This is a genomic window from Photorhabdus aballayi (genome assembly GCF_026153155.1).
Lineage (GTDB): Bacteria > Pseudomonadota > Gammaproteobacteria > Enterobacterales > Enterobacteriaceae > Photorhabdus > Photorhabdus luminescens.
In genome coordinates, this window is the sequence record NZ_JAPFCD010000044.1 from 1 (window position 1) to 40,768 (window position 40,768).

General features: G+C 41.5%; 40 protein-coding genes and 1 other RNA gene. 20 read left to right on the forward strand and 21 right to left on the reverse strand.

From position 1 onward, the window contains the following. The first annotated feature begins 117 nt into the window (after positions 1 to 117). The 4 genes from rplM (at position 118) to sspB (ending at position 2,461) form a co-directional block, all read left to right on the forward strand. Positions 118 to 546 (forward strand): 50S ribosomal protein L13, encoded by a 429-nt coding sequence (gene rplM, locus OO184_RS18345; RefSeq protein WP_011148147.1) that lies wholly within the window; start codon positions 118 to 120, stop codon positions 544 to 546. 15 nt (positions 547 to 561) lie between these two features. Next, positions 562 to 954: a 30S ribosomal protein S9 gene (gene rpsI / locus OO184_RS18350; protein WP_011148146.1), complete on the forward strand. Its 393-nt coding sequence runs from the start codon at positions 562 to 564 to the stop codon at positions 952 to 954. A gap of 346 nt (positions 955 to 1,300) precedes the next feature. Then, complete coding sequence (sspA, locus tag OO184_RS18355) at positions 1,301 to 1,942, forward strand: stringent starvation protein SspA (protein WP_049582693.1); 642 nt, start codon at positions 1,301 to 1,303, stop codon at positions 1,940 to 1,942. 3 nt (positions 1,943 to 1,945) lie between these two features. Beyond that, a complete protein-coding gene (sspB, locus tag OO184_RS18360; RefSeq protein WP_265380411.1) occupies positions 1,946 to 2,461 on the forward strand; it encodes a ClpXP protease specificity-enhancing factor in 516 nt (171 codons plus the stop codon). A gap of 50 nt (positions 2,462 to 2,511) precedes the next feature. On the opposite strand, the gene OO184_RS18365 is transcribed toward sspB, so the two are convergent. The 3 genes from OO184_RS18365 to gltB all read right to left on the reverse strand — a co-directional run bounded on the left by OO184_RS18365 (position 2,512) and on the right by gltB (position 9,142). Continuing rightward, the gene (locus OO184_RS18365; protein WP_265380412.1) at positions 2,512 to 3,018 is read right to left on the reverse strand and encodes a hypothetical protein; all 507 of its coding nucleotides are present in this window, start codon (positions 3,016 to 3,018) and stop codon (positions 2,512 to 2,514) included. Between the two features lie 238 nt (positions 3,019 to 3,256). Continuing rightward, positions 3,257 to 4,675 (reverse strand): glutamate synthase small subunit, encoded by a 1,419-nt coding sequence (locus OO184_RS18370; RefSeq protein WP_265380413.1) that lies wholly within the window; start codon positions 4,673 to 4,675, stop codon positions 3,257 to 3,259. 9 nt (positions 4,676 to 4,684) lie between these two features. Then, positions 4,685 to 9,142 carry a glutamate synthase large subunit gene (gene gltB / locus OO184_RS18375; RefSeq protein WP_265380414.1) on the reverse strand — a complete coding sequence of 1,486 codons (4,458 nt, stop codon included), beginning with the start codon at positions 9,140 to 9,142 and terminating at the stop codon, positions 4,685 to 4,687. Between the two features lie 744 nt (positions 9,143 to 9,886). Here gltB and arcB point away from each other — a divergent pair. The 3 genes from arcB (at position 9,887) to mtgA (ending at position 13,853) form a co-directional block, all read left to right on the forward strand. Further along, on the forward strand, positions 9,887 to 12,232 hold the full coding sequence (arcB, locus tag OO184_RS18380; RefSeq protein WP_265380415.1) for an aerobic respiration two-component sensor histidine kinase ArcB: 2,346 nt from the start codon (positions 9,887 to 9,889) through the stop codon (positions 12,230 to 12,232). Positions 12,233 to 12,469: 237 nt separating this feature from the next. Further along, entirely contained in the window at positions 12,470 to 13,123 is a 654-nt protein-coding gene (gene elbB, locus OO184_RS18385) for an isoprenoid biosynthesis glyoxalase ElbB (RefSeq protein ID WP_265380416.1), read from the forward strand. Between the two features lie 4 nt (positions 13,124 to 13,127). Next, positions 13,128 to 13,853: a monofunctional biosynthetic peptidoglycan transglycosylase gene (gene mtgA, locus OO184_RS18390; RefSeq protein WP_265380417.1), complete on the forward strand. Its 726-nt coding sequence runs from the start codon at positions 13,128 to 13,130 to the stop codon at positions 13,851 to 13,853. Between the two features lie 132 nt (positions 13,854 to 13,985). Here mtgA and dolP read toward each other — a convergent pair whose 3' ends face one another. From dolP to OO184_RS18410, 4 genes are read right to left on the reverse strand one after another with little or no spacing between them, the layout of a single operon-like run. Continuing rightward, entirely contained in the window at positions 13,986 to 14,561 is a 576-nt protein-coding gene (dolP, locus tag OO184_RS18395; protein WP_265380418.1) for a division/outer membrane stress-associated lipid-binding lipoprotein, read from the reverse strand. A gap of 10 nt (positions 14,562 to 14,571) precedes the next feature. Then, complete coding sequence (diaA, locus tag OO184_RS18400) at positions 14,572 to 15,162, reverse strand: DnaA initiator-associating protein DiaA (protein ID WP_265380419.1); 591 nt, start codon at positions 15,160 to 15,162, stop codon at positions 14,572 to 14,574. 24 nt (positions 15,163 to 15,186) lie between these two features. After that, positions 15,187 to 15,567, reverse strand: a complete 381-nt coding sequence (locus OO184_RS18405; RefSeq protein ID WP_265380420.1) for a YraN family protein — start codon at positions 15,565 to 15,567, stop codon at positions 15,187 to 15,189. A 58-nt stretch (positions 15,568 to 15,625) separates the two neighbouring features. After that, positions 15,626 to 17,368 carry a penicillin-binding protein activator gene (locus OO184_RS18410; RefSeq protein WP_265380421.1) on the reverse strand — a complete coding sequence of 581 codons (1,743 nt, stop codon included), beginning with the start codon at positions 17,366 to 17,368 and terminating at the stop codon, positions 15,626 to 15,628. Positions 17,369 to 17,431: 63 nt separating this feature from the next. Here OO184_RS18410 and rsmI point away from each other — a divergent pair, with 63 nt between their 5' ends. Together rsmI and rnpB are read left to right on the forward strand one after the other, a co-directional pair. After that, positions 17,432 to 18,298 carry a 16S rRNA (cytidine(1402)-2'-O)-methyltransferase gene (gene rsmI, locus OO184_RS18415; RefSeq protein WP_265380422.1) on the forward strand — a complete coding sequence of 289 codons (867 nt, stop codon included), beginning with the start codon at positions 17,432 to 17,434 and terminating at the stop codon, positions 18,296 to 18,298. Between the two features lie 77 nt (positions 18,299 to 18,375). Continuing rightward, positions 18,376 to 18,752, forward strand: an RNA gene (gene rnpB, locus OO184_RS18420) — RNase P RNA component class A. Between the two features lie 43 nt (positions 18,753 to 18,795). On the opposite strand, the gene OO184_RS18425 is transcribed toward rnpB, so the two are convergent. After that, complete coding sequence (locus OO184_RS18425) at positions 18,796 to 19,497, reverse strand: pirin family protein (RefSeq protein WP_265380423.1); 702 nt, start codon at positions 19,495 to 19,497, stop codon at positions 18,796 to 18,798. A 110-nt stretch (positions 19,498 to 19,607) separates the two neighbouring features. Between OO184_RS18425 and OO184_RS18430 the strand changes: the two genes are divergently transcribed. Beyond that, positions 19,608 to 20,504 (forward strand): LysR family transcriptional regulator, encoded by an 897-nt coding sequence (locus tag OO184_RS18430; protein WP_265380424.1) that lies wholly within the window; start codon positions 19,608 to 19,610, stop codon positions 20,502 to 20,504. Positions 20,505 to 20,893: 389 nt separating this feature from the next. Here OO184_RS18430 and OO184_RS18435 read toward each other — a convergent pair whose 3' ends face one another. The 9 genes from OO184_RS18435 to OO184_RS18475 all read right to left on the reverse strand — a co-directional run bounded on the left by OO184_RS18435 (position 20,894) and on the right by OO184_RS18475 (position 26,392). Continuing rightward, positions 20,894 to 21,661 carry a hypothetical protein gene (locus OO184_RS18435; protein WP_265380425.1) on the reverse strand — a complete coding sequence of 256 codons (768 nt, stop codon included), beginning with the start codon at positions 21,659 to 21,661 and terminating at the stop codon, positions 20,894 to 20,896. A gap of 99 nt (positions 21,662 to 21,760) precedes the next feature. Continuing rightward, complete coding sequence (locus OO184_RS18440; protein WP_265380426.1) at positions 21,761 to 22,099, reverse strand: hypothetical protein; 339 nt, start codon at positions 22,097 to 22,099, stop codon at positions 21,761 to 21,763. A 1,127-nt stretch (positions 22,100 to 23,226) separates the two neighbouring features. Further along, entirely contained in the window at positions 23,227 to 23,388 is a 162-nt protein-coding gene (locus OO184_RS18445; protein ID WP_265380427.1) for a hypothetical protein, read from the reverse strand. Between the two features lie 9 nt (positions 23,389 to 23,397). Further along, a complete protein-coding gene (locus tag OO184_RS18450) occupies positions 23,398 to 23,793 on the reverse strand; it encodes a DoxX family protein (protein WP_265380428.1) in 396 nt (131 codons plus the stop codon). Between the two features lie 224 nt (positions 23,794 to 24,017). Continuing rightward, positions 24,018 to 24,272: a YqjK-like family protein gene (locus OO184_RS18455; RefSeq protein WP_265380429.1), complete on the reverse strand. Its 255-nt coding sequence runs from the start codon at positions 24,270 to 24,272 to the stop codon at positions 24,018 to 24,020. Continuing rightward, on the reverse strand, positions 24,265 to 24,666 hold the full coding sequence (locus OO184_RS18460; RefSeq protein ID WP_036808622.1) for a phage holin family protein: 402 nt from the start codon (positions 24,664 to 24,666) through the stop codon (positions 24,265 to 24,267). The genes OO184_RS18455 and OO184_RS18460 overlap by 8 nt, the downstream gene beginning before the upstream one ends. A gap of 1 nt (position 24,667) precedes the next feature. Further along, positions 24,668 to 24,973, reverse strand: a complete 306-nt coding sequence (locus OO184_RS18465; protein ID WP_265380430.1) for an ElaB/YgaM/YqjD family protein — start codon at positions 24,971 to 24,973, stop codon at positions 24,668 to 24,670. A 194-nt stretch (positions 24,974 to 25,167) separates the two neighbouring features. Then, complete coding sequence (locus OO184_RS18470) at positions 25,168 to 25,839, reverse strand: DedA family protein (protein ID WP_265380431.1); 672 nt, start codon at positions 25,837 to 25,839, stop codon at positions 25,168 to 25,170. 394 nt (positions 25,840 to 26,233) lie between these two features. Continuing rightward, the gene (locus OO184_RS18475) at positions 26,234 to 26,392 is read right to left on the reverse strand and encodes a hypothetical protein (RefSeq protein WP_265380432.1); all 159 of its coding nucleotides are present in this window, start codon (positions 26,390 to 26,392) and stop codon (positions 26,234 to 26,236) included. Positions 26,393 to 26,480: 88 nt separating this feature from the next. Between OO184_RS18475 and OO184_RS18480 the strand changes: the two genes are divergently transcribed. Both OO184_RS18480 and sstT read left to right on the forward strand, forming a co-directional pair. Beyond that, entirely contained in the window at positions 26,481 to 27,443 is a 963-nt protein-coding gene (locus tag OO184_RS18480) for a TerC family protein (RefSeq protein WP_265380433.1), read from the forward strand. 291 nt (positions 27,444 to 27,734) lie between these two features. After that, positions 27,735 to 28,982 (forward strand): serine/threonine transporter SstT, encoded by a 1,248-nt coding sequence (gene sstT, locus OO184_RS18485; RefSeq protein ID WP_265380434.1) that lies wholly within the window; start codon positions 27,735 to 27,737, stop codon positions 28,980 to 28,982. 132 nt (positions 28,983 to 29,114) lie between these two features. On the opposite strand, the gene OO184_RS18490 is transcribed toward sstT, so the two are convergent. Continuing rightward, complete coding sequence (locus OO184_RS18490; protein WP_265380435.1) at positions 29,115 to 31,133, reverse strand: oxidoreductase; 2,019 nt, start codon at positions 31,131 to 31,133, stop codon at positions 29,115 to 29,117. A gap of 544 nt (positions 31,134 to 31,677) precedes the next feature. Between OO184_RS18490 and OO184_RS18495 the strand changes: the two genes are divergently transcribed. Continuing rightward, complete coding sequence (locus OO184_RS18495) at positions 31,678 to 32,277, forward strand: GNAT family N-acetyltransferase (protein WP_265380436.1); 600 nt, start codon at positions 31,678 to 31,680, stop codon at positions 32,275 to 32,277. A 52-nt stretch (positions 32,278 to 32,329) separates the two neighbouring features. Here OO184_RS18495 and OO184_RS18500 read toward each other — a convergent pair whose 3' ends face one another. Beyond that, positions 32,330 to 33,265, reverse strand: coding sequence for a VirK/YbjX family protein (locus tag OO184_RS18500; protein WP_265380437.1), 936 nt, complete (start codon positions 33,263 to 33,265; stop codon positions 32,330 to 32,332). A gap of 572 nt (positions 33,266 to 33,837) precedes the next feature. On the opposite strand from OO184_RS18500, the gene idi reads away from it, so the two are divergent. The 3 genes from idi (at position 33,838) to dinQ (OO184_RS25290) (ending at position 36,366) form a co-directional block, all read left to right on the forward strand. Then, complete coding sequence (gene idi, locus OO184_RS18505; protein ID WP_265380438.1) at positions 33,838 to 34,371, forward strand: isopentenyl-diphosphate Delta-isomerase; 534 nt, start codon at positions 33,838 to 33,840, stop codon at positions 34,369 to 34,371. A 135-nt stretch (positions 34,372 to 34,506) separates the two neighbouring features. Further along, on the forward strand, positions 34,507 to 35,451 hold the full coding sequence (locus OO184_RS18510; RefSeq protein WP_265380439.1) for an SAM-dependent methyltransferase: 945 nt from the start codon (positions 34,507 to 34,509) through the stop codon (positions 35,449 to 35,451). An 843-nt stretch (positions 35,452 to 36,294) separates the two neighbouring features. Then, on the forward strand, positions 36,295 to 36,366 hold the full coding sequence (gene dinQ / locus OO184_RS25290) for a damage-inducible type I toxin DinQ (protein ID WP_369293964.1): 72 nt from the start codon (positions 36,295 to 36,297) through the stop codon (positions 36,364 to 36,366). 637 nt (positions 36,367 to 37,003) lie between these two features. On the opposite strand, the gene OO184_RS18520 is transcribed toward dinQ (OO184_RS25290), so the two are convergent. Continuing rightward, entirely contained in the window at positions 37,004 to 37,216 is a 213-nt protein-coding gene (locus tag OO184_RS18520; RefSeq protein ID WP_132343608.1) for a hypothetical protein, read from the reverse strand. On the opposite strand from OO184_RS18520, the gene dinQ (OO184_RS25295) reads away from it, so the two are divergent. From dinQ (OO184_RS25295) to csy1, 4 genes are all read left to right on the forward strand, one after another. Beyond that, positions 37,209 to 37,280: a damage-inducible type I toxin DinQ gene (dinQ, locus tag OO184_RS25295; RefSeq protein WP_369293964.1), complete on the forward strand. Its 72-nt coding sequence runs from the start codon at positions 37,209 to 37,211 to the stop codon at positions 37,278 to 37,280. The two genes, OO184_RS18520 and dinQ (OO184_RS25295), sit on opposite strands and share 8 nt — an antisense overlap. A gap of 412 nt (positions 37,281 to 37,692) precedes the next feature. Beyond that, positions 37,693 to 37,869, forward strand: a complete 177-nt coding sequence (locus tag OO184_RS18525; protein ID WP_265380441.1) for a hypothetical protein — start codon at positions 37,693 to 37,695, stop codon at positions 37,867 to 37,869. A gap of 437 nt (positions 37,870 to 38,306) precedes the next feature. After that, the gene (locus OO184_RS18530) at positions 38,307 to 38,807 is read left to right on the forward strand and encodes an AcrIF11 family anti-CRISPR ADP-ribosyltransferase (RefSeq protein ID WP_265380442.1); all 501 of its coding nucleotides are present in this window, start codon (positions 38,307 to 38,309) and stop codon (positions 38,805 to 38,807) included. 216 nt (positions 38,808 to 39,023) lie between these two features. Continuing rightward, the gene (csy1, locus tag OO184_RS18535; RefSeq protein ID WP_265380443.1) at positions 39,024 to 40,307 is read left to right on the forward strand and encodes a type I-F CRISPR-associated protein Csy1; all 1,284 of its coding nucleotides are present in this window, start codon (positions 39,024 to 39,026) and stop codon (positions 40,305 to 40,307) included. A gap of 185 nt (positions 40,308 to 40,492) precedes the next feature. Here csy1 and OO184_RS18540 read toward each other — a convergent pair. Continuing rightward, positions 40,493 to 40,768, reverse strand: a 276-nt coding sequence (locus tag OO184_RS18540; protein ID WP_265380444.1) for a tail fiber assembly protein, incomplete at its 5' end; no start/stop codon positions are given.

Sequence of the window (40,768 nt, forward strand, 5' to 3'; positions counted from 1 at the left end):
GTGCCGGCATAGGCTATTCGAAGGGGTAGGTTTGCTGGACAAGAGTCGTGTGAACCTCAGCAAGTTTCTGAACCGTGAGTGTTCACCAACGTGTAACTTATTATTGGGTAAGCTTTAATGAAAACTTTTACAGCTAAACCAGAAACCGTAAAACGCGACTGGTATGTTGTTGACGCAGATGGCAAAACTTTAGGCCGTCTTGCAACTGAAGTGGCTCGTCGTCTGCGCGGCAAGCATAAAGCGGAATATACTCCGCATGTTGATACCGGTGATTACATCATCATCGTTAATGCAGAAAAAGTTGCAGTCACCGGCAACAAGCGTTCTGATAAAATTTACTATCACCACACCGGTCATATCGGTGGTATCAAGCAAGCGACCTTTGAAGAGATGATTGCTCGCCGTCCTGAGCGTGTAATTGAAATCGCGGTTAAAGGCATGCTGCCAAAAGGGCCACTGGGCCGTGCAATGTACCGTAAACTGAAAGTTTACGCCGGTAGCGAGCACAACCATGCGGCACAGCAACCGCAAGTTCTGGACATTTAATCGGGATTATAGGCAATGGCTGAAAATCAATACTACGGCACTGGTCGCCGCAAAAGCTCTTCCGCACGTGTCTTTATTAAGCCAGGTAGCGGCAATATCGTCATCAACAAACGCAGCCTTGAAGTTTACTTCGGCCGTGAAACAGCGCGCATGGTTGTTCGTCAGCCGCTGGAATTGGTTGATATGTTGGGTAAACTGGATCTGTACATCACCGTTAAAGGTGGTGGTATTTCTGGTCAAGCAGGTGCAATCCGTCACGGTATCACCCGTGCACTGATGGCGTATGACGAAACTCTGCGTTCTGATCTTCGTAAAGCTGGCTTCGTTACCCGCGATGCTCGTGAAGTTGAACGTAAGAAAGTTGGTCTGCGTAAAGCACGTCGTCGTCCACAGTTCTCCAAGCGTTAATTTTTTGTCTTTATGGCAATTATTTAATGTGCAAACCCGTCTTTGCGGCGGGTTTTTTACTTAATTATCCATACACTTCCCCCAAAATGTACAAAATCTGGTAAACTAGTGCCAATTTTTGCCTCATCCATTTGTCTGCCTACTATCTGAACGATAGTAATTGTGTTGAAACGGTAATTTTGTTGAAACGGTAATATGTGTTGAAACGATAGTAATTGGTGTTGAGTAGCGCATTCCGTATTCACCGTTGCGGCGCAGAAACATAAGGGGTGAGAATGAATGAGTAAGAATAGTCGTGGTCGTGTGGGGCTATTCATTCCTTTTTTAGATAAACTTGGAGGTTTTCATGGCTGTCGCTGCCAACAAACGTTCGGTAATGACTCTGTTTTCAGGCCCGGCCGACATTTTTAGCCATCAAGTGCGAATTGTATTGGCGGAAAAAGGTGTCAGCGTTGAAGTTGAGCAGGTTGAGGCAGGTAACCTGCCACAGGACCTTATCGATCTGAACCCTTATCAGACAGTTCCGACTTTGGTTGATCGTGAGCTGACGCTATATGATTCCCGCATCATTATGGAATATCTGGATGAACGCTTTCCTCATCCGCCATTAATGCCTGTGTATCCGGTTGCCCGTGCTTCCAGTCGTTTGATGATGTACCGCATCGAAAAAGACTGGTACTCCCTGATGTATACTATTGAGGAAGGCAATTCTCAAGAGGCCAATGCTGCCCGTAAACGATTAGCAGAAGAGTTGCTAGCAGTGACGCCAATATTTAAAGAGATGCCATTCTTTATGAGCGAAGAATTCAGTTTGGTTGATTGTTATCTTGCTCCTTTACTATGGCGTTTACCGGTATTGGGGATAGAGTTACCGAGTTCTGGTACTAAAGATTTACAAATTTACATGCAGCGTGTCTTTGAGCGTGATGCATTTTTGGCTTCATTAACCGAAGTTGAACGTGAAATGCGCTTGCAATCTAGGAGCTGATTTATGGAGCTATCTCAAATGTCTCCCCGTCGTCCTTATTTGTTGCGTGCTCACTACGAGTGGTTACTCGATAATGATATGACTCCGCATCTGGTTATAGACGTGACTTTACGTGGAGTTAATGTACCAATGGAATATGCCCGCGATGGACAAATTGTGCTGAATATAGCGCCGAGAGCTGTTGGTAATCTTGAGTTAACCAATGATGAAGTACGCTTCAATGCCCGTTTTGGCGGCGTTCCCCGTCGGGTTAATGTACCGATGGCGGCAGTTATAGCGATCTATGGCCGTGAAAATGGGGCGGGAATGATGTTTGAGCCTGAAGCAGCTTATAAAGATGAATATCTTTTTAAATCCGCTTCAGATCAGGATAGGGCCGATGCCTCTACATCCGCGGCAGATAATCTAGTATTAGTTACAGATACATTGCCCGATGTTGAAGATGATAGTGGAACTTCACCTGATGATGAGCCACCTAAACCGACGAGAGGGCGCCCTGCTTTACGGGTAGTAAAATAAGCGTTAAAAGAGGGGGCGATTTGCCTCCTTATTTTTTTCAAATTTATTGATTAGAATTCTGAATTGTAGGCTTTTTCTAATGCCCAGAAACAATCTTCAGCTCTGCTTTTAGCTTCGCTATCTGTGATAGCGCCTAAGCTTTTTTTGACCTTATCTATAAATTCTATTTTATTCTCTCTGGTCCCCAGTTCTGGTGGAATTGTGCAAATATCAGCTAATGATATATTGTTTTCTTGATCTGCGTTAGCAAGGACCTCAACAGGATTATTAATTAATGCCAGGGATAATGCGTAGCGTATCTCTTTGGCAAAACCCAGGTGCGTGCTTTGCGTTAATTTAAAAGCCAGTTTGATCCAGTTGCTGTCACCAGTAGTGATGTTGTGAGTGATTTCTTGTCTGGCCCCCATTTCCCCTAATTCTGCCGCTACAGAATTGGTACCTCTGTTTATAATTTCTTTAGTAATGTTTTCCGGGGTCAAGGGCTGTGATAAAGCAAGTGCCGTGTGGCTGATAAACAGCATTGGAGATAATAAAATTAGGGTTTTTATTAGCTGCATTAATATTTCCAGTATTTATAGTTGAATAAGCATCGTGATATTTGTGTTGGTTAGTTGGAATACTTTATTTAATACTCATCTTAATGAGAAAGAATATTCCAAAATATTATGTATGACAGTAATAAATGTGGAATGTTCATTAAATTCACTTACTTTTTTGTCTAAGTGGAATCCAATTAATATAAGTTATCGAATTGATAATAGAAAGAGATGGGAGCTAAAAAGCTCCCTTGGTTGATTAGATGTTGAGATAATCAAGAATGCCTTGCGCGGCTTTACGCCCCTCGGCAATTGCAGTGACAACTAGATCTGAGCCACGAACGGCATCCCCGCCGGCAAATATTTGTGGATTGCTGGTTTGGAAAGGAATATCTGAGTACTCTGGTGCGACAATGCGTCCCTGTTTATCCAAGGTTACTTGATGATCACTTAGCCAGTTCATTGTATGTGGTTTAAAGCCGAATGCCATGATCACTGCATCGGCTTTAAGCAGGTATTCCGAGCCGGCGATAATTTCAGCTTGGCGACGTCCGTTCTCATCAGGTTGACCTAATTGGGTCCGTACCATTTTTATGCCGCAAACTTGACCTGAATGGTTGATCTCAATATTGACAGGTTGCAGATTGAACAGAAATTCTACACCTTCTTCCTTGGCATTTTTGACTTCGCGTTGGGAGCCTGGCATGTTGATTTCGTCACGACGATAAGCACAAGTCACCGAAGCCGCTTTTTGGCGAATAGCGGTTCTGACGCAATCCATTGCAGTATCACCGCCGCCAAGCACCACGACCCGTTTACCTTGCATATTGATGAAAGGTTGCGATTGTAGGGCAGGATAACCCATCAAGCGCCGGGTATTGGCAGTCAGAAATGGCAGAGCATCATAAACACCATCAGCATCTTCATTTGCCAGCCCCCCATGCATTGACTGATAGGTTCCTACACCAAGGAACACCGCATCAAACTGCTTAGTCAGTTCGGATAAAGCAATATCTTTGCCTATTTCAGTATTAAGCCGGAATTCAATTCCCATTTCAGAGAAAATTTCACGGCGGCGTATCATGACCTCTTTTTCTAGTTTAAATGCCGGTATGCCAAAGGTGAGTAATCCACCGATTTCTGGATGACGATCAAAAACAACGGCTTGTACGCCATTACGGGTTAATACATCGGCACAAGCTAGCCCCGCAGGGCCTGCGCCAATAATCGCAACCTGTTTGCCCGTTGGCTGAACTTGTGACATATCGGGCTTCCAGCCCATAGCAATAGCTTTATCATTGATGTAACGTTCAATATTACCAATAGTCACTGCGCCGAACTCATCATTCAGAGTACAAGCGCCTTCACACAGGCGATCCTGTGGACAAACACGACCACAAACTTCCGGCAGGCTGTTTGTTTGATGGGATAAATCAGCCGCTTCCATAATACGTCCTTCATTGGCAAGTTTAAGCCAATTGGGAATGTAGTTATGAACGGGGCATTTCCATTCGCAATAAGGATTACCGCAAGAAAGGCAGCGATCAGCCTGTGTCTGTGCCTGAATTGCTGTAAATGGCTCATAGATTTCCACAAATTCTATTTTGCGGATTTTCAGCGGCTTTTTAGGCGGATCGACACGTTGTAAGTCGATAAATTGATATACATTCTGGCTCATCTTGGCTCCTTATTGCGCTTGAATTCGCAACTCTGCGGAAGAACGACTGCGATGTCCCAGTAGGGCTTTCACATCACTGGATTTTGGTTTTACAAGCGCGAATTTGCTCAGCCATTGCTGCCAGTTAGCAAGAATATCTTCACCGCGCTGGGAGCCGGTCAGGAGGACGTGCTCAGTGATAAGCCCTCGCAAGTGTTCTTCGTGGATAGCTAAGGTAGCTACTGCCAGTACTTCGACTAACTCTGGGTTAACCCGTTTGCGGAAATCATCATTTTCATCCAGGACATAAGCAAAGCCGCCAGTCATTCCTGCGCCAAAATTTATTCCAGTGCGTCCGAGAATACAGACGATACCTCCTGTCATATATTCACAGCCATTATCTCCGATACCTTCTACAACCGTAATCGCCCCTGAATTACGAACGGCGAAGCGTTCTCCTGCTCGTCCGGCAGAAAACAGTTTGCCCCCGGTTGCGCCGTAGAGACATGTGTTGCCAATGATGGTTGCCTGATGGCTTTTGAAGGCAGAACCCACGGGAGGATGTATGACAATGCGGCCGCCAGCCATACCTTTACCGACATAATCATTGGCATCGCCAATAAGTGTCAGTTCCAGACCGCCGGCATTCCAGACACCAAAACTTTGACCGGCAGTTCCATTGAAATGAATTTTTACTGGCGCCGCGGCGATCCCCTGATTGCCATATCGAGCAGCGATAAAACCGGAAAGGGAAGCGCCCACTGAACGATCAGTATTACGGATATCGAAATAGAACGTTTTACTTTGTTGGTTCTCAATATAGCTGGAAGCTTGAGTTAGTAAGTTTTTATTCAATGCCCCATTATCGAATGGCGGATTGTTTTCGGTGCAATATAATGTTTTGCCCTGATGGGGTTCTGCGGTTGCCAAGAGCGGATCAAGATTTAGTTTGCTCTGTTTTGCTGAAATACCTTCCAGTACTTCAAGCAGGTCAGTTCGGCCGATTAAATCAGTTAGCTTTTTGACACCTAATGCAGCCATAATCTCTCTGGTTTCACGGGCGATAAAGCGGAAATAATTCATTACTCGTTCAGGTAATCCGTGGTAGTGGTCGCGACGTAATTTCTCATCCTGAGTGGCAACCCCGGTGGCACAATTATTGAGATGGCAAATACGCAGATATTTGCATCCAAGAGCAACCATTGGGCCGGTACCGAAACCAAAACTTTCAGCGCCAAGAATGGCCGCTTTGATAATATCTACGCCGGTTTTCAAACCGCCGTCAACTTGTAAGCGGATCTTATGGCGTAATCCGTTAGCAACTAGCGCTTGTTGGGTTTCCACCAGCCCCAATTCCCAAGGGCATCCGGCATATTTCACTGATGACAATGGACTGGCTCCGGTACCGCCATCATAACCTGCGATAGTAATTAAATCGGCATAAGCTTTGGCAACGCCAGTGGCAACAGTACCAACACCGGGTTCTGAAACCAGTTTTACTGAGATCAGTGCATTGGGGTTGATCTGTTTTAGATCGAAAATCAACTGAGCCAAATCTTCAATCGAGTAAATATCGTGGTGTGGTGGTGGAGAAATAAGTGTTACGCCGGGTACGGAATAACGCAGTTTTGCAATATATGGTGTGACCTTATCACCCGGTAATTGCCCGCCTTCTCCAGGTTTAGCGCCTTGCGCGACTTTAATCTGAATCACATCAGCATTGACCAGATAGGCAGGTGTCACACCGAATCGACCGGAAGCGACTTGTTTGATACGGGAAACTTTTTTTGTTCCATAACGTGCGGGATCTTCTCCACCTTCGCCGGAATTGGAAAAACCACCTAGCGTATTCATGGCTTCCGCCAGAGCTTCGTGTGCTTCGGGGCTTAATGCGCCAATCGACATCGCAGCGGTATCAAAGCGTTTAAATAGCTCCTCGGCAGGTTCTACTTCTTCGATAGGTATCGGTTCATCTTTTGTTTTTAGCGCCAGTAAATCACGGATTGTGGTAACTGGGCGTTGATTGACCAGACGAGAATATTTCAAGTAATCGTTATATTCGCCACTATGAACCGCAGACTGTAAAGTGCTGACAACATCTGGGTTATAAGCGTGGTATTCGCCGTTATGAACATATTTCAGCAATCCGCCCTGATCGAGCGGTTGACGAGCAAGCCATGCACGTTTGGATAAGTTTCGCAGATCCTGCTCAAAATCGCTGAAATTAGCACCGCCAATTCGGCTGACGACGCCGTTGAAGCAAAATTCAGTTAATTCGGAATGTAAGCCGACAGCTTCAAATAGTTTAGAGCAGCGATAGGAGGCGATAGTCGAGATGCCCATTTTCGACATGATTTTATATAACCCTTTATTGATACCATTGCGGTAGTTGAGCATGACATCAGCATAGGGTTTATTAATGGTGCCATTATCGACCATCTTGGCTAGTGATTCATAAGCCAGGTAGGGATAAATCGCTGTTGCGCCAAATCCCAGTAGTACAGTGAAATGGTGTGGATCACGGGCGCTCGCTGTTTCTACTATCAGGTTAGTATCACAACGTAGGTTTTTTTCCACCAAACGATGCTGAATGGCTCCAACAGCCATAGGCGCTGGTATGGGTAACTTCTCCGAAGTAATGTTGCGGTCAGATAATACCAACAATACCGCGCCATCTCTGGCAAGTTGTTCAGCCTGATCACACAATGCAAGCAGGGCATTTTGCAGGTTGGTTTCTTGTGGGGTGAAAGTTAGGTCTAATCGTTCTGCGCGATAGTGTGGACTTTGTTGCGTTATTAATTGATGAAAATCAGAGTAGAGCAGAATCGGGGATTTAAAACTTAATCGGTGCGCCTGCCCCTCTGCTTCACAAAATACATTCATCTCCCGCCCAATGCAGGTAGTGAGAGACATAACATGTGCTTCGCGTAGTGGGTCGATTGGCGGATTAGTGACTTGAGCAAATTGCTGGCGGAAATAGTCATAAATAATCCGTGGACGGCTGGAAAGGACGGCAAACGGTGTATCATCCCCCATTGAACCCGTTGCTTCCTGACCATTCTCGCCTAGGACACGGATGATTTGATCTAGCTCTTCGTTGCTGTAGGCAAATTGTTTGTGATAGACCGCTAAGGATTGATCGTTCAGATCCCGGCGGCCGGCTTGATCTTCCAATAATTCTTCAAATGGGGTCAGGCGCTTGACGTTTTTATCCATCCATTCTTTATAGGGATGGCGGCTTTTCAAGTCATTGTCTGTTTCTTCTGCATGAAGAATACGGCCTTGGCGGGTATCAATCACGATAAGCTCACCGGGACCAACTCGCCCTTTTTCCACCACTTCATCCGGTTGATAATCCCAGATGCCGACTTCGGAAGCACAGGTGATCAATTTATCTTTGGTGATAACATAGCGGGCTGGGCGTAAGCCATTACGATCCAGATTACAGGCAGCATAGCGTCCATCTGACATAACGATACCCGCAGGGCCATCCCACGGCTCCATGTGCATGGAGTTGAAATCAAAAAAAGCCCGCAGATCCTCATCCATATCAGGATTGTTTTGCCATGCGGGAGGAACCAACAATCGCATAGCACGGATTAAATCCATTCCGCCGTTAAGAAACAGTTCCAGCATGTTATCCAGAGAACTGGAATCTGATCCTGTTTCGTTTACAAAAGGGGCGGCAGTTTGCAGATCGGGAATGAGCGGTGTTTTGAATTTATAGGCTCTTGCTCGTGCCCACTGGCGGTTACCGGTGATGGTGTTTATTTCGCCGTTATGGGCAAGATAGCGGAAAGGTTGTGCCAATGGCCAGCGTGGGACGGTATTGGTTGAGAAGCGCTGGTGGAATAGGCAAATTGCTGATTCCAAACGTAAATCAGCCAGATCGGGATAGAAACGGGGCAAATCTGCCGCCATGCACAGCCCTTTATAGATAGTTACCAGATTGGATAAACTGCAAACATAAAAATCGTTGTCATTAATGCGTTTTTCTATTCGGCGGCGAGCAACGAACAAACGGCGTTCCAAATCACGTGCACGCCAGCCTGCTGGAGCATTAACAAAAATCTGTTCGATACGGGGGAGGCTTGAAAGGGCTATTTCGCCCAGAATATCACTGTTGATGGGGACTTCACGCCAGCCAACGACTGACAGAGTTTCATTTTGTAACTCTTGTTCGACGATTTCCCGGCAGTTTTGCGCAACTTGATGATCTTGGCTGAGGAAGAGCATACCAACGGCGTAATTGCGGGCTAAATGCCACTCTTGCTCCTGTGCGACCATTCGAAAAAAACGGTCAGGTTTTTGCAACAATAAACCACAACCATCACCGGTTTTGCCATCTGCTAGGATTGCCCCACGATGTTGCATTCTTGCCAAGGCATGGATAGCGGTACGTACTACTTTGTGGCTTGGCTCCCCTTCAATATGGGCTATCAATCCAAAGCCACAGTTATCCTTTTCTTGAGATTTGTTATATAGCATATGAACCTCCCGAGGTTCTGTCCGACTCTCACAGAAACTCACAGACATTTGTGAGATTAATATTTTTACTGGCGTCTGAATTGCGCCCTCAGTCAACCACCACCTGTTTATTTGTGATAAACAGGTGGTGACTTAAATGATATTGTGTCACTGCATAATTATGGTTCAGATGAGAATCTGACAGATGATTTCCAGTGACTTTCCAAGTTAACTAGAAATATAAATCAGGTCAAATATTACCGGCATAAGATAAGGATAGGTGGTAAGTAAAGTTAATATCATGATTTATAAATAAAAAAATTAATATTAGAGTTGTGTGATATAGATCATATTAGGATTTTAATGTGATTTATATCACTAATATTAGTGTAATATCTGTTTTATATATGCTGTTAAACTTTTATTTATTAGATTTAAAGTCTTGCCAATGTAAACTTTGCCAAATAAATATGTATTTTTGTTTCTTTATAAGAATAAAGTTTTATCTTTTTGGGGGTATTAGAAGAGTAAAAAAGAATTTTATGCTTATTTTATCAATGTATTCGATTATTTATTCATATTTGGCTTGTGCGAAAAGACCGGCAGGAGTAAAAAGCCAGAATAATGTTTGGGAAGTCATAACTAAAACTATTAAATAATACTATTGTTTTACCAGGTCAACAATTTCTGTTATTCCTTCAACGAAGTGGCCGGTCTTTTACGGTATGATCTGGAATGGTCATATTTTACGGGAGTCTTTATGAAATGAAGCTGCTCAGGGGCCTGGCCCAATATTATGTTGATTTAATGATGAAATTGGGGTTAGTGCGCTTTTCATTACTGCTTGCATCCGCATTAGTTGTTCTTGCTATGGGTGTACAGATGGTGGTCACTTTTCTGCTTCAAGGAGGAGTGCAAAGTATTGATTTAGTTCGTTCAATCTTTTTTGGTTTGTTGATTACGCCTTGGGCAGTCTATTTTCTTTCGGTTGTTGTCGAACAGCTTGAAGAGTCTCGCCAACGATTATCCAAGTTAGTTGAAAAGTTGGAAGTTATGCGTCAGCGTGATCGGGAACTTAATCAGCAATTAAAAGATAACATTATTAAGCTTAATCAGGAGATCTCTGTCAGGGAGAAAGCCGAGCAGGCGCATCTGATCTTGTTGGATAAACTCAAAGAAGAGATGAAACACCGTGAGCAGACGCAGATTGAATTGGAACAGCAATCTATATTGCTGAAATCTTTTCTCGATGCCTCCCCTGATTTGGTTTATTACCGCAACGAGAATAATAAGTTTTCTGGTTGTAATCGGGCGATGGAGTTGCTGACGGGGAAAAGTCAGAAACAACTTGTCGGGCTGACGCCAAACGACGTTTATGACAAAGAAGTTGCTCGCAAAGTGATGAAAACCGATGAAAAAGTGTTCCGTCATAATGTTGCGCTCACTTATGAGCAATGGCTGGTTTATCCCGATGGTCGAAAAGCCTGTTTTGAACTTCGGAAAGTCCCTTTTTATGATCGAGTGGGAAAAAGACACGGGCTTATGGGATTTGGGCGCGATATAACGGAACGTAAGCGCTATCAGGACGCTTTGGAGAATGCAAGCAGAGATAAGACCACTTTTATCTCAACGATTAGCCATGAGCTTCGTACGCCTTTAAATGGCATTGTTGGTTTGAGCCGTATTCTGCTCGATACTGAGTTGACGTCTGAGCAAAATAACTATCTGAAAACGATACATGTCAGTGCGATCACGCTTGGTAATATTTTCAATGACATTATTGAAATGGATAAAATTGAACGGCGTAAAGTGCAGATTGATAATCAGCCAATTGATTTTACCGGTTTTATATCCGATCTAGAAAACCTCTCTGGGCTGCTGGCGCAACCGAAAGATATTAAATTTGTAATGAATCCAGAACTGCCGCTGCCTGACAGAATCATGACCGATGGTACTCGCTTGCGCCAAATTCTGTGGAACTTGATTGGCAATGCAGTGAAATTTACCCAAAAAGGGGAGATTAATGTTCGGATCTGGTACGAAGAAGGGGAACGCCTGCTGTTTGAAGTCACAGATACGGGGATTGGTATCCCATATGATGAGCAAGAGAAGATTTTTGCGATGTATTATCAAGTGAAAGGCAGTCATGGCGGTTGTCCAGCAACGGGAACCGGTATTGGATTGGCGGTATCTAAGCGTTTAGCCCAAAGCATGGGAGGGGATATTGTGGTGGAAAGTGAGCCGGGACAAGGTTCTCGATTTACACTGTCTATCATAGCGCCTGCTATGGAGGAGAGTCCTCTATGCGAAGAAGATACAGAAGATTGCCCGCTTCCGGCTTTGCATATCTTATTAGTAGAAGATATTGAGCTAAATGTGATTGTTGCTCGCTCTGTACTGGAGAAATTGGGTAACAGCGTAGAAGTCGCCATGAATGGTAAAGATGCGCTAGACATGTTTAAGCCAGAAGAGTTCGATTTGGTATTGCTGGATATTCAGTTACCCGATATGACCGGATTAGATATTGCCCGTGAATTACGTCAGCGATATGCCAAAAAAGATCTGCCTCCATTGATTGCACTGACGGCAAATGTCTTAAAAGACAAAAAAGAGTATCTGGATGCAGGTATGAATGGTGTGTTAAGTAAGCCTCTTTCTGTGAATGCGTTAACTGCCATTATTGAACAATATTGGGGGGAGCAGTCTGTGCATCATATGCAGCTAGAAGAAGAGGAGCCAGGATTGATGAAAAAAGATGAAGATTTACTGGATACAGAGATGCTTAACCAATACATCGAGCTCGTTGGGCCGCAATTGATTAGCAATAGTCTGAGTGTGTTTGAAAAGATGATGCCAGGTTACTTGTCTGTTCTTGACTCGAACATGACAGCTAAAGACCAGAAAGGTATTACAGAGGAAGCGCATAAGATAAAAGGTGCTGCGGGATCGGTTGGATTGCGTCATTTACAGCAATTGGCTCAGCAGATTCAATCACCTGATTTACCTGCATGGTGGGACAATGTTCAGGAATGGGTTGATGAGTTAAAGCAAGAATGGAGAAACGATACGGAAATTTTAAGAGAATGGTTGGCGGACGCTGAAAAAAAATAACCCCAACCGAGGTTGGGGTGCGCGAATACTGCGCCAACACCAGGGAAAACTTTTTACACGCCTATCTGATAGATCTTTGGTTGCGGCGAGTAAATGGGGAATTCTCCGTACATCATACAAGTACCAACATAGCAAAGATAAGATTTTTTGTTACAAGATTCATTAAAATCTGTGATGAAGATTGGTGTTTAACCCCCTAAAGGGTTAAGCAATAATCTACTACAAATGGAGTGAGGTATGAAATCAGTTGCGGTTGTCTTAAGTGGATGTGGTGTCTTCGATGGTAGCGAAATTCATGAGTCAGTATTAACTATGCTTTCTTTAGACCGTTTAGGTGTTAAAACGAGCTTTTTTGCACCTGACGTACCACAACTTCATGTTATTAATCATATTAACGGTGAAGAAATGGGGGAAGAACGTAACGTCCTACAGGAATCAGCCCGTATTTCGAGGGGAAAAATTAAGCCTTTATCACAAGCAAATGCAGATGAATTTGATGCCCTGATAATTCCTGGGGGATTTGGTGTTGCGAAGCATTTATGTGACTTTGCCGTTAAGGCAGTTGATTGCGAAATAAATAAGGATTTATTAAGTTTGGTAAGGGCTATGCATAAGCAAAATAAACCAATGGGATTTATGTGCATTGCGCCTGTTATGTTGCCAAAACTACTTAATAAACCGGTGAAACTAACTGTCGGCAATGATCCTGAAACGGTTGCTCAAGTAGAGGCAATGGGAGGTACGCATATAGTTTGTGAGGTAAATAATGTTGTTGTTGATTTAGAAAACAAAATCGTGACAACACCAGCCTACATGCTTGCTGAATCTATTTCTCAGGCAGAAGTGGGGATTGATAAACTTGTCAGAAAAGTATTGGAAATGACTGAGTAACTGGATGCGAAATCCTTTTCAATTTTTATGGTACTGGCTTAAAAAAATCGTAATCTCAGTTATTATCTTATGGATAGTTTCTGTTGTTGCATTTTCATTTTTGCCAGTGCCGTTTTCTATGGTTATGGTTGAGCGCCAGATTAGCGCTTGGTTATCGGTTAATTTTTCTTATGTATCTCATTCTGACTGGGTAGGGCAGGGACAAATATCGCCAAATATCGCATTGGCTGTTATTGCTGCGGAAGACCAAAAATTTCCACAGCATTGGGGATTTGACTTTGATGCTATCGAAAGTGTACTTGAACGTAATCAAAATAATTCTGGAAGACTCCGAGGGGCTTCAACGATTTCTCAGCAAACGGCCAAAAATTTATTTTTGTGGGATGGACGTAGCTGGTTAAGAAAAGGGTTGGAAGCCGGGATGACTTTTATCATAGAACTGGGATGGTCAAAAAGTAGAATTCTGACTGTTTACCTTAACATAGCAGAATTTGGTGATGGAATTTTTGGTGTTGAAGAGGCATCCAGGCACTATTTTCATAAATCAGCCAGTAAATTGACGGCATCAGAAGCTGCTTTACTTGCTGCTGTATTGCCTAATCCACACCGCTATAAAGTTAACACGCCTTCGGCTTATGTTTTACGGCGTCAACAATGGATTTTGCGGCAAATGCGGTTGTTGGGCGGGGTGAGTTATCTGGAGAAAAATGGATTAATGACAAATGATTGAGGGAAGAATCGGGAGATTATTCGGTTTAGCGTTGGATGATGAAAAGGGTAAAATGCCGGCGCCAAAAAATGACGCGGCCTAATACCTGGATGTTTGACAGATTTATCGTGTCATCATCTTCAATCAATATGTTTAATTCAAATAAGTGAATGCGGTTGTTACCCGCTTAGCACCGTTAGTTTCGCTGGCGATTTTCGCTGCGGCGTTACCTTCTTGTTTAGTCAGAATGCCCAGTAAAAAGACTTCCCCGTTTTCTGTAACGACTTTTATGTTAGAAGATTTAACTGAGTCACTAGCCAAGATTTTTGAGCGTACTTTGGTTGTAATCCAGGTATCTTTAGAAGCAGTACTTAATGCAACCGGTTTCCCCTGACGAATTTCATTGTAAACAGTGTGTGCTCCATCAACCCGCGATGCTATCTGTTTAGCTCGCTCTGAAAGGTTTGAATCTGGGCTTTGACCTGTCAGTAAAACTTTTCCTTGATAGGCGGTGGTAATAATACGGGTTTGCTCTTTGAGTTGCTTATCTTTGTTAAGCGCATTACTGACACGGGCTTCGAGGGTACTATCATCAACTTGTTGACCAATTGTTCGGGGATCGGTTGCTGTTTTAGTCGCTACGGCGGCAGAGCCTACCACGACTGCGCCAATACACCCCTGTAACATCACAGCAGTGCAAATCGTAGCTAATAGGGAGAAAAAGCGCATTATTGGCTCCTTAGTCATCCTGATGGGGAAAGAGTGTATTATCGATTAAGTCACATAAGCAGTTAACTGTTAGCATATGAACTTCTTGAATTCTGGCACTACGATGAGATGGAATACGAATCTCTACATCTTGTGGCCCGAGTAAGCCGGCAAGCTCGCCGCCGTCGTAGCCAGTGAGGGCGACAATCGTCATATCGCGAGTTACCGCGGCTTCAACGGCTTTAACAATATCACGACTATTGCCATGCGTGGAAATCGCTAATAACACATCGCCTGGCTGACCTAATGCCCGTACCTGTTTAGCATAAATTTCATCATGCTGTTTATTGCTTGAAATTGCGGTGATGACCACATTGTCTGCGTTAAGCGACAATGCAGGCAGGCTTGGACGTTCAGTTTCAAACCGGTTGATCATATTAGCGGCAAACCGTTGAGCTGTTGCGGCTGAGCCGCCATTGCCGCAGCAAAGCATTTTGTTACCATTCAGTAATGACTGAACCATCATCATTGCCGCTCGCGAAATAGCATCAGGTAATGCTTCTGCGGCTGCAATTTGAGTTTGAATACTTTCTGTAAAACAGACTTTAATTCTATCCAGCACGTTTATAACCTACTCAGTATCATTTTAACGAGTGAACTCATTTTGATTGAAGGCATTTTGCAACCATTCAAATTGTTGACCAGTAATAGCACAAATATCAAAGCGACAAGAAGAGGTTTCAAAACATTCACCCCGTTGAAACAGCCATATTGCGGCAGCGTGTAATAATTTTTTACGCTTGCTATGGGTGACTGTCTCCAGTGCATCTCCATGTTGCCCTGATTTGCGGAAACGGACTTCAATAAAAACCCAAGTTTGCTTGTCTTTCATAATCAGGTCAATTTCACCACCGCGAACTTTCACATTTGCGGCGATAAAAGATAATCCTTGTTTTTGTAAAAACAACTTTGCCTGCGTTTCATAGTTACGTCCTAGCAAATAACTTGTCAGTTTTTTTATTTTCATTCTGAAATGAGTCATTTGAATTGAAATGCCGCTTGGTGACAAGCGGCAAATTACTCAATTAAATAGCCGTGATTTGGCCTTGATGATATTTCATCCATGAGAGCTGTCGAAAAATGGTGCAATTTTCCTGAACGGATAGCACCCCGGAAGCACCATTGAGATGGAAATCACTTTGAAGCTGAACCTGATTGAATTGATTTGCTAATGACCATGCATCAATACCCATAGCGTAAAGGCGCATCAAGGAGTAATCATTTGCAAATTTACTGGCTGCTTGTTGCATCAGCGGCAGGTTAGCACCGGCGATTAAGGGAATATCACTGAATTGCATTCCTTCCATCTCCAGGCGGAAATCGGGACCGACGCCCGCCTGATTACTGCGGGAACTTGCGTAAAGGGCGGGCTTATCGCGGGAACTGATTGCCATATCAATCATTGTCTTAATCAGCGTCAGTTCATCCAGGGTAGAAACAACATAAACTGCATCCACTGATCCGCCAGTAGAGGCAGGAACGACATCGGTGTTTATCTGAGGGATTTCCAGATCGCCAATGGCGATTGATGTAGGTTGATTGCTTGTGACATTGACGGCTGTTCCTGTCAGGCGAATACCCGTACCTCTATTAATTAATTGTTTCAGTTCGGCGGAAGAGCCAAAGGTTTGTTGCAGAACAGTATGTCCCCCTTGTTTTTGCCATTCCTGTGCAAAGGCTTTGGCAATGCGGTCGCCAAAAGTCCCTCTTGGGACCAAAATCAGAGGATTCTGTTTCTGTTGCTGCCAAATGTGTTCCGCGGCATTTTTCGCTTCATCTTCTGGCGATAAAGAGAAATAGCAGATATTAGGCTGTGGTTGAGCATTATCTAACTCGTTGAGTACTAGCATATTTAATGAAGTATTTGTCTGAACGAGTTTAACCACATCGGGTTTCAGCAACGGTCCGACAACTAAATTCACGCCGTCCTGCTTAGCTTGAATTAATAAGTTTTCCAATGGCTGGCTTGCTGTGTCATAGATTTTGACCTGTTGTGTATTAATCGGCGCATTGGCTATGACAGGAGTTGTCTGAATGGTTGGTGTTGCTGATTCTATGGACACCACTTCGCTGGGGGACATATCAGTAGAAACCACGCCATCTGACGCGCTATCTCTGTCTGTTATAGATAAATTTTCCGGGTTTTCTGTTGGCAATGATGTATTTGGTAAACCGGCTTGAGCATCAAGAAAACCTTGGCGAATGGCTTCGCCGAATACTTTTGCTTGACCACTTAATGGCAGGAACAGAGCAATACGGATATTCGTATCTTGCGGTTGGATGGCTGCTTGTTGTAACTGAGTTGGAAGTGACAGTGCGGCAGGGTTTTGTGGATAACGAATTTTCCAGTCATGGATAGCCGCCTGTAGTTTGTCAGAGTCCTGTTTGTTATCCTGATAGGCACTGAGTAAGTCCAGCCAGCCTTGCAGAATATTTTCATCAGCGTTGATGACTAACCCACGGCGTTCTTGTGGTGAAAGACGGGTCAGCATTTGCCAGGTATCATCAATATTTTTTTGATGAGCCGCACTCTCTTTCATAAGTGGTTCCTGAGCGATATAAGCACGGATAACATCAAGAGACGGTTCGCCATGAGCGGCATCAATGATGGATTGATAACGGGCGATTTCTGTACTGATTTTGTCCTGAGTTTGCGAAGGTTGTTGCCCCTGTTGGTCAGGCACGGTACATCCTGCGATGATCATAACTGCCAGCATAGCTGAACAGACTAAACCAGTTTTGATACGCACAAAAATTGAGGAAAGCATACTGTATCCAGCGATGTTTTTTTCAAAGATGCTCAATTTTAAATCGGCCATTCGGATGAAACAATGAATCAACCTAATCGAGCAGTGGTTACGACATCCACGCTATATGTTGTGCCAACCCCCATTGGAAACTTGGGTGATATCACTCAGCGTGCGCTTGAAGTTCTTGAGCATGTCGATCTGATTGCTGCCGAAGATACGCGACATACTGGCTTGTTGCTTCAACATTTTGCCATTAATGCGCGCATGTTCGCACTTCATGATCATAATGAACAGCAGAAAGCAGATCAATTAATTACAAAACTTCAACAAGGGCAAAGTATTGCATTAGTCTCTGATGCAGGAACGCCCCTGATTAATGATCCTGGTTATCATCTGGTTCGCCGTTGCCGTGAAGCCGGTATTCATGTTGTCCCGCTTCCAGGGCCTTGTGCGGCGATAACCGCCTTGTCTGCTGCGGGTTTGCCATCAGATCGTTTCTGTTACGAAGGATTTTTGCCTGCAAAACGTAAGAGCCGAAGTGATACTTTGCGGGCTTTGGAAAAGGAGTCGCGCACATTAATTTTTTATGAATCCACTCATCGTCTGATCGAAAGTTTGGAAGATATGGTTGAAGTGTGGGGGGCTGAGCGTTACGTCGTTTTGGCGCGGGAATTGACAAAGACTTGGGAATCCATTCAGGGGATGCCGGTAGGTGAACTTTTGGCGTGGGTTAAGGAAGATGAAACCCGTCGCCGTGGCGAAATGGTATTGATCGTTGAAGGCTATAAAAAACTGGATGACGATGTTTTGCCTCCAGAGGCATTAAGAACACTGGCGCTTCTTCAACAAGAATTGCCATTGAAAAAAGCGGCCGCATTGGCGGCAGAGATTCATGGTGTGAAGAAAAATGCACTTTATCGTCATGGGTTGGGACAGAATGAAGAATAATGGTAATTGCTGATAAACAAGGCAGATAATCAGTAAACGCCTATACATTGTTAGGTAAACCCCTTATAATCCGCCGCGGAGTTGACTAGACAGTCGCTGCTTTATCATTAATCCTTTGGACGATGGATAGAGGAGAGGAAAGTCCGGGCTCCACAGGGCAGGGTGCCAGATAACGTCTGGGGGGTGAAAGCCCACGACCAGTGCAACAGAGAGCAAACCGCCGATGGCCTACTTGATGTAGGATCAGGTAAGGGTGAAAGGGTGCGGTAAGAGCGCACCGCGCGGCTGGTAACAGTCCGTGGCACGGTAAACTCCACCCGGAGCAAGGCCAAATAGGGGTTCATTAGGTACGGCCCGTATCGAACCCGGGTAGGCTGCTTGAGCCAGTGCGTAAGTGCTGGCCTAGATGAATGACTGTCCACGACAGAACCCGGCTTATCGGTCAACTTCAAAAATTTGGCCCCATTAGATTTGAATCTGATGGGGCTTTCGCTTTTTCAAGCAGCCAGATCAATTAACAGCCCTTGAAATTCAGTATCTGCTTTCAAAACCAGGCGACTTTCTTCATGAATAAAAGCGCCATCTCCGCATTTAATCAAAGTATTATCCTTGGAATTGCCTCTTATTTTTATATTGCCGTTTAGGGATTGCAGATAGGCATTTTTTCCTTTTAATTGCAGATGATGAGATTGATTTTTAGTAAGGAAAATATGATTTACCCACACTTTCTGACGTAATTGCATACTGCCGTCTTCTGCTGTTGGAGAAGCTAGCATAGACAATGGTTGTTCTGGTAACTCCATTCGTTGCAATGGTAAGCTTTCCTGCTGAGGAAAGGCATTCAGCCAAAGCTGCAAGCGCGTCAGTGGCTTGTTAGTACTGGCATTATGTTCACTGTAACTGATGCCTTGACGGGTAGAAAATAGTAAACATTCTCCCTTGCGGGCTCTGATGTAGTTGCCTTCGCTGTCACGGTATTCCGCTTCACCTTGTAGAATAATATTCAATATATCCACATGTGGATAGGATTTCGGTTGGAAAGCGGCTTTGGGGGCGATGACTTCTTGATTGAGTACACGCAGCGCGCCATAACTTAAAAACTTTGGGTCAAAATAGTGACCAAATGAAAATGTATAACGAGCCTGTAGCCAACCATAGTCAGCTTTCCCACATTGTTTTGCTGTTCTATTTATAATCATGATGGCGGTTACCTTAAAAAAACACACACTAAGAATAGTAATTATCTGGACGGCGAAATGTTAGCCAGTTAATCTGGTCACCATATTCAAATTTCCTGATTGAGAAAAATATGAGCAAAGAACGAGCGCTTACACTGGAATCTCTCCGGGTCATGGATGCGATTGACCGGCGGGGAAGTTTTGCTGCGGCTGCTGATGAGCTCGGCCGTGTTCCTTCTGCACTTAGCTATACGATGCAAAAATTAGAAGAGGAGTTGGATGTAGTACTGTTTGACCGTTCGGGTCACAGAACTAAATTCACCAATGTTGGTCGTATGTTGCTTGAGCGTGGACGTCAATTACTTGAAGCTGCTGATAAATTAACCGCTGATGCAGAAGCATTAGCGAGAGGTTGGGAAACTCACATGACAATTGTTTGTGAAGCGTTGGTTCCGGCTTCTTCATTATTCCCGTTAGTGGGCAAACTTGCTCAAAAATCGAATACTCAGCTCTCTTTGTTGACGGAGGTTTTGGCTGGCGCATGGGAGAGGCTGGAAACGGGTCGGGCGGATATTGTTATTGCGCCAGATATGCATTTTCGCGCATCGGCAGAAATTAATTCACGTCAGCTTTACAGCATTACCAATGTTTATGTCGCTAGCCCTGATCATCCTATACATCAAGAACCGGAACCTTTGTCTGATGTCACTAGGGTGAAGTACCGTGGTATTGCTGTAGCAGATACAGCGAGGGAGCGTCCAGTATTGACGGTTCAATTGTTAGATAAGCAACAGCGTTTGACAGTCAGTTCTCTGGAAGATAAACGCCGTGCTCTCTTAGCTGGGCTAGGCGTTGCTACCATGCCTTATCCTATGGTGGAACAAGATATTATTGAGGGCCGTTTGCAGGTGATTAGCTCCGAATACAGTCATGATACCAATGTCATTATGGCATGGCGACGAGACAGTATGGGGGAAGCTAAGTCTTGGTGTTTGCGGGAAATCCCTAAATTGTTTGTTAGCCGGTAAGTAGAAGTGATGTGAACAATCAAATTAGAAGACAGGCTGTAAAAAAATATGATTCGATGATTGCTTAGCGAAGTATGGAATTATGGCGTAACGAATCTAATATTCATAAATAGTGCCAGCCAGTACAGCAGATTGTCTGGTTGGTTGTATCTCATAACACTTGTAAGAAAAGTGAGTTTATTTACTCAGAATTTAATTTCTTTCGTCCCGGAGCATTCGTTAACTGTTCTTGACGGGATTATTATAGAGCATCTTTTCTTTATCAGTGGCAACAAATAGGCCAGGCCATAGTGCATTTTTCTTTGGCAAGAAAGATGCCACTATAGCAACTGCCGACTTTCTGAAAAATTGTATTTATTATTAGTCGAATCCGTCTCCATTTATTATTTTTAGCTGAAATGAGCTTTCACTGTGTTATATTGCTTGATAAGATCATCGGTATCATCATATGTGACAGACCAGCTTCTTAGGAAAATTTGTGTATCATGTTGAGTATTCTGCTTTTTCTGCTTATAATCTTGTATTTTCAGTCTCCACTCTACGCCTAATACTCCAACTCCATTACCTTTATCTTTTGTTTCATCGAAATTTTGTATTAATAGGAATAATTTTGTTCTGAAAAAGGAGTCATAGTTTTGGATATTGTCATTATTAACTGAGCTTAGAAGGTTTGTTAGCGCAGATTCCATATCTCCTTTATCCATAGGTGTGACTAAAGTTTCAGAAGCTCCTTCTGCAATCTGGACAAAGGCTTTTTTTATTGCATCTAAGGTATCGTATTTTTCTTTTGTGGATGGTGGATTATCCACATTTCCAGCAAATGTACTATAATTATCACTTAACCATTTAAAATGCTCCCATTTGCCAATATAAATTAATTGCTCTTTAAGCCCTAAAGCGCTTTCTTCAGGTTGCCAATTAGCGTTGGATGTATGAACGAAATTGCCATTATTATACTCCCCAATGGTAAATGCTTGTGTATTTCCTGTAATTATTTCTTCTCTTACTTCCTCAATATATTGTTCAAGTAAGTTTTCATCGGCAAGTTCACACGATAATCCAATAGCAGTTAATTGTGCTTTTAAATCACTTACAGATAGTTGGTCTGGAGAGCTTTTTGTTAAATTTATCTGTATTTTTTTACCATAAATAGTCATAAATCCTCCGTTATTGATTCTGTAGAAATCAAATATTAATTCAACAGTGCATTATAAATATGTTGATTAATATTAATTCTATTTTTTTAGGCTGGAAATTTATGGTCTATAAATTAATTCAATGCCTCTTAAATTACCAAGCCTTACGCAAACGTTAACTTCTAATCCATTGAGATAAGCGGTGTTAATCATATCATAAAGCCCATAAATACCGTTACCTTCTACAATTCCAGGGCTTAGATATGTATCATACCACTGTCCTTCGACTAATATATTCATGGCGGGCCCATTTCCATTTTGGTTGCTTGTAATATTTATACTGCTTATAGATGTATTAAGGATTAATTCTCCATCGCAAACATCTTTTAATTTTCCGGCTCCAATGGTATAAAACGGCATTAAATAAATTATGGTATAAATAATTGATTTATATTTCATTTTCCTTCCCCATTCGTTTGTTATGTGAAGAATTCTGCGAATTATCTGGCATAAGCATTTCTTGTGAAATGAAAATAGAATCATTTAATTTATAATATTGACTATTATCTTATGTTATTATCCATGTTTTTAATAAATTTTATATTGCTTAAATAATTTTCTAATACACACTGTTATGTGTCAAGCTGTTTTTTTGTTCTGTTTTTTTATGTCGATTGATACTGTTATTTATCATTATAAACACGTGTTGTTATTTTATTTCATTCAACTATCCTGGTTTTTTAATTTTTTCTATAATTTTGAAAAAATTAGCCGTATCTTTAAAGTAGATATTTTTAATATTTATCTCTAATTTTTGTTTTTATAATATAAGAATTATTCCTATTATTGAAATGGTTTTTAATTTAAGTTTATGAGGTTGGTTTTTTATTTTTGCATTAGCTTTGAATATAAGAGTAGATAATTGTAGTAGGAAAGATGTTAATCATAAACTTGAATAATAGAAATATTATTTACTTAAGTTAAATTTCTATGTAAATAATGATTTAATACTGGGTGGTTATGATTTTCATGAAATAACAGAGAGACTTATTCTAATGATTAATTAGAATGTAAAGGTAACCTTTTTAAAGGTGATAATATCGATATATATTAAACTATATTATGGCCTGGCTTTTTGTTTTATTAATATGTGGTGATTTTAGTCCATTTTATGAAAGTAAATAAAATAAATTTAAATAATTATATTGTGGTTGGGTTTAATATAACCAATTAATATCGTGTTTTTACTGTTGTTTTATGAAGTTATTATAATTAGTTTTTGCGTTTTTTACTATGTTTTACATGAATTGATTATTGTGATAAAAAATTGGATTGGATAAAGTAACCTTTAAATATATTGAAGTTAATTATTGTTATTTATTTAAGTTAGTGCTGTAGATATTAGTTGGGTTTACATTGATAATTCTATGTTCTTTATATTAAATTCTTAATAATGTTTTAAAAATATTAATTTGGTTTATTATCGAACATGGGTTTTATTATTTATCGCCGAAAAGTAAGATGGTTATTTGTTTTGATAAAATAACCATTTTATCAGAGTTACTGTGATTCAATAGAAGTTTGGCTTATTGATTAAAGTAAGCCGAAAGATCTGCGAGATCTTTCGGCTTGCTATTCACTTTCTGAATATCGGATACCTGGCTGATAAAATCCTTGAGAGAAAGTGGGATTTTGATCGTTTCCCCTTTTACCTGAAAACTGTTATTTTTCAGATTTAGAACAATCACAGCAGGATATTACCAGTTTCTCTTCATCAGGCGGTCGATACTGAATTTACCCGGACCTGTGATAGCCAATAACAGATAACCTCCACCGATGGTCAGATTTTTGAGAAACATAGTCTGGTTCATGCCTTCAGCAAAATTGCTGTGGAAGAGTATGGCCGTCAAGATGCAGAAACCAAAGGTAAATAACGCGGTGGTACGAGTTAAGAAACCAAACAGAACTGCCAGACCACCACCCAACTCAAGTAAGATCGTCAGTGGTAATAGAAAGCCAGGAACACCCATAGCATTCATATATTGTTGAGTATCCGCGTAGGAATCACCTAATTTTCCATAACCTGCAACGATAAACAGAATCGGCATCAAAATGCGAGCCAGTAGCAGGGCACTATCTTCAAATTTTTTCATTAACAACTCCTAAGGCACAGAAAAGTAATAATAATTTGTTTGATGATTAACTTGTACTAACTGAAGACAGCACAATTTGTTAATCATTAACGGATGGAATGTATACTAAAGAGAGATGGACTTAGTTGTAAGCAAGGATTATTAACAATTTTATACAAAGTTTTTGAATATAAGCAACCAGAGTGATCATCAACGAGGGATATTATGAAGAATTATTACCATTTTTATTTCAATAGTCGAATGATATAGCGCGACAAATGATAAAATTTCACAGGATGACGGAGGCTATATAAAGAGATCGCATGGATTGCGGGTCGCAGATAGGGTTTTAGTGACAAAAGCTTTTGCCAGCTTTTGTCATAAGGTTCAGTGAAATTCTTCCAGAGCTGTGTATTGTTGGAAAGTTCAAGTCGTTGTAGCTGGATATTTCTGAGTAGCTGCTGTTTTTTCAGCTTTTTTTCCTGACGTTGTTTACTCATTACTGTAATCTTCCAGCATTTCTCGATCAATCTTGAGTTGCTCGCGAGTAGCGCTAAGTAATGTTGAACTTTTCGCTTTCCTGATGGTCCATATAAGGCCAATCAGCGCCAGAACGAGTAGTGTGCCGGTAGTACTTGCTAATACGGTAAAACGCCAGTTGGGATCGATAGCCCAAAAAATCATAACAAGTAGACACATGAGGCCGAAAGCGGTGAGCAGTAATGTCAAGCTGGCTATGACTATCAGCTGTATCAAAGTGGCTTTTTCTTTTTCCAACTCTACAACGATGAGTTGCAAACGAGTTTCGACTATCTCGACAACAACAGTGGCAATACGTTGGAGAATATCAAGGACCCCTTTACCGGGGCCTTGAGATTTGGATGAGTTACTCATATTAGCGTTTAGCTAATAATACACCTAATACGGCACCGACCACAGTACCTATACCGATGCTTGTCCATGGCTTATCATGAACATAGAGATCGGCACGGCCCGCCATATCTTTTGTTTTCTTAACAACCATATCGCTGGCATTACCGAGTTTAAAACGAGTATCTTTGATGACATCCTCTACTTTGTTGCGAAGTTCTTCCAACTCGACTTTGGATTTATCACCAGAGCTTTTGATCACTTCTTCCAGTGTCTCTGCGAGTGATTTTAGTTCAATGCGTAGATCTTCAGTATTTTTCATCTGTGACATGTAGATTACTCCTCGATGTAAGGTGTGTATATTTGACTTAGTTAGTCGCTTTTCCTGATGCCGGAAAAGACTATCCTTAAATATAGCTTATATTTGGAAAGGTGAATAAAAAACATTAGAGATATTTCACTGTTCTGCTGCAAACGATACATCTATCTACAGCAGGGAGGGAGATGAAGTTTTATTGGAATTAATTACTTTTTTTGAGGGGATTGGCAGGTTTTTTTACGCCACACAACTAACAAACTGCCGCTAAAACCAATAATTAGTAAAACAAGTGGTAGTAATATCAGGAAATTCATTACTAAGTCTTCATACTGACGGAAAATGGGGGTCTTACCAAGTGCATAACCTAAAGAGGTAAGGATCATGACCCACAGGAAGCCACTGAGCCAGTTAAAAAACTGGAAACGGCTGTTTTGTAGACCTGTCAGACCTGCAAATGTTGGTAGAAGGGTTCTGACAAATGCGAGGAAGCGGCCGATAAGTAAAGCAGACAGGCCGTGACGATGAAAAAGACTGTAAGCTCTTTGGTGGTAGTAGGCTGGGAGATGAGAAAGCCAGCCTTGCACTATTTTGGTATTTCCTAGCCATTTTCCCTGTAGATAACCGATCCAGCAACCTAAGCTTGCTCCGGCAGTTAATATTACAATTGTTAGAGGGAAACTCATTGCGCCTTTGGCAATCAATACGCCAACGAGTATAAGCAGGCTGTCTCCTGGTAAGAATGCGGCAGGAAGGAGGCCATTTTCAAGGAAGAGGATCAAAAATAGCATGATATAAATGGCCCATAATAGGGATGGGTTGGCCAGAGTTTCATAATCTTGGTACCAAAGTGCATATATAAGTTCTTTTACTATTTCCATCAGGTGTTCCTAAAATGCCTTTGTTCGTTCATCCTGAAAGCATGAGGCTAAACCGATTAAATTACATCCTATTTTACGTTATTTGGCTGGTTTTAATGTCTTTTCATCGTTGAAAAAGGCAAATAAATCAGCCTGCGTCACTGTAACAAAATCAGGGGGGACTAAACAGAAAATTTTGGTGACCAATTGGACGTTCATTAAAATAGGGTAAGAAATGGGTTTATGAGGATAGTTTGCCAGGTTTCTTGATTTAAATGAGTTGCTGTTTGACCTGCCATTTTATTCGCTTATGGTCTACTGACCACTGACCACTGACCACTGACCACTGACCACTGACCACTGACCACGAGTCAATATTTTTTCAGTGGTAGATTGATTATTGTATCAATTTGATTTATTTTTCACCACAGCAAAGGGGAGTAACTTCCTTCGCCGGTTTATCGTCATTACGATGCAACAGCATCCGGTAGCCGGGCAACCTTGAACTTATACCTGATGGTGCATTTTCTGTGTTGTAAGTGAGACCTTGCCAGAAGGCGAGGGTTGCTTGCAATACATCCATCTCCACGATGTGGGAAGAAATATAGCAGCGGCTGGCGTCTTCTGAGACTTCAGCCGTTTTTATTTGTGAGAGAAAGAAAATGAACTCTGTAGGTAATCCTCTGTTATGGGGAAGTTTCTCTGTCTTAATTACGATTATGTTATTACTAGATCTATCCTTACAGGGACGTAAGAAAGGGCAAGGAATGTCGTTTTGCCAAGCTGCTGTCTGGAGTGTAATTTGGGTAAGTTTGTCGCTCTTATTTGCATTAGGATTATGGTGGTATTGCAGAGAAACCGTAGGGGAAGCTGTTGCTAATAGTCAGGCAATGGCTTTCCTTACCGGGTATTTACTTGAGAAAGCACTTGCTGTTGATAATGTATTTGTCTGGCTGATGTTATTTAGCTATTTTGCTATTCCGGCAAATTTGCAACGTCGGGTGCTCATTTATGGTGTCTTAGGCGCAATTGTGCTGCGTACCGTGATGATCTTTGCAGGGAGTTGGCTGGTTTCTCAATTTAGCTGGATACTCTATCTGTTCGGCATCTTTCTGCTGATTACCGGCGTTAAGATGGCGTTGGCGAAAGAGGATGATTCCCCGATAGGCGATAAACCTTTTGTCCGTTGGCTAAAAGCGCATATTCGCATCACTGATAATCTTCACGGAGAACGTTTCTTTGTGAAAGAAAAAGGTTTGTTATATGCGACTCCACTAATCTTAGTGCTAATTTTGGTTGAAATTAGTGACGTTATTTTTGCGGTAGACAGTATTCCTGCTATTTTTGCCGTGACTACAGATCCTTTTATTGTTTTGACCTCTAATCTTTTCGCTATTTTAGGATTACGTGCAATGTATTTTTTACTGGCAGGTGTGGCAGAGAAATTTACAATGCTGAAATATGGCTTATCAGTCATTCTGGTATTTATCGGTATTAAAATGCTAATAATGGATTTTTATCATATTCCTATGGGAATTTCTCTGGGAACTGTGGCGAGTATTTTGACAATAACAATGATTATTAATGTTTGGGTAAACAAGTACAAAACTAAAGAGATCCAGTAATTAGGTAACTATTTTTTAACAGATAACCATATCTTTCTTGAATGGGAAGATATGGTTTCTTTTTGTCTTAAATTGCTGAGAAATGGTTAAACATAAAAACAAATAATTGTGTTTTGTAAATGTGTAAATTGCCGTTTTGATCACACAAATGTGAATGTATTGTTAATAAGTGCTGGCGAGGTTGTATATTTTAACTATCGCCGCTTTTCACTACTCTTGGCTTCCCTATACTGAGGAAGCAAACACAGAAAAATATAGGCTTAATAGAACTGTTAATAAAATGGATCAGCTATGGAAAAACAAAAACGTGGCTTCGTGTATTACATTGTACAAGGGAGCCTGGTTAAACAAATCTTGGTAGGTTTAATTGCAGGGATACTGTTAGCGTGGTTGACGCCTTCGGTTGCCAAATCAGTCGGTTTGCTTGGGACATTGTTTGTTGGCGCCCTGAAAGCAGTAGCCCCGGTGTTGGTTTGGATTCTGGTCATGTCTTCTATTGCTAACCATAAAGAAGGCCAGAAAACCAATATTCGTCCAATTCTTATCCTCTATATCTTGGGCACATTTTTTGCTGCGTTGGTTGCCGTAGTCGGTAGCTTTATGTTCCCGTTACAATTGGTGCTAGCTGTCAATGATGCTCAGATGTCTCCACCTGAAAGCATTATGGAGGTGATTAAAGGAATACTGGTCAATGTCGTCGCTAATCCAGTAAACGCACTACTGAATGGTAACTATATTGGTATTCTTGCCTGGGCTATTGGTTTGGGTATCGCCTTGCGTCATGCAACAGACTCAACTAAATCTCTGATTCATGATATGTCTGAAGCGGTTACTCAGATTGTTCGAGTGGTCATTCGTTTGGCGCCGGTTGGTATTTTCGGTCTGGTGTCTTCAACTATTGCAGAAACGGGATTTGGCGCCTTACTGGGATATGTCCAATTGCTGGTTGTATTACTAAGTTGTATGTTGGTTATGGCACTCATTGTAAACCCATTGATTGTTTACTGGAAAATTCGTCGTAATCCTTATCCACTAGTATTTGCTTGCCTGCGTGAAAGTGGCGTAACGGCATTTTTCACTCGCAGTTCGGCTGCCAATATTCCAGTGAATATGGCGATGTGCCGCCGTATGAATCTGCATGAAGATACTTATTCAGTGTCTATTCCGCTGGGAGCAACCATCAATATGGAGGGCGCTGCGGTGACTATTACGGTATTGACTCTGGCTGCGGCCAGTACGTTAGGTATATCGGTTGATCTGCCTACAGCATTGCTACTGAGTGTGGTTGCTGCAATTTGTGCCTGTGGCGCTTCTGGTGTGGCAGGAGGGTCCTTATTGTTGATCCCTCTGGCCTGTAGCATGTTTGGGATTTCCAATGAAGTTGCTATGCAGGTTGTGGCAGTCGGTTTGATTATTGGTGTATTACAGGATTCTGCGGAAACGAGCCTGAACTCTTCTACTGATGTATTGTTCACTGCCGCTGTTTGTCAGGCAGAGGATAACCGTCTGGAGTCGGATCAGCTAGCCCGGCGTAATTAATTGATTTAAGTATTCAGGTTTAATAGAAATACAGTTAAGTAGGTAGAAAAGTAAAATGTCCGCGCCAGGAATGGCGCGGCTTGAGGATTTACTCTGTTTTTACAACTTGTCTGTGATCGCCATTATTCATCATCAAATTTTAAGGCCTAACCGAGTACCTTGATCGATAGCGCGTCGAGCATCCAATTCGGCAGCAACATCAGCTCCACCAATAAGGTGCACAGTTTTCCCCGCTTGCTGTAACGGCTGATACAATTCTCTTAGTGGCTCTTGTCCTGCACAAATAACGATGTTATCTACGGCAAGACAGCGCTGTTCCCCATTGCTGCTAATATGTAATCCTTGATCATCTATTTTCAAATATTGCATATTGTTGAGCATTTTCACACCACGCAAGTGTAGATTGGTTCTGTGCACCCAACCTGTTGTTTTACCTAATCCTTCACCAACTTTTGTCGGTTTACGTTGCAATAGATAAATTTTTCGGGGAGAAGGTTTTGGTTTAGGGCCTTCAGGAGATAAGCCACCACGATGTGTCAGATTATGGTCAATGCCCCATTTTTCGCTGAAAGCGGTGCTATCAAGGCTAGTACTTTTTCCTGGTTGACTCAGATATTCTGCGGTATCAAAGCCGATACCCCCTGCGCCAATGATAGCGACGCGTTGACCGACATTTTTCTTATCCCTTAATACATCTAAGTAGCTCAGTACCTTTTCGTGATGGATACCCTCGATTGTGAGTTGGCGAGGTATGATGCCGCTGGCGATAATTACTTCATCAAAATCAGAAAGTGCTTCTGTTGTAGCGGTCTGGTTCAACCGTACATCAACATGATGGATTGCTAACTGACGCTGAAAATAACGTAATGTTTCATGGAATTCTTCTTTACCAGGGATCTGTTTGGCGATATTAAATTGTCCGCCAATCTGACCGTTACGTTCAAACAGAGTGACATGATGACCACGGCTGGCAGCGGTCACTGCAAATGACAATCCGGCAGGCCCTGCGCCAACAACCGCCAGTTTTTTAGGCATGGAAACAGGCTTAGAGGCCATTTCTGTTTCGTGGCAGGCGCGAGGATTAACTAAACAAGAGGCGATTTCACCGACAAAAATTTGATCCAGACATGCCTGATTACAGCCAATACAAGTGTTAATCTCATCAATTCGCCCCTGTTGGGCTTTCATAACAAATTCAGCATCAGCCAGAAAAGGTCGCGCCATAGAAACCATATCGGCACAACCTTGTGCCAGCACTTGCTCTGCAATGTTGGGATCGTTAATTCTGTTTGTTGTGATCAGTGGGATAGAAACTTTCCCCATCAGCTTTTGTGTTACCCAACTGAATCCAGCGCGGGGAACCATAGTGGCAATCGTTGGGATTCGAGCTTCATGCCAGCCGATACCGGTATTGATGATAGATGCTCCTGCTTGTTCAATAGCAACAGCGAGTTGTTCTATTTCCTGCCAATTGGAACCGTCCTCGACTAAATCCAACATCGAAAGCCGGTAGATTAGAATAAATTCTCTCCCTGTTGCCTGACGGACTGCTTCAACAATCTCTACAGCAAAACGCATTCGATTTTCAAAACTTCCGCCCCATTTATCCTGGCGGTGGTTGGTACGAGCAGTCAGGAACTGGTTAATCAGATAACCTTCAGAACCCATAATTTCTACGCCATCATAACCGGCTTGTTGTGCCAGTTGTGCACAATGAGCAAAGTCAGCAATAGTTTGCTGAATGTCTTCTTCTGTCATTTCACGAGGCATGAATGGATTAATCGGTGCCTGAATGGCAGTAGGAGCGACGAGGTTTGGTTGATAGCTGTAACGGCCGGTATGTAGGATTTGCATTGCAATTTTTCCACCAGCCTGATGAACTGCGTCTGTAATAACTTTATGGTGGATAAGATCTTTTTCATCTACCAGGAATGCAGTGCCTTTCCCTATAACACCTTGTTTATTTGGCGAAATTCCGCCTGTTACAATCAATGCCACGCCTCCGGCTGCCCGTTCAGCGTAAAAGCGGGCAAGTCTCTGGGGATCGGGATGTTCCTCTAGCCCAGTGTGCATTGATCCCATCAAAATGCGGTTTTTCAGAGTGGTGAACCCCAGGTCTAGAGGGGCGAACAGGTGAGGATAATGGCTCATTGCAATCTCCATCGGGTGTTTGTCAATCATAACCAGATTATTATTGTGTCCTAGACCACCGGTCAAAATCCTAAGTGGTCGGATGAGTGTTGGTTTAAATTTAGATGGAATAAGGTTAATTGGGAAAAAAATGTTAAATGAATGTGATGAAGGTCATGAAATCAGATTCTATCATGACCATAGATTTAGGGAATAGGAGCTTAAAATTTGCTGATGTACTCTTTGTTGATTAATTCGTATCAGAAAGGTTAACCAGACCACAATATGGGTCATAATTGATTTTCAGTCGTTCACTTTCTCGAATGATTTGTGGAATAGCTTTGCATTCTTACATAGAGAGAATATGACTAATTCAGTCAGGCGATTTGTTTACCCAGTTTTAGTATTTCTTTCTGAATGATGCGACAGTTGCCGGAAATGTTAAAGGTGCGGTTTTGCTTTAATGGGAGATGGATTTTTCATATATTAACTTGATTCCGGTTTTGAACCCGGAATAGGGTGATCTCTTCTATATCTGACTTAATTTATAGCATCAGTGGTTATTATGAAAAAACAGATGACTGAATGGGTAACTTTGGCAGGAAAAGGGGTGACTTTAGAACCTCTGACACATCAACGGCATGATGAATTTTTACAGGTCATTAAAGAGGGTGAACTGCATAAATTGTGGTATACCAGTGTCCCTTCGCCGGCTGAGCTAGGTAACGAGATTGAACGCCGTTTATTGTTACATGAAAAAGGTACTATGCTGCCTTTTGCTATTGTTGATCATCGAACAGGTAAAGCGGTTGGCATGACCACTTATATGAATATTGATTCTGGTGCTCGCAGGGTAGAAATCGGTTATACCTGGTATGCACGTTCTGTTCAGCGGACACATATTAATACGGAAGCAAAATATCTCTTATTGAAACATGCTTTTGAAGAATTAGGATGTATCGCAGTGGAGTTTCGCACTCATTTTTTTAATCATCAGAGCCGGAAAGCGATAGAGCGACTAGGCGCAAAACTTGATGGGATTCTGCGTAGTCATGCTGTATCTAAAGATGGCAGTATTAGGGATACTTGTGTTTACAGTATTATCAGTTGTGAATGGCCTGCGGTTAAAATGCATCTTGAATGGCAGATGGTTAAACCGAGGTAAGAGCTATCTCAAAATTAGGCCGTCCTGTGAAAGGTAGCGGCCTGATTCTGATTTAATCTGAAGGCAGAGAATCTCTCATTCCATTATCCAGTTCATCCAATAATTGATAACGGCGACGATATTCCGACCGTTTTTTACTGGCTATATCTTCAAGCGGTTTTCTTTCAATGGATAATGGCAGATGGAAATCTTTATTTTTTCCCTTTTCTCCACCTAATGACTCCCAGAAAGAGTCGTAATCAGCGACTAATTTATCTTTCTTTTTATGCCAATAGCGTAGGCTCTTATAGATGTGAGTATCGTTGCTGGCTGCCAGAATTTGTTGGCATTCAAAGTGGGCAGCAAGACGGCAAATGGATTCAATGAGTAAGCGTTTGGGAAATAATCCATAACAATCTTTCGTTGCATCGCGGATAATTTCAAGGGTTGCGTCTCCTTTGGAACCTTGTAGCCCACCGATGAACAGTGTTTTTTTACCGGCAATGGTGAGTAATGTGAAAGCGCATCTCGCTAAAGTTTTATGATCTTCTGTTGCAATAAATAGAGCAAGCTCACCTTCTTTATTAAAGCAATCCATAGAATCTAAAAAAATAGTATAAGTTCCACTTTTACCGCTGATAACTGCTAATGGATATGCATTGGAACGAAATATTTTATTAACAATAGACTGATTCAAACCAGTAAATAATAGCTGGTAATGTTCATTTATTGCACGTAACGTCTGCGCTCTATTAAAGTTAATACTTAGATAAGGGCGATGTAATTTAGAAGGTAAACAAGGCTGTTTCTTCAAAATGTCCAGATAAAACGGTGTATTAACTATTTGGTTTAATAGTTTTAGTGTCGATATCGGCATCAGAGCGCTGCGTAAGGCAAATTTAGTGCGATTCTGGGCAGAATACCAATGGGGACTTGGGCTGATTTTTTTTCCGACTAAGTCTGTGAACAGTCGAATTCCTGAACTGGCAGGTTGATACATATATTCCATTTCTTTATCTAGTTCTAAAAAATACTGAGGGAGAAGAAGACTTGCGAGCAACTGATTATACTCGTTTGATATTAAACAGAACTTCAACGAATGTTTATTTGTGTTTTTTTAAGATAAAAAATCAACAGTTGTTTAATGAATGTTTAGTTATCAAAGGATTTTTTTCTTATTTGTTTACTATTCGTTTAGTTTTCTGTGATGTTTTTTGTTGTAAAAGCATGTCCAAAAAGATGAGAGAAACGGCTATAACTTTGGTGTGATACCCGAGGTTATGATCTGTAGCAAGTTTAGCAGGTGAGTATTGATGGTAAATGATTAATATTGAATATATTCTTTTTTGAATCCGTTTAATTGAAATATTAATAATTATTATGTTAATTTGTTTTATTTTTTCATTAATGTCAAAATGGAATAGATGAGATATTTTTATATTGTGATTTATATCATATTATTACGAGAAATTTTCTTATTCTTGTAAAGTTAATTTAGTACTTGCAGAATATCGATTATATTTTATTGTTAAATTAAATTTATGATTTTATGTTATTCAATACACACAAAGGCTATTAATAATGGATGAAATACTTGTTCTTGTTGATAAATATGACAATCCCATTGGCTCAGCGGGAAAAGCTGATATTCATCGGAAGGGTATGTTACATCGGGCCTTTTCTATCTTTATTTTTGATAATGAAGGAAATTTACTCCTACAGAAGCGAGCTGCAACCAAATATCATTCAGCGGGACTTTGGACGAATAGCTGTTGTGGTCACCCCAGGGTTGATGAAGCTCTGGAAGCCGCTGCACACCGGCGTCTTGGCGAAGAGATGGGTTTTGATTGTCCATTGAAAAAGGTTTCGTCATTTATTTATCATGCGAGACTGCCTAATGATTTGATTGAGTACGAATATGATCATGTTTTTATCGGGTGCTTTGATAAAGAACCGATAATTAACCCGGATGAGGTGTCTGATTACAAATGGGTTAATCCACTGAAATTGAGGGAGCTAATTAATAATGCTCCTGATGTGTATACGGTTTGGTTCAAAAAAATCATTGATGGCCTTTCGTATCAAGATATTGAGGAGTGGCAAAGGCCGATCTGATAATAATGTAATTTATTGGTAGCCACGGCATTGAATTAATTAGATATGAATATTTCATTGATATTTACCAATACGTCGCAAATCCTGACAACTTAGGGGGCGACGCTTTTAAAGACTTTTAATAAGGAAAAGCTCATGAGTAGCTTTAATAATGTGTTTTGCACTGATGTTGAGCCTGTCCCGTCCTATCACATCATCCGAGGGGAAACTACCAACGATTACGAAAGTAAAGTGATACAAGTTTATTGCGAAGATCCAGAACGCTGGCGTAAGGTGATTGGTGATACGCTGTTATTCCAGTTTGGTGTTTACGATGATCCGGCTTCAAAACCACCAATTTCATTGGATGAGTCAGGTATTCGTTATTTTGATCGTCAATTGCTTTTAGCTGGTTTGGAAACAAAAGTTGAGCGACCAGCGGTTCGACGTGTCTTAGATGTTGGTTGTGGTTGGGGTTATATCCTGAAATATTTGGCTGAGCGTTTTCCTGAATGCAAACGTTTGGATGGCGTAAATATCAGCGAGCAGCAGTTGCGGTATTGTGCTGAATTTCACGCACAACATGGACTTTCTGAGCGTATCAATCTGTATCTGTGCAATGCACAGGATATTGATAGCTTACCTGATCCACAAGAACCTTATGATCTGGTGATTATCCGTGGTGTCATTTCGCATTTTCCGAATTCGTTGTATGAAAAGGCCATGAATGGATTGTTCAAACGGATGAGCGCTGGTGGTCAGGTGATTATTTCTGACAACCTCTATAATGTGGCGTTGGATAGCTATAAATCGGATATTCCTGACATCATTGATCGCTTAGCTTGTGCTAACCGAAAAACACCCGGCTATTTCAGGCAAGTGTTGGAGGAAAGTGGTTTCGTTATTAAGGATATGAGGGTATTGCCATCTAATATTGATGTGGCGCATTGGTTGTTGGATGTTAAGGCCAATATCGAACGAAGCTTTCCTGAAGGTGTTAGTGGTCCTCTGGAAGAGTTGAGAGTACTGGCTGAAAACTTTTCGGTAGCTCTGGTGAAAAACTATGCATCGACTTATAGTGTTATTGCACAGAAAAATTAGCAAACAGCTTTGTTTTCTTGGGTTAAGAGTAAAGCTGTTAAGAAAATCTTTGTCGCCGTTTTGTTGTCACTGACCGTTGGAAATGGAAAAGCCACTTTTTGCGGAGTAGCCTCATCAGATCGCGCTAGCATTGATGACGCGATAGAAATCGCCAACTGAAAATGAAAAGTTTTCAATAAATTTCAGTTTTTGGGCCTAACGCATCTGTGGTTTAGGTGGGAAGCTCAGCAAATCAATGTTATGCAATTGATGTTAGACACGCTCGGAGTGATGAAGGAGTTGGCTGAACTGAAGCCGCGTATACGCATTACAACTCAAGCACGATAAGAAACACGGTCTATAAATCGGCTGGGCTGAAACAGAAATATTTGCCAGTGATTGGTTAACTTTTAATCTGCCTGTTTTGTTTGTTTTATAGTCATGTTATAGGTTGATATTTCCGGTTCTAGGCATTAGAATTCTTATGTTAGTTGAAGTGGATCGCGCTCGGGCCGAGGCTACCAACCCGGTTAAGAGCACAAAAATAGAGGTCTTGCTTTAAAGATAAAAACAAAAAACCAGCCTCACCAGCTGGTTTTTTGTTTTTATCTATCTATTAATTCATTGAATCATATCTAAATAAACTTATAATCAACGGCTGTTAGTTGAGGAGCGTTTTGGCCTGTGTATCTCTTACGCAAGTTTTCGTAAGTCCTGGCTGAATACAGGTGGTGCTGATTCAGAGCCTTGGTCGGAGCGCGATCCACTTCAACTAACATTGATGAGAACCGGCCGGACAGGCAATGTAAAGGCAATGGCTGGTTAAGTCGTGCTCTTAACAGGAGCAAACGGGTGAAAGCATTTATTGACACTGCTATCATCGTTCTCAAAGCGTTAATTGCGCTTTTAGAGCTGATCCGTGCATTTCTGAAATAGATAACGGAAACGTAGCTAAGGCCATCAGGGTAACCTCCCGGTGGCCTTTAACATTTACCGCTTTTGATCAAGCCGTTGTGCTTTATAATTTCTACCCTTCATAAAAAGCAACCAGATGCATGTAGCGTCATTCATCAACCTACTAAGCTACTCTTGTTTAATTGGCCTAATGTACTGATTTAAAATCTTAAATTTGGCAATTCCTACTGGATTTGAACCAGTAATCAGGCGATTATTGTTCCGGTAGTATGGGATTAGCTGAGCTGACCGCCGCGCATACGCACCACAACACAGGCTCGCCGGAGAATGCCAGTGCCATTAGGAACATAGTCTATAAATCGGATGGGCTGAAACAGAAATATTTGCTAGTGATTGGGTGAATATCATGCCATTTGTGTTAGATTTTTACGCTATGCTATAAGTTGATAACACCTTTTTTAAGGTGTAGACTGATTGAGTTAGCAGGAGAATGTCGCGCTAGAACCGAGGCTACCAATCTCGTATAGCACAAAGACAAACCGCCCTATCCAAGGGTTAAAATAAAAAAACCAACCTCACCAGTTGGTTTTTTTATTTTTATCTACTCATTGTTTTAATTGATTGAATCATCTGAAAATAAACCTATAATCAACGGCTGTTAGTTTGGGGTAGCGCTCTGGCTTGTGTATCTCTGGCGCAAGTTTTCGTAAGTCCTGGCTGAGTACAGGTGGTGCTGATTCAGTGCCTCGGTCAGAGCGCGATATTCTCCTGCTAACACAGATGAAGGCCAGCCGGACAGGCAGCGTAAAGGCAATGGCTGGTTAAGTCGTGCTCCTAACTGGAGCAAACGGGTGAAAGCATTTATTGACACTGCTATCATCGTTCTCAAAGCGTTGATCGCGCTTTTAGAGCTGATCCGTGCATTTCTGAAATAGATAACGGAAACGTAGCTAAGGCCATCGGGGTAACCTCCCGGTGGCCTTTAACATTTACCGCTTTTGATCAAGCTACTGTGTTTTATAATCTTTATCCTTCAAAAAGATACTGATTTAAAATCTTAAATTTGGCAATTTCTACTGGATTTGAACCAGTAATCAGGCGGTTATTGTTCCGGTAGTATGGGGGTAGTCAACAGATTAGTGTAATGAAATTCATGAGTTAATCGCTTGATGTGGTTAAACAATTTGCAGCTTACTGCGAGTCATACACATAATAACACTGGGATCTGGAACGCCTTTTTAAATGCGGTATCAATCAACGCTACGGGTTCGTGTTCTGGTGGTCTGAAACACAACTATCTTGCCCACAATATGCGGGCTTTTTTACACCTTCATAGAAATAAAGGATATGGATAAAAGATCTGATGATGTTAAGAGGTTAATTAATATCCTAACTCCCGCTCAGAAATTGAAGCTGGCTAGTGTGTTTTCATTCAGGCAGTGGCTTTATGAAAAAATCTCTGTCGCCATTTTGTCGCCACTGACTACTAGAAACAAAAAAGCCACTCATTACGAAGTGGCTTAATGTACTGATAAATCAGCTAAAATCTGGTGGCCCCTACTGGACTTGAACCAGTGACCAAGCGATTATGAGTGTATAGAGCCATCATTCAAAACAACTAGATACAGCGAAAACCGCCGCTCACAACGCCCAATTTCGCAAAAGTTAGCAAAACATCGAATACACATGAAAACTTTCACGTCCCAAATCCGTCCCAATCATCATTGCTCTCACCCCGGCATCCACGGCCTCTTTATCTCGTAGAGATACCCACTCTCAATCTCATCGTGACTTTTCAACACTTCGTGAAAGCACTGATAACGGTGAATGCGGGCGGATATATCTATTATTTGTGATTTAAATCACAAATATAGTCGAAAAACGACTAATTAATCCTTGCTATATAGTCGAAAAACGACTATTATAATTTCATCGAAACAAACAACGCAGAGGCTAACAAAATGAAATTATTCCACGGTTCCGCAAATAGCGCAGCTCCAACAGTTAAAGTAGGTCCATTTGCTTTAGGTTTTATTAGTGTGAATATCTTTGATGGAATCTTCGGTAGCCCTAGTTACGATGCAGCAGGCAGTCACGGTTGTAACGGTTACGTCCACTCTTATGAAATAGCTGATGATAAAATAGCTGAATCAAGAGACTTAAATGAGCATTACGAAGAAGTATGTGCATTCTTAAAAGAAGAACTTGAAGTAGATGATGTAGAAGAGATAGCTGACAGAGTGGTATGGGATAATGATTCTGATGTTGAGGACTTCTCTAATATAATGTCTCCTCGCTTTGATACCGAGGGTGATGATAGCTTAGTATTTGCTGCATTGTGTTGGGAATTGCAACGCTTACGTGGCCGTGTAGCTGCTCATCTGGGTTTTGACGCTGTAGAAATGAATGATGAACATGGAACTTCATATCTTATCGTTAATCCCAAAATTATTGCGGAATAAAAAAATGCTACTCACAGAATATATAGATAGGAATTTCCACGGCAATAAAGCTGAATTTGCGAGGAAAATGAAGGTAGATTCTCAGCGTGTCAACAAGTGGGTTAAAGGCGGCTGGATTGTAGTTAACAATATTCTTTATAGTCCGAAGCGAGAGATAAAAGTGTCTATAGAGAATACTACATTACGTGATTGAAAGTGTAATATAGAGAGAAAATTATGCAGGGTAATAAATTAAGTACGTTTATTGTTGAATATATTAAAGATAGAGCTAAGCAGAAAGATATTACTATATCACACAGTGAACTTGTGAAAAATTGGCTTGATGATGCAGCTCGTCGGGCAAAACAAATTAGCATGATAACGCATGCGTTGAAATATAGTAACAGTCAAGCAAAAGGAAGTAGTATTTATGCGGGGTCATTGGATGATAATAAAAAAAATCAATATCTTTCTACTTCAACTTTACATAACCCGGTAATGGATTTCGCAGGCAATAGCGCCGCTTTTGATATTGCTAAGCTACTGACAACTGAAATAAAAGGCGATTCATTGGCGGCTTCTTTGAAACGAGGTGATTATTCAGCATTTTCTGAATTGGTGGAAAATGAGCAACAGCTTGAGCTTTGGGTTGATGGATTCAAACAGGCGCTATCAGACGACTCTCTTTCATCACACAAATACGCAAAACAGTTATATTTTCCGATAAATGAAAATCATGATGAATATCATTTATTAAGCCCGTTATTTGCATCATCATTATATCATGTAATAGATAGACGTATTCAAGAGTCACGCTTTAGTGAGTCAGCTAAAGAAATTAGAGAAGCAATAAAAGATAAATGTTGGCATCCTAGGATTAGAGAAATTTACAAAAATACCGCTATACAGCATTTTGGCGGAACTAAGCCGCAAAATACATCTTATTTAAATACGATGAGAGGCGGAAAAGCGTGGCTTTTGCCTTGCACCCCTCCACTTATACCAACAAAACCCCCGATAGAAATTGAGTCTATCTTTTCATTGGGTGTTGAATTTGATTTGTTAGCTCGTGATGCTGTTTTGATGATGCAACAATATTTAATAAAAGCACGAGATAGTAAAATAACAGAGGAAATCTTTGAATATTTTCGTGAATTTATTGTTGATATTAGCAGGGAATATTTGAGTGAAATTATTGATACTTTGTTTGATTATGTTGGAAGTGTACAAAATTTAATTGAATATAAAGGCTGGAGCGCAAGTAAAGATTGTGCACTAAAATATTCACAACAGCTCTGGCTAGATCCTTATCGCTGTGAAATAGATGAGAAATTTAAACATGATCGTGAGTCCGGCGCTTGGAAAAACGAGGTAGCTAAAGATTTTGGGCGCTGGTTAAGTCGTTGTTTACGACACGAAAAATTAGACGGGGAAGCACTTGATCGTCGCAATTGGAAAGGTTTATTTATAAAACAATTAGATGAATTTGAAGATTATTTACCGAAATATGATGATCTATGAGTTTTCGTGTGTAGACTTAAGTCTTTAAATGACATAGTATATCAGTACTGCTGAACAAGCAGCTTAGAAGCATGTTTCTTTAGTCTTAAATAAACTGCCGCACAGGCAGCTTAGAAATATGTTCTTTTCTCCTTAAATAAACTGCCGTACAGGCAGAATATGAAGCCGGTCACCCGGCTTTCGCTTTATTTCGGCACAGGCGGCCATTCAACATCAGGCGCTTGTGAAACATCTACACGAGTAAGCAATACTCTGTATTTCTTCCATTCCAACAGAGCGGCTTTTTCTGAGTCTGTAGCGACTTCTAAGTCAACAGAGTCTTGTAGCAATGAGAGTGTTTCATTTGCTTGCTGTAACAGCGCTGCTTGCTTCTGTTTTGCTTCGTTGATTTGATGAGATTTGAGTAAGTCTTTATCAACTACCCAGTCTTTACCATCCCATTTATCGAAATCGGTGGGTGG

Bases quoted from the DNA above. Each gene is read 5' to 3' on its own strand.
- rplM (WP_011148147.1), top strand. From the start codon at position 118: ATGAAAACTTTTACAGCTAAACCAGAAACCGTAAAACGCGACTGGTAT.
- rpsI (WP_011148146.1), top strand. From the start codon at position 562: ATGGCTGAAAATCAATACTACGGCACTGGTCGCCGCAAAAGCTCTTCC.
- sspA (WP_049582693.1), top strand. From the start codon at position 1,301: ATGGCTGTCGCTGCCAACAAACGTTCGGTAATGACTCTGTTTTCAGGC.
- sspB (WP_265380411.1), top strand. From the start codon at position 1,946: ATGGAGCTATCTCAAATGTCTCCCCGTCGTCCTTATTTGTTGCGTGCT.
- OO184_RS18365 (WP_265380412.1), bottom strand. From the start codon at position 3,018: ATGCAGCTAATAAAAACCCTAATTTTATTATCTCCAATGCTGTTTATC.
- OO184_RS18370 (WP_265380413.1), bottom strand. From the start codon at position 4,675: ATGAGCCAGAATGTATATCAATTTATCGACTTACAACGTGTCGATCCG.
- gltB (WP_265380414.1), bottom strand. From the start codon at position 9,142: ATGCTATATAACAAATCTCAAGAAAAGGATAACTGTGGCTTTGGATTG.
- arcB (WP_265380415.1), top strand. From the start codon at position 9,887: ATGAAGCTGCTCAGGGGCCTGGCCCAATATTATGTTGATTTAATGATG.
- elbB (WP_265380416.1), top strand. From the start codon at position 12,470: ATGAAATCAGTTGCGGTTGTCTTAAGTGGATGTGGTGTCTTCGATGGT.
- mtgA (WP_265380417.1), top strand. From the start codon at position 13,128: ATGCGAAATCCTTTTCAATTTTTATGGTACTGGCTTAAAAAAATCGTA.
- dolP (WP_265380418.1), bottom strand. From the start codon at position 14,561: ATGCGCTTTTTCTCCCTATTAGCTACGATTTGCACTGCTGTGATGTTA.
- OO184_RS18405 (WP_265380420.1), bottom strand. From the start codon at position 15,567: ATGAAAATAAAAAAACTGACAAGTTATTTGCTAGGACGTAACTATGAA.
- OO184_RS18410 (WP_265380421.1), bottom strand. From the start codon at position 17,368: ATGCTTTCCTCAATTTTTGTGCGTATCAAAACTGGTTTAGTCTGTTCA.
- rsmI (WP_265380422.1), top strand. From the start codon at position 17,432: ATGAATCAACCTAATCGAGCAGTGGTTACGACATCCACGCTATATGTT.
- OO184_RS18425 (WP_265380423.1), bottom strand. From the start codon at position 19,497: ATGATTATAAATAGAACAGCAAAACAATGTGGGAAAGCTGACTATGGT.
- OO184_RS18430 (WP_265380424.1), top strand. From the start codon at position 19,608: ATGAGCAAAGAACGAGCGCTTACACTGGAATCTCTCCGGGTCATGGAT.
- OO184_RS18435 (WP_265380425.1), bottom strand. From the start codon at position 21,661: ATGACTATTTATGGTAAAAAAATACAGATAAATTTAACAAAAAGCTCT.
- OO184_RS18440 (WP_265380426.1), bottom strand. From the start codon at position 22,099: ATGAAATATAAATCAATTATTTATACCATAATTTATTTAATGCCGTTT.
- OO184_RS18450 (WP_265380428.1), bottom strand. From the start codon at position 23,793: ATGAAAAAATTTGAAGATAGTGCCCTGCTACTGGCTCGCATTTTGATG.
- OO184_RS18455 (WP_265380429.1), bottom strand. From the start codon at position 24,272: ATGAGTAAACAACGTCAGGAAAAAAAGCTGAAAAAACAGCAGCTACTC.
- OO184_RS18460 (WP_036808622.1), bottom strand. From the start codon at position 24,666: ATGAGTAACTCATCCAAATCTCAAGGCCCCGGTAAAGGGGTCCTTGAT.
- OO184_RS18465 (WP_265380430.1), bottom strand. From the start codon at position 24,973: ATGTCACAGATGAAAAATACTGAAGATCTACGCATTGAACTAAAATCA.
- OO184_RS18470 (WP_265380431.1), bottom strand. From the start codon at position 25,839: ATGGAAATAGTAAAAGAACTTATATATGCACTTTGGTACCAAGATTAT.
- OO184_RS18480 (WP_265380433.1), top strand. From the start codon at position 26,481: ATGAACTCTGTAGGTAATCCTCTGTTATGGGGAAGTTTCTCTGTCTTA.
- sstT (WP_265380434.1), top strand. From the start codon at position 27,735: ATGGAAAAACAAAAACGTGGCTTCGTGTATTACATTGTACAAGGGAGC.
- OO184_RS18490 (WP_265380435.1), bottom strand. From the start codon at position 31,133: ATGAGCCATTATCCTCACCTGTTCGCCCCTCTAGACCTGGGGTTCACC.
- OO184_RS18495 (WP_265380436.1), top strand. From the start codon at position 31,678: ATGAAAAAACAGATGACTGAATGGGTAACTTTGGCAGGAAAAGGGGTG.
- OO184_RS18500 (WP_265380437.1), bottom strand. From the start codon at position 33,265: ATGGAATATATGTATCAACCTGCCAGTTCAGGAATTCGACTGTTCACA.
- idi (WP_265380438.1), top strand. From the start codon at position 33,838: ATGGATGAAATACTTGTTCTTGTTGATAAATATGACAATCCCATTGGC.
- OO184_RS18510 (WP_265380439.1), top strand. From the start codon at position 34,507: ATGAGTAGCTTTAATAATGTGTTTTGCACTGATGTTGAGCCTGTCCCG.
- OO184_RS18525 (WP_265380441.1), top strand. From the start codon at position 37,693: ATGGATAAAAGATCTGATGATGTTAAGAGGTTAATTAATATCCTAACT.
- OO184_RS18530 (WP_265380442.1), top strand. From the start codon at position 38,307: ATGAAATTATTCCACGGTTCCGCAAATAGCGCAGCTCCAACAGTTAAA.
- csy1 (WP_265380443.1), top strand. From the start codon at position 39,024: ATGCAGGGTAATAAATTAAGTACGTTTATTGTTGAATATATTAAAGAT.